At 55.2% G+C, this 57,671-nt stretch carries 52 protein-coding genes, 2 pseudogenes and 1 riboswitch (1 of these 55 cut by a window edge); of the genes and pseudogenes, 11 read left to right on the top strand and 43 right to left on the bottom strand.

Annotated elements, in window-relative coordinates; genetic code table 11:
* On the top strand, positions 1-363 hold the 3' portion of the coding sequence (locus BUB13_RS08040) for a diguanylate cyclase (protein WP_072907655.1). 783 nt of this gene lie to the left of the window's left edge; 363 of the gene's 1,146 nt are visible here — the last part of the coding sequence; its start codon lies beyond the left edge, outside the window; its stop codon occupies positions 361-363.
* A 65-nt stretch (positions 364-428) separates the two neighbouring features.
* On the opposite strand, the gene BUB13_RS08035 is transcribed toward BUB13_RS08040, so the two are convergent.
* The 6 genes from BUB13_RS08035 to murI all read right to left on the bottom strand — a co-directional run bounded on the left by BUB13_RS08035 (position 429) and on the right by murI (position 7,982).
* Entirely contained in the window at positions 429-1,799 is a 1,371-nt protein-coding gene (locus BUB13_RS08035) for a sigma-54-dependent transcriptional regulator (RefSeq protein WP_072907653.1), read from the bottom strand.
* 45 nt (positions 1,800-1,844) lie between these two features.
* Positions 1,845-3,335 carry a sensor histidine kinase gene (locus tag BUB13_RS08030; protein WP_072907651.1) on the bottom strand — a complete coding sequence of 497 codons (1,491 nt, stop codon included), beginning with the start codon at positions 3,333-3,335 and terminating at the stop codon, positions 1,845-1,847.
* A gap of 49 nt (positions 3,336-3,384) precedes the next feature.
* Entirely contained in the window at positions 3,385-3,963 is a 579-nt protein-coding gene (locus BUB13_RS08025; protein WP_072907649.1) for a hypothetical protein, read from the bottom strand.
* A 151-nt stretch (positions 3,964-4,114) separates the two neighbouring features.
* Complete coding sequence (locus BUB13_RS08020; protein ID WP_072907647.1) at positions 4,115-6,523, bottom strand: homocysteine S-methyltransferase family protein; 2,409 nt, start codon at positions 6,521-6,523, stop codon at positions 4,115-4,117.
* Entirely contained in the window at positions 6,516-7,169 is a 654-nt protein-coding gene (locus tag BUB13_RS08015) for a GerMN domain-containing protein (protein WP_072907645.1), read from the bottom strand. Before BUB13_RS08015 ends, BUB13_RS08020 begins: the two co-directional genes overlap by 8 nt.
* Before the next feature lie 18 nt (positions 7,170-7,187).
* The gene (murI, locus tag BUB13_RS08010; protein ID WP_072907643.1) at positions 7,188-7,982 is read right to left on the bottom strand and encodes a glutamate racemase; all 795 of its coding nucleotides are present in this window, start codon (positions 7,980-7,982) and stop codon (positions 7,188-7,190) included.
* 206 nt (positions 7,983-8,188) lie between these two features.
* Here murI and BUB13_RS08005 point away from each other — a divergent pair, with 206 nt between their 5' ends.
* Both BUB13_RS08005 and BUB13_RS08000 read left to right on the top strand, forming a co-directional pair.
* The gene (locus BUB13_RS08005; protein ID WP_072907641.1) at positions 8,189-8,521 is read left to right on the top strand and encodes a hypothetical protein; all 333 of its coding nucleotides are present in this window, start codon (positions 8,189-8,191) and stop codon (positions 8,519-8,521) included.
* 106 nt (positions 8,522-8,627) lie between these two features.
* Positions 8,628-8,888, top strand: a complete 261-nt coding sequence (locus BUB13_RS08000; protein ID WP_072907639.1) for a cytochrome c — start codon at positions 8,628-8,630, stop codon at positions 8,886-8,888.
* A gap of 129 nt (positions 8,889-9,017) precedes the next feature.
* Here BUB13_RS08000 and BUB13_RS07995 read toward each other — a convergent pair whose 3' ends face one another.
* Both BUB13_RS07995 and BUB13_RS07990 read right to left on the bottom strand, forming a co-directional pair.
* Entirely contained in the window at positions 9,018-9,794 is a 777-nt protein-coding gene (locus BUB13_RS07995; protein ID WP_244151851.1) for an anaerobic ribonucleoside-triphosphate reductase activating protein, read from the bottom strand.
* Positions 9,719-11,883: pseudogene (locus tag BUB13_RS07990) on the bottom strand (ribonucleoside triphosphate reductase). The gene BUB13_RS07995 and the pseudogene BUB13_RS07990 overlap by 76 nt, the downstream one beginning before the upstream one ends.
* 345 nt (positions 11,884-12,228) lie before the next feature.
* On the opposite strand from BUB13_RS07990, the gene nikR reads away from it, so the two are divergent.
* The 6 genes from nikR to BUB13_RS07960 all read left to right on the top strand — a co-directional run bounded on the left by nikR (position 12,229) and on the right by BUB13_RS07960 (position 20,194).
* The gene (nikR, locus tag BUB13_RS07985; protein ID WP_072907637.1) at positions 12,229-12,648 is read left to right on the top strand and encodes a nickel-responsive transcriptional regulator NikR; all 420 of its coding nucleotides are present in this window, start codon (positions 12,229-12,231) and stop codon (positions 12,646-12,648) included.
* Positions 12,649-12,791: 143 nt separating this feature from the next.
* The gene (locus tag BUB13_RS07980) at positions 12,792-13,574 is read left to right on the top strand and encodes a substrate-binding domain-containing protein (protein WP_072907635.1); all 783 of its coding nucleotides are present in this window, start codon (positions 12,792-12,794) and stop codon (positions 13,572-13,574) included.
* A 3-nt stretch (positions 13,575-13,577) separates the two neighbouring features.
* Positions 13,578-16,490, top strand: coding sequence for a sensor domain-containing protein (locus BUB13_RS07975; RefSeq protein WP_072907633.1), 2,913 nt, complete (start codon positions 13,578-13,580; stop codon positions 16,488-16,490).
* 181 nt (positions 16,491-16,671) lie between these two features.
* Positions 16,672-19,056 carry a CHASE2 domain-containing serine/threonine-protein kinase gene (locus BUB13_RS07970; protein ID WP_072907631.1) on the top strand — a complete coding sequence of 795 codons (2,385 nt, stop codon included), beginning with the start codon at positions 16,672-16,674 and terminating at the stop codon, positions 19,054-19,056.
* Positions 19,053-19,784, top strand: coding sequence for a Stp1/IreP family PP2C-type Ser/Thr phosphatase (locus tag BUB13_RS07965; protein WP_072907629.1), 732 nt, complete (start codon positions 19,053-19,055; stop codon positions 19,782-19,784). The genes BUB13_RS07970 and BUB13_RS07965 overlap by 4 nt, the downstream gene beginning before the upstream one ends.
* 38 nt (positions 19,785-19,822) lie before the next feature.
* Positions 19,823-20,194, top strand: a complete 372-nt coding sequence (locus BUB13_RS07960; protein ID WP_072907627.1) for an FHA domain-containing protein — start codon at positions 19,823-19,825, stop codon at positions 20,192-20,194.
* Positions 20,195-20,255: 61 nt separating this feature from the next.
* On the opposite strand, the gene BUB13_RS07955 is transcribed toward BUB13_RS07960, so the two are convergent.
* The 19 genes from BUB13_RS07955 to yihA form a co-directional block, all read right to left on the bottom strand.
* Positions 20,256-21,221 (bottom strand): tRNA dihydrouridine synthase, encoded by a 966-nt coding sequence (locus BUB13_RS07955; RefSeq protein ID WP_244151850.1) that lies wholly within the window; start codon positions 21,219-21,221, stop codon positions 20,256-20,258.
* Positions 21,218-21,454, bottom strand: a complete 237-nt coding sequence (locus tag BUB13_RS07950; protein WP_072907625.1) for a DUF3820 family protein — start codon at positions 21,452-21,454, stop codon at positions 21,218-21,220. Before BUB13_RS07950 ends, BUB13_RS07955 begins: the two co-directional genes overlap by 4 nt.
* On the bottom strand, positions 21,447-22,469 hold the full coding sequence (locus BUB13_RS07945) for a GGDEF domain-containing protein (RefSeq protein WP_072907623.1): 1,023 nt from the start codon (positions 22,467-22,469) through the stop codon (positions 21,447-21,449). The genes BUB13_RS07950 and BUB13_RS07945 overlap by 8 nt, the downstream gene beginning before the upstream one ends.
* An 82-nt stretch (positions 22,470-22,551) precedes the next feature.
* Complete coding sequence (locus BUB13_RS07940) at positions 22,552-25,041, bottom strand: ATP-binding protein (protein WP_072907621.1); 2,490 nt, start codon at positions 25,039-25,041, stop codon at positions 22,552-22,554.
* A gap of 96 nt (positions 25,042-25,137) precedes the next feature.
* Positions 25,138-26,196 carry a threonine-phosphate decarboxylase CobD gene (cobD, locus tag BUB13_RS07935; protein WP_072907619.1) on the bottom strand — a complete coding sequence of 353 codons (1,059 nt, stop codon included), beginning with the start codon at positions 26,194-26,196 and terminating at the stop codon, positions 25,138-25,140.
* The gene (gene cbiB, locus BUB13_RS07930) at positions 26,193-27,131 is read right to left on the bottom strand and encodes an adenosylcobinamide-phosphate synthase CbiB (protein WP_072907617.1); all 939 of its coding nucleotides are present in this window, start codon (positions 27,129-27,131) and stop codon (positions 26,193-26,195) included. The genes cobD and cbiB overlap by 4 nt, the downstream gene beginning before the upstream one ends.
* Entirely contained in the window at positions 27,128-29,416 is a 2,289-nt protein-coding gene (locus BUB13_RS07925; protein ID WP_072907615.1) for a cobyric acid synthase, read from the bottom strand. Before BUB13_RS07925 ends, cbiB begins: the two co-directional genes overlap by 4 nt.
* A gap of 24 nt (positions 29,417-29,440) precedes the next feature.
* Positions 29,441-30,493, bottom strand: a complete 1,053-nt coding sequence (locus tag BUB13_RS07920) for a cobalt-precorrin 5A hydrolase (protein ID WP_072907613.1) — start codon at positions 30,491-30,493, stop codon at positions 29,441-29,443.
* 20 nt (positions 30,494-30,513) lie between these two features.
* The gene (gene cobM / locus BUB13_RS07915) at positions 30,514-31,302 is read right to left on the bottom strand and encodes a precorrin-4 C(11)-methyltransferase (RefSeq protein WP_072907611.1); all 789 of its coding nucleotides are present in this window, start codon (positions 31,300-31,302) and stop codon (positions 30,514-30,516) included.
* On the bottom strand, positions 31,303-32,514 hold the full coding sequence (cbiE, locus tag BUB13_RS07910; RefSeq protein ID WP_072907609.1) for a precorrin-6y C5,15-methyltransferase (decarboxylating) subunit CbiE: 1,212 nt from the start codon (positions 32,512-32,514) through the stop codon (positions 31,303-31,305).
* A gap of 28 nt (positions 32,515-32,542) precedes the next feature.
* On the bottom strand, positions 32,543-33,595 hold the full coding sequence (gene cbiD / locus BUB13_RS07905; RefSeq protein ID WP_072907607.1) for a cobalt-precorrin-5B (C(1))-methyltransferase CbiD: 1,053 nt from the start codon (positions 33,593-33,595) through the stop codon (positions 32,543-32,545).
* Positions 33,595-34,224: a precorrin-8X methylmutase gene (locus BUB13_RS07900; protein WP_072907605.1), complete on the bottom strand. Its 630-nt coding sequence runs from the start codon at positions 34,222-34,224 to the stop codon at positions 33,595-33,597. Before BUB13_RS07900 ends, cbiD begins: the two co-directional genes overlap by 1 nt.
* A gap of 16 nt (positions 34,225-34,240) precedes the next feature.
* Positions 34,241-35,548 (bottom strand): phosphomethylpyrimidine synthase ThiC, encoded by a 1,308-nt coding sequence (thiC, locus tag BUB13_RS07895; RefSeq protein ID WP_072907603.1) that lies wholly within the window; start codon positions 35,546-35,548, stop codon positions 34,241-34,243.
* A gap of 17 nt (positions 35,549-35,565) precedes the next feature.
* On the bottom strand, positions 35,566-36,909 hold the full coding sequence (locus BUB13_RS07890; protein ID WP_279625975.1) for a cobyrinic acid a,c-diamide synthase CobB: 1,344 nt from the start codon (positions 36,907-36,909) through the stop codon (positions 35,566-35,568).
* Between the two features lie 6 nt (positions 36,910-36,915).
* Positions 36,916-37,515, bottom strand: a complete 600-nt coding sequence (cobC, locus tag BUB13_RS07885; protein WP_072907601.1) for an alpha-ribazole phosphatase — start codon at positions 37,513-37,515, stop codon at positions 36,916-36,918.
* Position 37,516: 1 nt separating this feature from the next.
* Positions 37,517-38,269 (bottom strand): adenosylcobinamide-GDP ribazoletransferase, encoded by a 753-nt coding sequence (cobS, locus tag BUB13_RS07880; RefSeq protein ID WP_072907599.1) that lies wholly within the window; start codon positions 38,267-38,269, stop codon positions 37,517-37,519.
* On the bottom strand, positions 38,266-39,327 hold the full coding sequence (gene cobT / locus BUB13_RS07875) for a nicotinate-nucleotide--dimethylbenzimidazole phosphoribosyltransferase (RefSeq protein WP_072907587.1): 1,062 nt from the start codon (positions 39,325-39,327) through the stop codon (positions 38,266-38,268). Before cobT ends, cobS begins: the two co-directional genes overlap by 4 nt.
* A 20-nt stretch (positions 39,328-39,347) precedes the next feature.
* Positions 39,348-39,869 carry a bifunctional adenosylcobinamide kinase/adenosylcobinamide-phosphate guanylyltransferase gene (cobU, locus tag BUB13_RS07870; RefSeq protein ID WP_072907585.1) on the bottom strand — a complete coding sequence of 174 codons (522 nt, stop codon included), beginning with the start codon at positions 39,867-39,869 and terminating at the stop codon, positions 39,348-39,350.
* Positions 39,870-39,965: 96 nt separating this feature from the next.
* A riboswitch (cobalamin riboswitch) is annotated at positions 39,966-40,155 on the bottom strand.
* 89 nt (positions 40,156-40,244) lie between these two features.
* A complete protein-coding gene (gene yihA, locus BUB13_RS07865) occupies positions 40,245-40,832 on the bottom strand; it encodes a ribosome biogenesis GTP-binding protein YihA/YsxC (protein WP_072907583.1) in 588 nt (195 codons plus the stop codon).
* A gap of 240 nt (positions 40,833-41,072) precedes the next feature.
* On the opposite strand from yihA, the gene BUB13_RS07860 reads away from it, so the two are divergent.
* Both BUB13_RS07860 and BUB13_RS07855 read left to right on the top strand, forming a co-directional pair.
* Positions 41,073-41,582 (top strand): ferritin, encoded by a 510-nt coding sequence (locus tag BUB13_RS07860; RefSeq protein WP_072907581.1) that lies wholly within the window; start codon positions 41,073-41,075, stop codon positions 41,580-41,582.
* Between the two features lie 35 nt (positions 41,583-41,617).
* The gene (locus tag BUB13_RS07855; protein ID WP_072907579.1) at positions 41,618-42,118 is read left to right on the top strand and encodes a ferritin-like domain-containing protein; all 501 of its coding nucleotides are present in this window, start codon (positions 41,618-41,620) and stop codon (positions 42,116-42,118) included.
* Positions 42,119-42,208: 90 nt separating this feature from the next.
* Here BUB13_RS07855 and BUB13_RS07850 read toward each other — a convergent pair whose 3' ends face one another.
* The 16 genes and pseudogenes from BUB13_RS07850 to proB all read right to left on the bottom strand — a co-directional run bounded on the left by BUB13_RS07850 (position 42,209) and on the right by proB (position 57,640).
* Positions 42,209-43,516: a TRAP transporter large permease gene (locus BUB13_RS07850; protein ID WP_072907577.1), complete on the bottom strand. Its 1,308-nt coding sequence runs from the start codon at positions 43,514-43,516 to the stop codon at positions 42,209-42,211.
* Positions 43,517-43,575: 59 nt separating this feature from the next.
* Entirely contained in the window at positions 43,576-44,115 is a 540-nt protein-coding gene (locus BUB13_RS07845) for a TRAP transporter small permease subunit (protein ID WP_084091876.1), read from the bottom strand.
* 79 nt (positions 44,116-44,194) lie between these two features.
* A complete protein-coding gene (locus tag BUB13_RS07840; protein ID WP_072907575.1) occupies positions 44,195-45,280 on the bottom strand; it encodes a TRAP transporter substrate-binding protein in 1,086 nt (361 codons plus the stop codon).
* 222 nt (positions 45,281-45,502) lie between these two features.
* Positions 45,503-46,213, bottom strand: a complete 711-nt coding sequence (gene btsR / locus BUB13_RS07835) for a two-component system response regulator BtsR (RefSeq protein WP_072907573.1) — start codon at positions 46,211-46,213, stop codon at positions 45,503-45,505.
* Positions 46,191-47,888: a sensor histidine kinase gene (locus BUB13_RS07830; protein ID WP_072907572.1), complete on the bottom strand. Its 1,698-nt coding sequence runs from the start codon at positions 47,886-47,888 to the stop codon at positions 46,191-46,193. The genes btsR and BUB13_RS07830 overlap by 23 nt, the downstream gene beginning before the upstream one ends.
* 265 nt (positions 47,889-48,153) lie before the next feature.
* Complete coding sequence (locus BUB13_RS07825; RefSeq protein ID WP_072907571.1) at positions 48,154-49,611, bottom strand: PAS domain S-box protein; 1,458 nt, start codon at positions 49,609-49,611, stop codon at positions 48,154-48,156.
* Between the two features lie 80 nt (positions 49,612-49,691).
* Complete coding sequence (locus BUB13_RS07820; RefSeq protein ID WP_161947631.1) at positions 49,692-50,192, bottom strand: ComF family protein; 501 nt, start codon at positions 50,190-50,192, stop codon at positions 49,692-49,694.
* Between the two features lie 9 nt (positions 50,193-50,201).
* Positions 50,202-50,396, bottom strand: a pseudogene (locus BUB13_RS19510) (double zinc ribbon domain-containing protein); the annotation flags it as partial.
* 30 nt (positions 50,397-50,426) lie between these two features.
* Positions 50,427-51,953, bottom strand: coding sequence for a 2,3-bisphosphoglycerate-independent phosphoglycerate mutase (gpmI, locus tag BUB13_RS07815; protein ID WP_072907567.1), 1,527 nt, complete (start codon positions 51,951-51,953; stop codon positions 50,427-50,429).
* Between the two features lie 3 nt (positions 51,954-51,956).
* Positions 51,957-53,327, bottom strand: coding sequence for a tetratricopeptide repeat protein (locus BUB13_RS07810; RefSeq protein ID WP_072907564.1), 1,371 nt, complete (start codon positions 53,325-53,327; stop codon positions 51,957-51,959).
* A 41-nt stretch (positions 53,328-53,368) separates the two neighbouring features.
* Positions 53,369-53,722, bottom strand: coding sequence for a TraR/DksA family transcriptional regulator (locus tag BUB13_RS07805; protein WP_072907562.1), 354 nt, complete (start codon positions 53,720-53,722; stop codon positions 53,369-53,371).
* 34 nt (positions 53,723-53,756) lie between these two features.
* On the bottom strand, positions 53,757-54,230 hold the full coding sequence (gene rlmH / locus BUB13_RS07800; RefSeq protein ID WP_072907560.1) for a 23S rRNA (pseudouridine(1915)-N(3))-methyltransferase RlmH: 474 nt from the start codon (positions 54,228-54,230) through the stop codon (positions 53,757-53,759).
* Positions 54,231-54,587: a ribosome silencing factor gene (rsfS, locus tag BUB13_RS07795; RefSeq protein ID WP_084091866.1), complete on the bottom strand. Its 357-nt coding sequence runs from the start codon at positions 54,585-54,587 to the stop codon at positions 54,231-54,233.
* Positions 54,588-54,589: 2 nt separating this feature from the next.
* Positions 54,590-55,234 carry a nicotinate-nucleotide adenylyltransferase gene (gene nadD, locus BUB13_RS07790; protein ID WP_072907556.1) on the bottom strand — a complete coding sequence of 215 codons (645 nt, stop codon included), beginning with the start codon at positions 55,232-55,234 and terminating at the stop codon, positions 54,590-54,592.
* Between the two features lie 7 nt (positions 55,235-55,241).
* Entirely contained in the window at positions 55,242-56,498 is a 1,257-nt protein-coding gene (locus tag BUB13_RS07785; protein ID WP_072907554.1) for a glutamate-5-semialdehyde dehydrogenase, read from the bottom strand.
* Positions 56,498-57,640, bottom strand: coding sequence for a glutamate 5-kinase (gene proB / locus BUB13_RS07780; protein WP_072907552.1), 1,143 nt, complete (start codon positions 57,638-57,640; stop codon positions 56,498-56,500). The genes BUB13_RS07785 and proB overlap by 1 nt, the downstream gene beginning before the upstream one ends.
* Positions 57,641-57,671: the final 31 nt, after the last annotated feature.

Raw genomic sequence — 57,671 nt, 5'->3', positions numbered from 1 at the left:
CGCAATAAGATTGTTCCCGGCAAGAATGAAACCCGCCACATTACTCGTCACAGCATCAACAACATTGTTGAAATCTTCGACAACAAAAGTGGAAACTTCAAAAATGCCCTCAGCGCGGACATCAGCCACACAGGAATTTTACTGAAAAGCTCGACCCCGGCAGTTATCGGCAGTAACCTGAAGTTGCGCTTTCCATACCCTTTCTGGCCAAGCGACCACTACACGAATGGCCAGGTACGCCATGTCCGGCGCAGCGGCAAGCGGGGAGGATTTCTCCTCGGCATCGAGTTCGCCCAACCTCAACCCGACTTCGTCGGCGAAATTCTACCGCTCGACCGGCCCCAGCAAAGCACCAACGCTTGACTAAAAGAAACGCCCCTGCACGAACAGGTGCAGGGGCGTTGATAGCTTATATGTCCAGAAACCGCCTACAAAAACTTGAACTTTTTCATCCGGTAACGGAAGGCATCGATCCCCAGGTTCAGCTTCTTCGCCGCTTTTGATTGGTTGCCTTCTGCCATCTCCAGCGCCTGGCGGATCAATTCCCGCTCAACATCTTCGATATCGATCCCTTCCGGCGGCAGGTTGAAGTTCATTTTTCCGGACTCCGGCGATTCAGTCTGCGACACCAGTTCACGCGGCAGATGTTCAAGCCGCATGATTCTTTCATTCTCCAAAATGATCGCCCGCTCGATCACGTTGCGCAACTCGCGCACATTACCCGGCCACTCGTACTCGAGCAGAAAACGCTCGGCATCCTCGGAGATGTCCTGCACCGACTTGCCGAACTCCTTGTTGAACAGGTCGATAAAATGATGCGCCAGCAGCAGGATATCTTTCCTCCGCTCACGCAGCGGCGAAAGAAAAATCGGGATGACCTGCAGCCGATAGTAAAGGTCGTTACGGAAACTTTTTTCTTTGATCGCAGCCAACAGATCCTTATTCGTGGCCGAGATGATGCGTACATCGACATGAATATCCTTGGTCCCACCGACACGACGGAACGCGCGATCCTCCAGAACCCGTAGCAGCTTGGCTTGAATTCCCTGCGGCATATCGCCGATCTCGTCGAGGAACACGGTGCCGCCATTAGCCATTTCAAATAAGCCCTTCTTCTGGCTTTTGGCGTCAGTAAATGCACCCTTTTCATGCCCCATCAACTCGCTTTCAAGCAGGGTCTCAGGCACCGCAGCACAGTTGATCGCCATAAATGGCTTGTCGGCGCGCGAGCTTTCATAGTGAATCGCTTTCGCCACCAGTTCTTTGCCGGTCCCACTCTCGCCCTGGATCAACACGGTCCCGGCATCGCTCAGGGCGATTTTCTGGATCATGCTGATAACATGCTTCTGCTCATCGCTCTCGCCGATGATCTTGTTGATGCTGAATTTCGTCGGCTGCGTGGAACGTAGCTGGGCAACTTCTCGTTTCAGCTCCTGAGTCTCCAGAGCTTTCTTGATAACGATCGCCAGCTCATCCAGGTTGAACGGCTTGTTGATGTAATCGTAAGCCCCCAGGCGCATCGCCTTAACCGCCGTTTCCAGCACACCAAGAGCGGTGACCATGATAACGATGATATCCTCTTCAGTTTCCTTGACCTTCTCCAGCACTTCCATACCGTTCATGCCGGGCAGCTGCACGTCGAGCAGCATCAAGTCGGGAGACTCTTCCTGCACCAGACGCATCGCCTCCTCACCGGAACCTGCGGTCACAACATCGTAACCTTGCTTCTTCAGGTTCTGGTCAAGGGACCAACGAATCAAATGTTCATCATCGACAACCAGTATCTTGTTTTTTCGCACGGGATCTGCTCCTCGCATTGTTCATTTTCGGCTAAGCAGCCGCTATCAATCCTGCTTCAGCTCAACCGCTTCCTGATTTTCCGCCACCGGCAGCAGCAGGGTAAAGCAAGCCCCCTTCCCCTGCTCACTGGTCACGCTTAACTTGCCACCGTTACGGACCATCAGCTGACGACAGATCGGCAGCCCAAGCCCGGTCCCTTCAGTTTTGCTGGTAAAGAACGGGGTAAAAATCTTGTTCAGCTGATCCTGCGGGATACCCGGACCGGTGTCGCTGATATCGACTTTGACCCAGTCGCGCCCCTCAAGTTCGACGTGTTCCGTCTGCACCGTCATCACCCCACCGCCGCTCATCGCCTGCAGGCCATTGATCATCAGGTTGAGCAACACCTGCTGCAGCTGCTTCTGGTCAGCCCAGACCAGCGGAAGATCGCGGGTGAGCTCTTCAATCCAGTTGATATTCTTCGCTTCCGGGTGCTGCGATATAAACAACTGGGTCTGCTTGAGCAGATTGTTCATATCGACATAGTTGAACTCCGGCTCGCCCGGCTTGCCAAAATAGAGCAGGTCGGTCACGGTTCTGTTCAATCGGCTGATCTGCTTCTGAATCTGCGACATCACTTCGCGCCGCGGATCGTCCTTTTCATAATCGTCAGCCAGGACATCGATAGCGCCACCGATACCGGCCAGCGGATTCTTGATCTCGTGGGCCAGACCGGCGGCCATCTCGCCAATAGACGCCAGCCGATCGGCACGCTCCATCTGCTGATAATGATATTGTTGCAACTCGGTCTGGGCATTTTCCAAATTGCGGACCATCGAATTGAAGCCGGACATCAGCTGGCCAACCTCGTCGTTCGCGCGTTCCGGCATGCGTACCGAGAGATCTCCCGCCTCGACCTTCGCCATTCCTTTACTGATCTGCCGCAAGGGGCGCCGCAGCAGGCGAGTCATAATCAGGGCAATACCGGCGGTCAAAGCAATCAGATTGACCAGCGTCGAAACGATAAAGGTTTCACTGGTGGTGCGTAACTGGTCATACATATTCAGCAATGAGAAATCGAGATTCAGAACACCGATAACTCCGCCTTTCTCGCCATGGCACTCGACGCAACGACCATCCGACATAATCGGCAGCAGCTTGGTAATTGCCCGCTCTCCATCTTCCGTTTCGAAATAACCTTCAAGATTACCGCTTTGGAAGAGATCAAAGTTGCGTTGATTGATGGCTGTACCTAACTCTTCCGGGCGAGCAGAACGCAGAATCGTTCCTTGCGGACCGAAGATCTGCACCGCCAGCAACTCGCGGCTGCTCCCGACTTTTTCCAGAATTGCCTGAACATTGGCCTGGTTACCGGTACACATGGAGTGAAAAATGGACCGCTCAATGGTATTCAGAAGCAACTCGGCATTCTGCCGGTTGACATCGATCAGGTGCCCTTGCTCACGTTGCAGGTGATACATGGCAAAGGTCCCGACACCGATAATCAACAGCAGCACGTTCAGCAGGATGATTCGGCTGATCAGACTATTGAACAAGGAATTTCTCCACAGGTAAAAACTTCAGACATTTGACTTGAGAGTTGCTTTAGCATTTATCGGCCCCGGTCAGGTAGGCGTAGATCAGGTCATCCAGGGTCGGCTCACGACGCACTTTCTGCTTACTTTGACGCAGCTTGTCAACCAGAGGTTCATCAAGAAATTTTTCCGGGTCAGAGGGTTCTGCCTGGGGTTCCACAGCCGAAAGATCCTCTTCCGGTGGTGCAATAATCCCTGCAGCAGGGGGCTCTTCGACCGGGGCAACGATCTCCGCTTCCTCGATCGCCTCGGGTTGCGGCGGCGTAGTTTCAACTTCGGGTGCCTGCTCCGACTTGGCCGGCGGCGCACCTTCGATCGGAATTTTCAGCGCGATAATCCGATCATCAAATTCACCCTGAGTCAAGCGACGCAGCATCCCTTTATGCTGCTCTTTCGCCAGGTCCTCGACGACCTGACTCAGGTTTTCGACTTTTAAGATGTCGGCATAAACGGTCTTTTTCGAGGCTATAATGGTCCCGGCATGATAGAGCAGAGTCACCAGCTGCGGGCTTTTGACTCCACTGTCCTCTGTCTGGACATGAAAGCCGACCCCCTTGTAGCTGATGTTGTGATTGAAACCAACGATCATGCAAAACCTCAAAATTTTCTAAAAGAATATAAAGTTATACCGCGAAATGGCGGAACAAATCAATTATCTTCTTGAAAGAAAAGGTTTTTTCGAAACCAGAATATTCACCGCGAAATAACGTTTTCAGCTCTCTAACGGCGTGATCCAGCGTTTAACCATCAGCCAGTAAAAGCTGCTTGATTTTTGCCACCGCTTCCAATGCATCAGCAGCGTAAAGATCAGCACCGATCTCCTGCGCATAGCTCTCGGTCACCACCGCACCGCCGACCATGGTAAAAACCTTCACTCCCGCCTTGCGCAATTCCTTTATGGTGACATCCATCTGCTGCAGGGTCGTTGTCATCAGCGCCGACAGTCCGACGGCATCGACCCTATGCTTCAGCGCCTGATCGATGATTTTCGCTGCCGGAACATTTTTGCCCAGGTCGATCACCTCGAAACCGTGATTCTCCAGCAATGTGCAGACAATGTTCTTGCCGATATCATGAATGTCGCCTTCGACCGTCGCCATCAGGATTTTGCCGAGGCTTTCAAGCTCCTGCCCACGGATCTCTTCCTTCAGTCGGTTAAACGCGGTCTGCATAGTTTCAGCCGAAAGCATCACCTGCGGCAGGAAAATCTGGTTTTTGCCGAAACGTCTGCCGACCTCTTCCAGACCGGGCAGCAAACCTTCGTTGCTGATCTGCATCGGCTCCAGGCCTTCACTCAGCGCCTGCTCAACCAACCCGGCGACAACGTCCTTGTCCCCCCCGATGATTGCCTTGGTCAGCTGCTCGCGAATCCCCAGCGGTTTATCGTCGGGCACCGATGCAGCGGCAGGGGCGGCAACCTGGTCAGCGTAGTGAGCAATATAGCTCTCAGCTCGTTCGTCCTGCCCGAGCAGAACCTTGGCAGCCCTTAAGGCATCCATCATCCGTTCATCCTTGGGATTGATAATAGCCGCCTTCAGCCCGGCCTCCAGCGCCATGGTGAAGAAGACCGATGAGAGCACCGGGCGGCTCGGCAGACCGAAAGAGATATTGCTTACTCCAAGCACCGTTGCCAGCCCCAGCTCGTCGCGCACCACCCGCAACGCCTGCAGGGTCTCCGCCGCCCGCTTCTGCTCAGCGGAAACCGTCAGGGTGAGGCAGTCGATGATGACATCTTCGCGCGGGATGCCAAGCTCCAATGCCCGCTCCAGAATCAGCTTCGCCACAGCTAAGCGATCGGCAGCGGTCTCCGGGATCCCTTTACCGTCGAGGGCCAGGCCAATGATTGCCGCACCATACTTCTTTGCCAGCGGCAGGATCGCCTTAAGGCTTTTCTCTTCGCCGGAAACCGAGTTGATCAGCACCTTCCCGTCAGCCGCCTTAAGGCCCATTTCCAGAGCTTCCGGGCTTGAGGAATCGAGAACCAGCGGGGTTCCCGTCACGCCGCTGACAGCAAAAACGGCAGCTTCCAGCGCGGCAGGCTCGTCAACGCCGGGGGCACCGCAGTTGACATCGAGCAGATTAGCACCGGCCTCCACCTGCTGCTGCGCTTCACGACGAATATAAGCCGTCTTGCCTTCCCGCAGCTCGGCGGTATAACCCTTCTTGCCAGTCGGGTTGATCCGCTCGCCGATCACCGCACAGGCGGCCTTGCCTCCGACTTCGGCAACCTGAGTGCGACTGGACAGGAAACATTTGCGCGCTGGAGCCTGCCACTGCTGATCATAGTCGGCCAGGGCCTGCTGCATCGCGGCAATATGTTTCGGCGTCGTACCGCAACAGCCTCCGATCACCCGAACGCCGAGTTTGATCAGGCGCTGGTGGTAAGCGGTCATCTCTTCCGGTGTTCCCGGGAAGACAGTCACACCATCACGCAACTCCGGCAGACCGGCGTTGGCCTGGGCGATCAGCGGCAGGCTGGTGACGCTGCGCATCTTTTCCAGAATGTCGTAAATACCATCGATGCCAAGTCCGCAGTTGGAGCCGATAACATCAACACCGAGAGCGTCGAGAGTAACGGCAGCAGCTTCCGGTGGGGTACCGAGCACGGTGCGCCCGCCATCATCGAAGGTCATCAGTGCCAGCAGCGGCAGGTCACAGACCGCTTTCGCCGCGATGATCGCGCTGCGCAGTTCGCGAATATCGAGAAAAGTTTCAAAAGTGATTAGATCCGCGCCCGCCTCGGCCAGTGCGGAAATCTGCTCGCTGAAAATCTCGACCATTTCGTCGAAGGTGGCGTCGCCCACCGGCTCGAGAAAGCGGCCGGTGGGTCCGACTGAAGCAGCAACGAAAGTATTATCTTTTGCCGCGCGCCGACAAATTTCAACCCCGGCGATATTGATCTCACGCACCTGCTCTTCCAGCCCGTAGTTGGCCAACTTAGGGCGATTGCCGCCAAAAGTGTTGGTGACGATGATATCTGCCCCGGCATCGACATATTCGCGGTGCACCGCTTCAACCACCTCCGGCTGCTCCAGGTTCATCCCTTCGGGCGAAGCTCCCGGCGCCAGGCCACGCTCCTGCAGCATGGTTCCCATGGCCCCGTCAAGAACCAGAACCCGCTGTTCGATTGCCTGCAGGAATTTATTCATTCTCTGTTACCTCTTTTTCTATCAACTGGGATTCGATCAAAGACTCCAACAGTTCCCCGTCCATAGCATCCACCCGCGGTGCGCGAACAAGCGGGTTGCTGTAGCTGAAATCGGCGTAAACTGGCTGATCGATACGGACATGCCCTTTCAAGGTCTGCTGCACCTGCCCATCGATCAGGATCTGCACCTGCCGCAGGTAAGGAAAGTTTTCGCTCAGGCTGTTGGCCAGGCTGTAAACGGTCAGCAGTTCCGACAGGCTGCCACTGGGATGGAAGTCGCTAAACTGCTTGGAGAAATTTAGCCGCACCAGGTCGTTCTCCAGTTCGATATCGAGGATACCGGTCTGACTCGGTATCACCGGCAACAGCTCCAGCTCTGGTCCGCGCCGCAATTCTTCCAGCAAGCTGCGGATACAGTCACGATCATCTTCGCAGCCTTTGATCATTCGCGCTTCCGGCTGCAGGTGATCGCCTTCTGGGCCGGCGAAATAAAGCTGTACCTCGCGCGGCGTCAACTCCGGCTCAATCACAATCGGAATCCGCTCACTCGACTGCTGCTGTTGTTGCTGCAGCAGCCAGCCGATACCGTAACCGGCAACAATGCCGACCACGAGCAAGCCGGCTAAGATCAGCAGAATTTTCTTCATCGTTTCTCTCCGTCGGCCTCAGCCGATCTGCACCTGCTGCACCCGGCCCAGTTCGCGGCCGAGGAACGCACGCCCGACCCGCTCGAATCGGGTCGGAACGTCGGTTACATAAAAATCGCGCCGGCCACCAAGCTCCGGCAGAGCCAGCCCCTGCTCGGCAAACAGGTCAGCGACTGCACGAGCCGTTTCTTCAGCAGAGTCGACCAGCAGCACGTCCGGTCCCATCACCTGCTGAATGGTTTTGCGCAGCAGCGGATAGTGGGTACACCCGAGCACCAGCGTATCGACCTTTGCCTGCCGCAACGGCTGCAAATATTCTTCTGCCGTCAAGCGTGCGACCTCATGCTCGGACCAGCACTCTTCCGCCAGCGGGACGAATAACGGGCAGGCCGCGGTCAGCACCTTCGCATCCGGCACCCTAGCACGGATCGCTTCTTCGTAACGCCCGCTGTTGATGGTGCCTTCGGTACCGATAACACCGATACGTCGGTTGCGGCTGTCGGCAGCACGCTGCGCCCCCGGCTCGATCACCCCGATGACCGGCAACTGGAAACGTTCACGCAGCGCCGGCAGAGCCACGGCAGAAGCAGTATTACAGGCGACCACCAGTAACTTGACCCCCTGTTCAACCAGGAAGCTTGCGGCCTCCAGCGCATAACGCTCAACAGTCTGTGCACTCTTGGTTCCGTAAGGCACCCTTGCGGTGTCACCCAGATAGATCAGGTTTTCACCCGGCAACTGGCGAATAATCTCTTTGCAGACGGTCAGGCCGCCAACACCCGAGTCAAAAATACCGATGGCCCGATAACGCACAAAAGCTCCTTGAACTGGTCTGGAAAAAAGCGGGCTAAAGCCCGCTGAACCAAGGGCGTCATCCTATTGAAGCTGCGCTGTAAAGTCAAGATTTACGGGCGCTTGTGAATTTATCGTGGCCCTCGATTCTATTAATCTGCTAATATGTATTTCTTATTGTTTTTTAACCTGAAAAATCATACAGAATCGATACGAGGAAACGGCATATGACCTGGGAAGACTTCAAAGAGTTCATGACCAACTTCCGCACCGACAATATCATGCAGCAACTGGAAGCCTGGAATGTTGCTGACCTGAGCAACAATCCATGGTTCCTCGGCGGGTTCGCTGCGGTTGCACTGATCTGTTACTTCCTCGGACTGCGGGCCATCGCCGCTTTTATTGTCGGTATTGGCGGCTTCGCCCTGGCGCTGTCGTGGACGGTAGCGCAAGGCACCGGAACCGAAGGGATTTCCGGCGGCGGCATCTACATATTGGTCGGCGGCGGCGCGCTGGTCATCGGACTTTTTATCTACCTGCTGTTTATCAAATCTGAATAAATCAGCCAGAGGATTGACCACAACCGCAACCCTAGTGCAATATCAGTAACTCTTTAGCGCATCAACTAACGATAACCGCCGCAAGCGGCGTCTGGAGATTTTAGGTATGAAAAAGCGGGATATTCTTTTGATTCTTGGAGGTCTGCTCATCATCGGCGTGCTCTGGATGGCCCCCGAAGAAAGCACCTCGCGAGTGCCGAAAGATGAAAATCACGAGCGCTTCTACACGATCGTCAAAGCTGAAGGAAAAAAGGCCGCCGAGAAATTCTGCGGCGAGTGCCACTACGATGACGGCGGCGTTCCCTTCCCGGCCGAGCACCCGCCAAAGAACCGCTGCCTGTTCTGCCATAAGATTATTGTTAACTAGCCAGCGGTATTCGATATCAGAAAAAACAGCCGGTGCGCGTAATTGCGCACCGGCTGTTTGCTTTTAATTCTACGATCTCTTTGCTCCAGCAAAAGCTATAAGAGCCCCCGGACGCAACTGCGGCGCAGATTAAATCCCCCGCAGCAGAACCCGCTCAACAAAGCCTTCCGCCGTCCGGGCGAAATTCTCCAGTTTTTCTTTCGGGTAACTGTCGAATTCCTGCCATTCCTGCTCCAGCGAATGTTCTGGCACAAACTGCTGCAACACCCACAAGTGAGCCCCCTGCAGCAGTTCACCCAACTGCTCGATTTCAGCATCACTGACCAGACAGGGGACACAGGTGGTGCGGAACTCCGCTTCAATGGTTGCAGTTTTCGCCAGCTCGATGCTTCGCAGCAGGCCATCACGCGAAACCGGGCGGGTGTGCAGTTCTGAATAGCGCTCTGGCGTCGTTTTGATATCGATCGCCAGGTAATCGATCAACTTTTCATCGAGCAAAGCCTCGATCACCTGAGGGAGCAAACCATTGGTGTCGAGCTTGATCTGCAGGCCGAGTTGCTTGAGCTGCCGTAAAAATGCCGGCAGACCAGCATCGAGGGTCGGTTCTCCGCCCGATATGACAACCCCGTCGATAAACGAGCTACGTTTCTGCAGGTCTGCCAGCAACTGGTCGATCGGATAGTCGGGAAAGCTCCCCGGATCGAGAACCAATCCGGGGTTATGACAAAAAGGGCAGGTCAGGTTACAGCCGCCGGTAAACACCAGCGATGCGACACGACCGGGAAAGTCGAGCAGGCTGGTCCCCTGAAAGCCCTTGATCGAGATCTCGCTCAGCTTTTCTGCTCCTTTGCGGCCAGGTTGTACTCGGAGCGATCCTTGAACTCCTCTTTTTTGCCACGATTCCATTGCTGAACCGGACGGAAGAAACCACAAACACGGGAATAGACTTCTGTTTTTGCGTCACACTTGGCCATGTCAAGCACTCCTTCTTCTCATTTTGAGGTTAGGCCGCCTGCTCATCATCATGATGATGCGGGCAGGAGAAATGTTCGCCAGTGATATAACCGTGCACCGGACAGATCGTGAAAGTCGGACTGAGGGTGAAATACGGCAGGTGGAAATTCTCTGAAATCCGTTTCACCAGCAACCGTGCACTGCGCCAGTCATCGAGCCGCTCACCAAGGAAGCCGTGAAAAACGGTGCCACCGGTGTAAAGCGTCTGCATGGTATCCTGATGGGTCAGTGCTTCGAATATATCCTCGGTCGTACCAACAGGCAGCTGGGTCGAGTTGGTGTAGTAGGGTTCGTCAGTACCAGCAGTGACGATATCCGGATAGAGCTCGCGGTCACGGTTGGCCAACCGGAAGCTGGTGCCCTCAGCCGGGGTCGCCTCCAGGTTGTAAAGGTGACCGGTCTCTTCCTGATAAACTTCCAGCTGCTTGCGCATGAAGTCGAGAGTCGCCTGCGCCAATGACTGGCCTTCATCGCTATCGATGCCGCAGCCGAGCAGGTTGTGACAGGCCTCGTTCATACCGATCAGACCGATGGTGGAGAAATGATTATCCCAGTAGCTGCCGCTGCGCTCACGGATCGCGCTGAGGTAAAATTTGCTGTACGGATAAAGGCCATCGTCGGTGAGGCGTTCCAGCTGCTTGCGCTTGAGCTCCAGCGACTCGAAAGCGATCTTCATCAGCTGGCTGATGCGATCGTAAAAGCTGCTGACCGAATCGGCCTCGTAGGCAGCGCGCGGCAGGTTAAGGGTGACCACGCCGATGGAACCGGTCAGCGGGTTGCTGCCGAACAGGCCACCACCGCGGCGACGCAACTCGCGGTTGTCGAGACGCAGACGGCAACACATGGAACGGGCATCTTCAGGGTCCATGTCGGAGTTGACGAAATTACTGAAGTAGGGGATACCGTACTTGGCGGTCATCTCCCAGACCGGTTGCAGTCGATCGCTTTCCCAATCGATCTCGCGGGTGATGTTGTAGGTCGGGATCGGGAAGGAGAAGATCCGCCCCGAAGAGTCGCCTGTCATCATCACTTCACAGAAAGCGCGGTTTAGCAGATCCATCTCGCTCTGGAATTCGCCGTAGCAGCGGTCCTGCAGTTCTCCGCCGATCACCACCGCCTCGTCCGCCATGTTTGAGGGGACCATCATATCCATGGTGATGTTGGTGAACGGAGTCTGGAAACCGACGCGGGTCGGCACGTTCATGTTGAAGATGAACTCCTGCAGACATTGCTTGACATCGTCGTAAGCAAGCTGGTCGTAGGCGATAAAAGGCGCCAGCAGGGTGTCGAAGTTGGCAAACGCCTGAGCTCCAGCCGCCTCCCCCTGCAGGGTGTAGAAGAAATTGACGATCTGGCCCAGCGCGCTGCGGAAGTGCTTGGCTGGGGCGCTCTGCACCTTGCCGTAAGCACCGGTGAAACCTTTCAGCAGCAGGTCTTTCAAGTCCCAACCACAGCAGTAAACCGACAGCATGCCGAGGTCGTGGATATGAAAGCTGCCCTCGCGGTGGGCATTCGCCACTTCTTCCGGGTAGATTTTATTCAACCAGTAATTACTGGTGATGTTGGCGGCGATGTGGTTATTCAGCCCCTGCAACGAATAGCCCATATTGGCGTTCTCGTTGACCCGCCAGTCCTCACGCACCAGGTAGGAGTCGATCGCTTCGATCGACTGCTTCATGAACTCCTTTGTTTCGCGGAGTTCGCCGCGCTGCTTGCGGTAGAGAATGTAGGCTTTTGCGGTCTGGGCGTGGCCGTTTTCGATTAGGATCTTTTCCACCAGATCCTGAACGTTCTCCACCGTCGGCACCCGGTCGTCTTTGTAGAGGACGGAAAGAATACCGCTGACCTGTCGGGTGATGTCGGCTGCTTTCTGCATATCAGTGCCGCCGACAGCCTGAACCGCCTTGATGATCGCCTGAGCGATCTTTTGCTCTTCAAACGGAACCAGGCGACCGTCCCGCTTGCGGATAAACTCAATCACTTGAGAGCCTCCCTGACCAACCTCGATCTTTAATTTAAAAAAACAAATGTCTGCCGCAAACGGCGGCCCACTGGGATCAATTCATAACAAAACGCATTGCAAAGGAGGCTACCACAAGATATCCGGAAGTCAAAAGACAAAAACACTATATCTTGTAGATTATTTTTTCATTAAGCACCACATCTTGTTAAACTCCCTGTGCCCAAGCTGTGGATAAAAATGCTAAGAGCAGGCAATCTTTGTTACTTTCTTGCCCTGTTGTGCGGCATGTGTTAAACCAATTTCGAGCTTTTTTCTCATACTAAAAATTAGATTTTTTCACATTTCTGACGAAGGAAAACCGACATGGCCGACCTGACCCGTTTTGGAATTTCTATCGACGAGAGCCTGCTCGGCCAGTTCGACGAAATGATCAACCAGAAAGGCTACGTCAACCGCTCGGAGGCAATCCGCGACCTGATCCGCGGAGCGCTGGTGGAAGAGGAATGGGCCGACGACAACCAGCAGACCGTCGCCACGGTCACCCTGGTTTTCGATCATCACACCCGCGATCTCTCCGACAAACTGACCGAACACCAGCACTCTCATCACGAAGAGATCATCTCCACCCTGCATGTCCATCTCGACCACCACCACTGCCTCGAAGTGGTTGTCATCAAAGGGCCTGCCAGCCGGGTCAAGCGGATCGCCGACGAACTGATCGGCACCAAGGGGGTCAAGCACGGCAAATTGGTCGCCACCACCACCGGCCGCAACCTGCGCTAACCTTGACTCGCCCGGCATGACAACCCGCGGCAACAAACATTAAAACAGTATAAATCAAACCCCATTGGCCTTATACTGCGCTAATATTCTTATCTAATGTCTCACTGATTACAGATATCTCCAAAACGGAACACGCTGAGCCGATGTTTAACCCCAAAAAGCTTCTACTGCTCGCTCTTATTCCATTGCTGCTCACTGCCAGCAGCTGCCAGGAACAACTGCCTGAACCAGAAAAAAAGCCGGAGTTGCTTATTTACTGCGGCTTTACCATGGGTAAGGCTGTGCGTGAAATTGCCAACCGGTTTGAGCAGCAGGAAAACTGCCAGATAAAGATGATACAGGGCGGCTCCGGCAACCTTTACCGCAGCATTCTGGTTAACCGCGCCGGCGACCTTTACCTGCCGGGCAGCGAAAGCTATATCGAAAAGGCACGCTCAAGCAATCTGGTGACGGACGCAGTTGTGGTCGGCAGCAATCGCGCCGCTCTAGTGGTCGCCAAAGGCAACCCCCTCGGCATTAGCGCCGATATCAACAATCTGCTCTCAGCCCACTACCGGACGGTTCTCGGCTCACCTGATAGCAGCTCGATCGGCAAGGAAACCGAACGTATTCTTTCCGCTTCAGGTATTTACCATCAGGCCATCGACCGCACCCTTTACCTGACCAGCGACTCTAAAGGCTTAAGCGAAGCGATCCGTAGCGACAAAGCCGATCTGGCCTTAAACTGGCTGGCAACCGTTCGCTGGCCGGAGAACCTCTATTCGGTTGATGCAATCGAATTAGACCCGGAAATTGCCCCAGAGCATCGGCTTCTGCTTGGCCTGTTGCAATATTCCCGGCATAGCGAACTGGCAAGAAGTTTCATGGCCTTCGCTGCATCTGACGAAGGTCATGCTGTTTTTGCCGATTTTGGTCTGGGACGGTAAATAATGCAGTTGAAAAAAATTCAAAAACTGCTCCCCCTGATCCTGATCCTCTGCATCGTAGGTGGCAGCTATCTCTTCTTTGCCCTGCAACATGATCGAACCGACAAGCTCGCAGCGGAGCTTGGAGAGCAGCAGGAAAACGCCTCTGCCAAGAAGGAACTGGGCCAACTGCTGATTACCGACCTTGCCCGCATTGCCAACCTTCTCAGTAGCACCATCATTTCAAAAAATGAAGCGCAACAGCAGCTGCTCAAACAGCAGATGCACAGTTTGATACAGGAGCTGAACTTCGCCCTCGACACCCTAGGTCAAGGCGGTGTCTTGACCAGAAAGCTGCCACTGAACCTGCCTGAGCAGGATGCCGGCAGCTATCGTATCGAATACCAGCAACAGGACCCACAGAGCTACAACCTGTCTATCCTCACCCTTCGACCACAGTTGCTCGATTTAAAAGAACTGATCGAAGAAGCGATCGAGGCGACAGCCGACCGTAACCGCATCCTCAACACCAAAGATGCGCCCGGTATCCGCGAAGCAGCCCTGAAGGTTGCCCGCATGAATAAAAAGGCGGCGGCGCAGATTCAACGGATGACCGAAGCGGCGAACCGACTCGCTTACGAAGCGACCCTGGAACTGCAGAAATTCAAGCATCAACGCGAACGGATCCAGCAAAGCTACAGCAAGAAAGAGCTTCAATGGAGCAGCCTGATTGCAGCGACGGTCCTGCTGCTGATCGGTTTTATCTATCGACAGAGCCTGCAGAATCATAAAATCCTCGAAAATACGATTCTGCGGCTAAAGAAAACCGAAACGGAGCTGCACAAAAGTCACGCAGAAATCCAGGCGTTCAACGAAAGCCTGGAAGACCAGGTCGAAGAACGGACCCAGGAACTGCAGCGCTACGAACAGATAGTTTCCACCGACACAGATCTGGTCACCTTCTTCAGCACCGACCATCACTATCTGGCTGTCAACCGCACCTTTGTAAATTATTTCGGCGAAGAGCACGGTCCCTTCGTCGGCAAGCACATCAGCCAAGTTATCGGCAAGCAGTTGTACCAGGAAAAAGTCAGGGAAATGCTCGACTATTGCCTCGACGGCGAAGTCGTCAGCTTCCAGCCCGACATCGTCTTCCCGAAAAAAGGCAAGCGCCGGGTCAAGGTCACTTTCACCCCTTACCGGGATCAGAGCGGTGAAGTCACAGGTATTGTCTCGCGAACTGAGGACATCACAGAGCTGTCGGCTCAGGAAGCAAACCTGAAGCTTTTAGGCAAGGTATTCGAGAGCACCACAGAGGGGATCATTATCACCGACCCGAAGACCACCATCCTTTCTGTCAACCCGGCGTTCCACACGATTACCGGCTACAGTAAAGAAGAAGTGATCGGTAAAAAACCGAATCTGCTCCGTGCCGAAAACCAGGATGACGGCTTCTTTGCTGGAATGTGGCAAGAGCTTAAAGAGACCGGACGCTGGCAGGGAGAACTCTGGAGCAAACGCAAAAATGGCGACATTTACCCTGAATGGCTGACCGTCAATGCCATTTACGACGATAATGACGAGATCAGCAACTATGTCGCCGTCTTCAGTGATATTTCATCAGCCAAAGAGGCGATGGAAGCCCTGGAGCATTTGGCCCATCACCACCCGCTGACAGGCTTGCCCAACCGCCTGTTGCTGAACGCGCGGCTTAAACATTCAATTCAGCGGACGATCCGCGAACGCAGCCAGGGCGCGGTCTTCTACCTTGACCTCGACAACTTCAAAAACATCAACGACAGCCTCGGCCATACCGCCGGCGACGAGGTTTTGCTGGAGGTAGCCAAGCGGCTGCAGAAAGAGATCCGTGAGGTCGATACCGTTGCCCACGTCAGCGGCGACGAATTCATTATCATCATGGACCAGATCAACTCGCCGCACGATGCAATCTACTGTGCCGGGCAGGTACTGGAAAAACTGCAGGCACCGACCAGCATTCAGGATTACCAGCTCTATCTCTCCTGCAGCCTCGGCATCACCCTTTTCCCGCAGGACGGCACCTCGGTGGAAAACCTGCTGAAGAACGCTGACGCCGCCATGTACAAAGCAAAGGAAGCTGGAAAAAACCGCTACCACGTCTATTCACCGGAACTGACTCAGGCCGCGCTGGAGCGGGTTTCGCTGGAGAGCTCTCTGCGCCAGGCGCTGGAGCGGCAGGAGCTGATCCTGCACTTCCAGCCACAGATCGACTTGCAGAGCAACAACATCGTCGCCTTTGAAGCCCTGATCCGCTGGCAGCATCCGGAGCTGGGGCTAATCCCACCCGACAAGTTCATCCCGCTGACGGAAGAGACCGGGCTAATCATCCCGATCGGCGAATGGGTTCTTCGCTCTGCCTGTGAGCAATTCATGCGTTGGCGCGAACAGGGCTACCGCCTAACGCGGATCGCCGTCAACCTGTCGGGGCGACAGATTCAGCAGAAAGATCTGCACCTGGTGGTTGCAAGAGTCCTGGAAGAGACCGGCTGCCCGGCGGATGTGCTTGAACTGGAGATCACCGAGGGCTTCATCATGCAACACCCGGAACAGGCGATCGCAGTGATGATGAGGATTCGCGAACTCGGTGTCGAGCTGTCGGTCGACGATTTCGGCACTGGTCACTCATCGCTCAATTACCTGAAGCGATTGCCGCTCAACCGGCTCAAAGTCGACCGCTCCTTCGTCTCCGACATCTTTGCCGACCCGGAAGATGAAGCGATCACCAAAGCGATCATCGCCCTTGGTCACGGCCTCAACCTGCAGATCACCGCTGAAGGAATCGAAACCGAAGAGCAGCGCAAATACCTGCTGGACCTGGGTTGCAACGAAGGCCAGGGGTTCCTTATCAGCCGCCCATTACCGGCCGATCAGGCCGAGCTGCTGCTGGGCGAGAGCTGATCAAGCGGCGGAAACATATTTCGCGGCTAGCTTCTCATCCATGGACAGATATGGACTGTCATAGTGTCCAGATGCAAAGAGATCATTGCTTCGCGGCAAAGAAAACACTGCCCTTGCGAAAAGAAATCCTGTATGATTATTTTTTAATGTTGCATATCCAACAACCCGCTCGGGAGGGTTGATGCGTCATCTAAAAAAACTTCTGACATCCAGTTGGCTGCTCTGTCCGCTGTTGGCCTTGGCGATACTGGCCGGTTCCCTGACCGATTATCCCCTGTTGCAACGGTTGGAGCTGCCGATTTATGATCGCCTGCTGGCGCTGCGCGGCACCAGCATGAACCCGCAAGTCGTGCTGCTGACAATCGATCAGCAGAGCCGCGCAACACTAGGCGACGAACTCCCCTCCCGCGCAGGTCAGCTCCGCATTCTGAAAAAACTGCACGCGCTGGGTGTCCGGCAACTGGCCCTGCTGACACCGCTCAGCTTCAGCGGCGATCCAGACACCGATCAACTCCTCACCGAACAACTGCGACTGCTCGACCCGGTTCTCCCGGTCGAACCGCTGCAGTCCGCGACAGTCTCCGCCAAACTGACAGAGCAGAGCCTGTTGCCACTGCCGCCATCCCTGCCGGGACCGAAACAGCTCCTGCTGCTACGCCAGAATCCACTGGCCGTTGAACGTTTCAATCCGCTGCCGGAAACCGATTTTCTACCCCCGGCACCACCCTTCGCAAAGGCAACTCTCGGCCACCTCCAGTTTCCTGCCGACGCCGATGGCCGCATTCGCCGTCACCCGCTGCTGCTTCCGAGTCAGGGCAGGCTGCTCCCTTCTGTCCCTCTGCAGCTGGTCCTGCAACAGCAAGCCAGCGAGCTGCAGCTGCCGCCACGGGAGTTGCCGGGCACGCTGCGCTTCCGCACCTGGCAAACCTCAATCGACCGCGACTATCAACTGTTGCTCGACCTCTCCGGACGCGGCACTCCCTACCTGAAATACAGCGTCAGCCAACTGCTCTCCGGTGAACTGGATGATCAGAACCTGGCACAGAAGCTGGTCCTGCTCGGCAGCAGTGAGCGCTTCGCCGACCAGCAACCGCTCGCCACCCGCAGTTCACACAGCACCAGCGAGCTGGCCGCGTTAGCGACCGCGACCCTGGTCGCGGAAAGCCCGCCCAGCCACCCGGCCTGGGCCTGGCTGGTGGAAACCCTGGTGTTGGCCTACTTCCTAGTGCTGCTGCTCCTGCTTACCCCACGCCTCAGCGCCCGTGCAGGCAGCTTGACCCTCGGCCTGTTCTTTATCGGCTGGGTGCTGGCGGCCACTGCCAGCCTGGTCATCTACAGCCACTGGCTGCGAATAGCCCCCGCCCTGCTGCTCTGCGGCATCGGTTTCTGCATCGTCCGCTGGAACGTCGGTCGCCGTAACCTGCGACGCGGGCTGCTCGAAAACCACCGTCAACTGGCGCTCAACCTGCAGGAGCAGGGGCACCTCGATCAGGCGCTGGAAAAATTTCTGCAGTTTGCTCCGCGCGACGCCGCCAGCAAAGAGATGCTCTACAACCTGGGGCTCGATTTCGAGCGTAAGCGGATGCCGCACAAGGCGCTGACCGCATATCGGCACCTGCTCGCCAACGGCCGTTTCCGCGACATCAAAGAGCGGATCAAAAACCTGCAGGCCGGAGAGCAGGGTTCGGTTACACCACAACGCCCCGATGCGACCATCGTCCTCGACCGACCCGGTGAAAAACCGACCCTCGGCCGTTACCGGATCGAGAGGGAGCTGGGCCAGGGAGCGATGGGAACGGTCTACTTGGGCATCGATCCGAAAATCAACCGCGAGGTGGCGATCAAAACTCTCGCCTACTCACTGGTGGAACCAGCGCAGCTGCAGGCCGTGAAAGAGCGTTTTTTCCGGGAAGCGGAAGCCGCTGGAAAGCTCAACCACCCGAAAATCGTCACCATCTACGATGTCGGCGAAGAGAATGACCTCGCCTATCTGGCGATGGAGTTGCTCAACGGCAAAACCCTCAGTGACTACTGCCAGCCACAACAGTTGCTGGAACCGCTCCGGGTGGTGCAGATCCTCAAGCAGGTTGCCCAGGCCCTCGACTACGCCCACCAGCAGGGTGTCGTACACCGCGACATCAAACCGGCCAACATCATCCTGCTGGACGATGGTCAGATCAAGGTTGCCGATTTTGGCATCGCCCGGATGGTCTCCAGTTCGCAGACCGAAACCGGCGTGATCCTCGGCACCCCCAGCTACATGTCACCGGAGCAGGTCGCTGGCAAAAAGGTCGACGACCGCTCCGATCTCTTCTCCCTCGGCGTCATGATGTACGAACTGCTCAGCGGAGAGAAACCGTTCCAGGGCGAAAGCATGGGTGCCTTGATGTATAATATCGCCAACTGCACTTACCGGCCGCTTGGCGAAGTCTGCCCGCAGTTGCCGGGCGACTGCCAGCGGATCGTCGGCAAGCTGCTACAAAAGACTCTCACGCGTCGCTTTAAAAGCGCCGGGGTCCTGGCAAACGCGTTGGAAGAGCTACAACAGAGACTGGAGAACGGATGATCCTGAGCGCCCACGGAATCACCGACACCGGCCTGATGCGCAGCAACAACGAGGACAGTTTCTTCCTTGATGAGCAGCTCGGTCTGTTTATCGTTGCCGACGGCATGGGCGGGCACTCCGCTGGCGAAGTCGCCAGCAGAATGGCGGTTGAAATCGTGCGCGAAAAACTTGCCGAGCACCTTACAACAGCGCCAACCGACGACCAGTTGCAAAGCCTGCTCGCCGACACGGTCAACGAGACAAACCGCACAATCGTGCAGGCAGCGACAGAAAATCCGCGCTGGTCAGGGATGGGCACCACTTTAACCATTCTGTTGTTGCGCCAGCAGCAGGCGCACCTGGCGCATGTCGGCGACAGCCGCCTTTATCGACGCCGCAACAGCCGTCTCGAGCAGCTCAGCGAAGACCAGACCCTGGTAGCCGATCAGCTGCGCCGGGGCGTGCTCAATCAAGCCGAAGCGGAACAATCAAACCTGCGCAACATTCTCCTGCAGGCGATCGGTGTCTCGGAACAGCTCGACATCCACCAGCGAATCGAACCACTGCAGGAAGACGATCTGTTTCTGCTCTGCAGCGACGGCCTGACCGGTATGTTGCCCGACACCCGGATCGATTCAATCCTGGCCGCAGACAACTGTCCGCAGTCAGCGTGTAAAACACTGCTCACAGCCGCCCTGGACGCAGGCGGCAAAGATAACGTCACCGCAGTTCTGGTCAGCGTCGCATAAACAAATGAGAAGTCGCAACACAACCGATGGAGGAGAAAATGTTACAGATCGAATTGAGGTATGAAAACGCCACACTGGCCAGTTATGAAACCGAAAACGAGCAGGTCAGCATTGGCCGCAACCCGAAAAACGATATCCAGATCGACAATATGGCGGTCTCCAGTTTCCACGCAGTGGTGAAAAAAGTGATGAACGCCTACTTCATTGAGGACCTGAACAGCACCAACGGCACCTTCGTCAATGAGAAGAAGATCGACAAATACGAACTGCTCGACGGGGACAGGATCATCATCGGCAAACACCAGCTGCATTTTCGCTTTGGCGCTAAAGCGTCCCAACCCGCCCAGTTCGACGAAACCATGGTGCTCGACACAAAGAGGCAGAAGGAATTACTGGAAAAGAACCGCTGAATGCAACAGAGCTGAAATCCAGCGCCTCCAGATCATGCTATCGCGCTGCAGGCTGAGCGGCTCAAACAACGGAGAAATATTTCGCCAACAGCTGCCGAAAACGTTCGGCAGTGTTGGCCCGTTTCAGTTTGCCCAACTCCCGCTGCAGGCACTCATCCGGGATAAAATTGAGCAAATCCTTCAGCTTCATCAGCGCCTGCCGCTCTCCGCAGAATTTCACCAGATAAGGTTCCAGCAGATCACCGATATACTTACCCAGTTCCGCACGTCGTTGGTCTTGGTCAAGCTGCTCCGGCTCTTCCCCGCGAATACGACAAAACAGCAGTGGGTCCGCCAGCGCGCCACGCCCCAGCATCAGTCCGGCGACGCCAGTTTCCCGCAGTAATGCCCGCCCCGTTTGCGCATCGTTGATATCGCCATTGGCGATCACAGGTAGTTTTGTGCTCTGCACAACTTCGGCGGTCAACTGGTGGTCGGCCTGCCCGCTGTACTTCTGCAGCACAGTGCGCGGATGCAGGATCAGGTAATCGATGCCGCACTCTTCATACAGGGGCAGCAGGTCGAAAATCTGCTGCGGATCATCGTAGCCGGAGCGGCACTTTACCGAGAAGCTGCCGCTGCACGCCTGCCGCAGCGAGGTCAAAAGTTCGGCCAGCCTGGCCGGCTCACGCAGCAGCTCTCCACCAGTGGCTCCCGTCGTCATGCGACCGTATGGGCAGCCGAGGTTCAGGTTGAGATGTTGGCAACCAGCCTCCTGCACCCGCACTGCGGCTTCGCCCAGCGCCTCGGCATTGTGACCGATAAGCTGCACCACCAGGGGAACATGGGAGTCATGCGCACGGATCTCAGCCAGCTCGGCCTTGGCAACCCGTTTGCGCGACTGCTGCTGCACGCGGACAAACTCGGTAAAAACCAGATCCGGCTCGACCTGTTCGATAAAATAACGGCGCAAAGCATCATTGGTCAGCCCCTGCATCGGCGCCAGCATCAACGGAGGGTGATCATCAGACCAGGGAAGTTTTCTCATAGATCTTTCTGCAGAAAGGGTCGCAGCAACGACTCCAGGCCGTTCACTTTGATTTCGTAGATTTCCAGCAACTGCCGCCCTAACAGGCCATCCGGCAGGTTGTTGCGGACCAGCCAGACGACGTAAGGCTCTGGCAGATCGACCAGGTAGCGTCCGGCGTATTTCCCGAACGGCATCTGCGTCTGTGCCAGTTTGCGCAAGGCCTGTGGGTCCACAGCCGGAGTTTCAGCCATCTCCACGCCTCGCGCGCTTTTTCTGGTAAACCCGCTCGTCTGCCAGTTTCATCAGGCCCGCCGCCGAATCGACCGTATCCTCCAGCGCCGAAGCGACACCGAAGCTGAGGCGGACAGCGATCTCTTCTCCGTTCCAGCTCATTGGCTGCTCGGCGAACAGATCGGACATCCGCTGCAGCAGGATGGTCGCCTGAGCCTTGCCCGTTTCCGGCAGCAGCAGAACAAATTCATCCCCGGCCAACCGGGTCACCATGTCGGACTGCCGGCTCATCTCCGTCATCCCCTCGGCGATATATTTCAGCAGGGCGTCACCACAATCGTGGCCATAGGTGTCGTTGACCTGCTTGAACAGGTCGAGATCGATAAACGCCAGTGACAGCTGCGAATTGTAGCGCTGCGCGCGGGAGAACTCGCGCTCCAGCGTCTGTTCCATCGCCCGCCGGTTGTGCAATTCGGTGAGGGGGTCGTGATAGGCCAGATACTGCAGGTTTTCGTGGGCAGTGACATTGGAAAGAAAGAGCGAAACCTTGACCGCCAACCGTTCCAGGTGAACCGCATTGTAGCCGGGATGAAAACGACGCGGCGAAGGATCAGCCAAATTGAGACTGCCAACCAGAGTTCCATTGATGCTGACAGGCACCATCGCCAGAGATTTAAAGGAAAACCGCTCCGACTCTGGCAGCAGCATCAGGTAGGGGGCCAAATTTTCATTTTCCAGCAGCGGCTTGTCGGTGCGACGAATTAACTTGCCGAAGCTCTCGGGCTCGACCAGATTCAGATATCGTCGCAACTTGCTGCTGAGCGCCGCGCGCTGCAGCGGTGCCGCCGCCTCTTCATCGCGGATCAGGCTGAACCAGACATGCGGCACACCGAAGATATCGCCAATCTGCTCGTGCAGCACCTGAAAGAAATCACGAAAGTTGAGGACACCGAGGATTCTGGTTTCGAGCAGATGGTACTTCTCCGCCACCCGTTCGATTTCGTGAACCCGTTCAATCAGAGTGTCATGCCGCATCGTTCCACCCGCGTCGCTTCTGCTGAAAATAGTCCGCTCAAGCGAACGGCATGACTCATACCACAGTTCGAAGGAAAAAACATCAGGAGCTCAAAACCTGCTCGACCACCGCCGTCAGCTTTTCGACAGTGAATGGCTTGCTGACAACATCCTTGAAGCCGTAATCTGCGTAGTTCGCCATGATCGCATCATCGGCATACCCACTGGAGACGATCATCTGCACCTCGGGATCGATCTCCAGCAGATGCCGAGCAACCTCCTTGCCTCCCATGCCGCCGGGGATGGTCAGGTCGAGGATCACCAGCTCGTAGGCACTGCCACTGTCCTTTGCGCGCCTGTATTCTTCCAGCGCCAGCACACCATTTTCCACCGGCGTCACCCGGCAACCGATACCGGTAAGAATTTCAGCGGTCAAGGTGCGCACAATCTCCTCGTCATCCACCACCAGAATTCTGGCATTCAGTTCGGAACCGATACGGCCGTCATTCACGTCCATTGCGCCGGCCATATTCACCTCGGGGGAGGCCGGCAGATAAAGGGTAAAAATGGTCCCCTTCCCGACCTCCGACTCGACCATGATCTGACCGCGATGTTTCTTGATGATCGAATAAGCGGTCGCCAGACCAAGGCCGCTGCCGCTCTGCTTGGTGGTAAAGTAGGGATCGAAGATGTCGTCAAGCATTTCTGGCGGGATTCCGCTGCCCTCGTCACGGAAGCGCACACGGATAAACTTACCCGCCACGGTCGCGCCATCAGCGGTCTTGTAGCCGTCGCAGTTTTCCAGGTCGACATAGAGATGTCCGCCATTCGGCATCGCCTGCAAAGCATTCAGCGTCAGGTTGGAGAAGATCTGCTGAACCTGGCCCTTGTCGACCTCGGCCACCCAGATATTGTCAGCCTGTTGGAAAACCGGTTTGACGTTGCCGCCACTCAGGTCGAACTCGACCACTTCGCGCACCAGGTCCCCCAGGCTGACATGTCCGACAACCGGCGCGCCCCCCTTGGCGAAGGTTAACAGCTTGCTGGTCAGGTTGGTCGCCCGGTTCAAACTTTTTTCCGCCTGTGTCAGATACTTACCGGCCGGGTTCTCGGCATCCAGTTTGCGTTTCGCCAAAGCGATATTGCCGTAAATACCGGCCAGCAGATTGTTGAAATCGTGGGCAATGCCGCCCGCGAGGACGCCGATACTCTCCAGTTTTTCAATCCTCATCTGCTGCTGATCGCTCTTGCGCCGCTCGGTGATATCGTTGAACACTTCCATCACGCTGATTGAACCATCAGGGTTATGGATCGGCGTTGCCGCGACATCAAATACCCGGCCATCGGCGGTTTCCCGCTGATAATGGCATGAGCGACCGGTTTCGCGAACACAGTCGGGGCACGGGGTATCATCGTTCAGAACCGACTTGCTGCAGGTTTTCTCAGACCAGTCAGCGAACCAGGAGCGGAAAGTCGGATTGGCCGTCTGCACCTTGAAGTTCTCGTCAATGACCCGCAAACCCAGCCCCATCTTATCGATGGCATCGATATAATTCTGAATCTGATCATTATTCGATAGCAGCCGTTCCTGCTGATCAACCAGCATCTGGTTGTTTTTCCTGACGTAAACCAGGTAGGCAAAAAACACCAGTAGCAGTATCAGGGTGCCGCAGCCTTCGATAATGAACAACTGAACAAAAAACCGCTGCTGTTCGGTCATATCGTGCAGCAGGATCAATTTTCCAACCTTGGCCCCGGCAGCATCCGGTAAGGATTTCGCCAGCACATGCCAGTGTTTGCCGGTATCGACCGTAAAGCTCGTCAGGTCAGCGCTTAGCAAGCGATGGGCAAATGACTCCCCTGCCTCCAAAGAACTGTAGGTTATGACATATTGGGGGAAGCTGTCCCACTCCGGTTCGCGGCCGAGCATCCGCATGCCCTGCTCCCAGGTTTCGCGCTCGAGAAACAGCTTGTCAATCGCGACGATACATTCGGTTCCGTAACGGCGATGGATCATCGACATCGCATCTTCGATCTCTCTCCCCAGTTCGACATAACCGACGATCTCTCCATCCAGTTCTACCGGGGTCACCGCGCGCAGGGTAAAGGTTCCCAAGGGACCCAACTCAATCCCGGAAGAGGGGCAGCCGGTCTCAACCGCCTGCTTCATCGTGATGCGATCGATGAAATCGTCCGCCTGCCCCGGCTTATGAATCCGCAGCAGGTTGGTCTGGTCGGAACGGTGAAAGTAGAAATGGGTCACGTGATTTTTATCGCGCAGTTCAAGAAAACGTTGCTGATACCTGTTCAGCAGCACATCCCGTTGTTGATATTTCAGCAAAGGCGCAAGCTCGTTATCGGTAAGCAGCAACGACGCCAAAGCGGAAAGGGAGTCGGACTGTTCATCCAGCAGCAAAAACAATTCATCGTAAGAACTTTCCAGCAGTTCCCCTGTAGCACGAATCAGATTGCTCCTCTGAGAATAGATCAGCGCAGCGCTGAAACTTAGCAGCAGGATGATAAAGCCGACAGCCAACGGTATGAACAGGCGCTGTTGGACAGATCTGAGGGGAACTTTGAGCTTTTCGGTCATTGCCTTCCCTGCACGGAAAAAAGCAGCAAGCGGAAAACGAACGTATTATTTTATTTTAACAGATAGAAATGAGACAGCAGGAAAGAAATTTTTCCGTCAGCAAAGCAGTTTTTCTAATGAAGTCAGTAGACGGCTGTTGGCATCTGCAGAGAGCACCGCGACACGAAAAAAACTATCATCCAAAGGGGCAAAATCACCACAGCCACGAATCAGGATCCCTTGCTGGCGTAATGCGTTAATCGGCGCCCCTATTCCGGGTGGCATCTGGCAGAGCAGGTAATTAGTTTCGCTGGTGAATACTTTAATACCCAGCGCTTCCAGCCCCCGCGCCAACTCGTCACGCAATTGCGGAATCAACCGCAACGTCTGCTGCTGATACCCGGTTGCAGCCAAACACGCCTTGCCGGCCGCAATCGCCAGGTTCGACAGGGTCCAGGGTTCTTTGCCTGCAGACAGTAGCTCGATATCGGCCTGCGACGCCGCCAGGTAGCCGACGCGCACTCCCGGGATGGCATAGAACTTGGTCATCGAACGCAGAACCAGCAGGTTGGCGAGCTGCGTCACCTGAGGAAGAACCGAGTGCTGTGAGCAGAAATCGATAAAGGCTTCATCAACAACCAGTCGGCGGTCACCAAGCTGAGTGGCCAGCGAAACTAACTGACAGGGGTCGATAGCAACGCCGGTCGGGTTGCCGGGATTCGCCAACAGCACCAGGTCGGTATCCGGCTGCAGAGCAGAAAGGACCGCCTCTATCGAAAAAGCGAAACCTTCTTCCGCTACCAGCGAAACCGTATCGATCGAGCAGTCTGCCTGTCGCAGAGCCGGCGCATATTCACTGAAGCAGGGTTGCACAAGCAGTGCCCGGCGGGGCTTGAAAACGCGCGGCAACAGATAGATCAGTTCCGTCGAACCGCTCCCCGGCAGCAGATTTTTCTCAGGAAGATGGTGAAATGCAGCCAGATCGGCACGCAACGAGGTTGCGTCGATCTCCGGGTAGTCGCCGATCCGCTCCAGCGCGTCGGCAAGTGCACGGCGAACCTCCGGCGGAGTTCCGAGCGGGTTGATGCTGGCGGAGAAATCATCAATCTGTTGACGCGACAGTCCCAGTTCGCTCATCGCCGCATCGACGCCACCACCATGAATCGGCTTGCTCATAGCACCCCCTGAATCAGGATAGCCAACAGGGCAGCACCGAGAGTGCTGGTGTAAAGCAGACGGATCAAGCGGTGGTAATGGATGCTGGTCGGTTGTTCATCGGCATCGCCAAATGTCGGCTTTTCCAACCTCTGGCCGAAGTAAACCGCCGCACCGCCGAACTGCACGCCCAGAGCCCCGGCCGCTGCCGCTTCCGGCCACCCGGCGTTAGGGCTGGCGTGCTTTTTAGCGTCGCGAAACATCATCTGTTTCGCATTTTGAAAATTCATTCTTAATGGATATGAAAAAATAATGAACAGAAAACCTGTCAACCTGGCAGGAATGTAGTTTAAAATATCATCCAGCTTGGCCCCGGCCCAACCGAATTCACGATAACGTTCATTCTTGTAACCGACCATCGAATCGAGGGTGCTGACCGCTTTGAAGATGATCGCCAACACCGGTCCACCGAGCAAAAGATAGAATAAAGGTGCGATCACACCGTCGGATGCGTTCTCCGCTACCGTCTCCATGGTCGCTTTCAGGATTCCTTCTTCACTTAGCGTCGCCGTCTCGCGCCCAACGATCATCGACAGCGCCTGCCGCGCCGCATCGAGGTCACCAGCTTCCAGCTCCCTGATCACCGCCGCACTTTCTGAATGAAGGGAGCGCAGCGCCAGGCAACTCCAACTGAGCCAGAGAGAAACCAGCCAGAGCAGCCATTCGTTAAACGCCCCGGCGAACTGCAACAACAACCAGGCGAGACCGCCGCTGACAGACAGAGTGGCAACAACCAGTAATATTCCTGCCAGACGGAGATTCTTGAAGGTTTCCCGCAGCCAGTCTTCCAGCCATGAAATCAGTCGACCGATCCAGACAATCGGGTGTGGCCATCCATGCGGATCACCGAGGGCCAAGTCGAGCAGGAGGATTGCTGCCAGCAGGCTCGCGCTCATCCTCTGGACTCCGGTTGCCGCAACCAGGACGCGATCTGCTCGATATCGAGATGCTTTTCCAGATGATCCGCCAGTTTGTCCAGTTCGACGTTCAACGATTGCTGTGTCGAATGAACTGCCGGGGCATCACCTCGTCCGGCCCGCAACGGCGCCAGCACCGCGTAGCGCACCCGGTCGTTATCGAAGAAACCATGCAGGTAGGTGCCCCAGGCGCGACCGTCGGCGGAGACCGCACCATCGTTGAGCGAAATGGCTTCACCGGAGCGACTGGTCAGCCGCAACAATGGACGGCTCATGATGCCGCACTCGCTCTCCCCGGCGTGGATCTCGTAGCCAGTCACCTCACCCATGCCGCCGAACCCGGCGGCATAAGCTGCCTGCTGAAATTCGGCTGTAACCTGATGGGTCTGCTTTCCCGGTTTGAGAACGGTATCCACATCAAGTAATCCCAACCCGGCTGCTTCGGCCCGTTCCGACTCGACGCCATCCGGGTCGGTCAAGCGGTTGCCAAGAATCTGGAAGCCGCCACAGATACCGATCACCCGGCCACCAGCCGCATGGTAACTGCGAATTGCTGAGGCCAGCCCGCTCTCTTCGAGAAATTCGAGATCGGCCAAGGTGCTCTTGGTGCCGGGGATAATCAGCAATTGCAAGCCGTCGAGCTGTTCCGGCTTTTCGATGTAACTCAATGCGACATCCGGTTCCTGCTCCAGCGGATCGAAATCGGTGTAATTTGAGATGCGCGGCAAACGGACAACGCCGATCTGAATTCCCGTCTTTTTCTCCTTGGCTTTGCGCTCCAGTGCAACCGAATCTTCTTCCGGCAGCTTGAAATCACCGACCGGCACCACGCCGAGAACCGGCAGGCCGGTACGATCTTCGATCGCTTCGATCCCCGATTTGAGCAGCGAGGCCTCACCACGGAACTTGTTGATGATAATGCCTTTGAGCTGCGCCCGCTCGGCCGTGGAGAGCAGCTCGACAGTGCCGACAACGGCCGCGAACACGCCGCCACGATCGATATCTGCCACCAGAATCACCGGCGCTTCGGCCAAGGCGGCCGCTTTCAGGTTGGTGATGTCGTGGGCCATCAGGTTGATTTCGGCGATACTGCCGGCCCCTTCCAACATCACCAGGTCGACCTGGGCGGCAAGACGCCGGTAGGATTCGGTGACTTTCTGGAAAGCTTCCGGTTTGAAGTCGTGATACTGGCGCACCGACATGTTGCCAACTGGCCGGCCGTGGATAATCACCTGCGACCCAGTATCGCTGTTTGGTTTGAGTAGCACCGGGTTCATATCGATATGTGGCTCCAGTCCACAGGCCGCCGCCTGCAGCGCCTGCGCGCGACCGATCTCACCACCATCCGGTGTCACCGCCGAGTTAAGCGCCATGTTCTGCGCCTTGAAGGGGGCGACAACCCAGCCTCTACGGGCGAAGATCCGGCAGAGGCCGGCGTTGATGACGCTTTTGCCGACATCGCTGCCGGTGCCGCCAACGAACAGGGCCTTCGGTTTTTGACCCTCTGCGGCATCATCCTGCCGGGCAAAATATTTTCCAGCATAGCCGCGCGGCGTCACCATCCGCCCGGTAGCGTCAACATAGGTCGAACTGTTGCCGATCAGCACCAGCGAGAACATATCGATCTCGCAGTCGAGCATCCTGCCCAAAGTGGTGACGGTGACCTCTTCCCCGGCTCGGCAGGCGTTACGAACGATGCCGACCGGTGTTTCAGCAGAGCGATAACGCAGCAGGATATCACGCGCCTCGCCAATCTGGGTGGTGCGCCCTTTGCTCTTTGGGTTATACAGGGCAACAACGAAATCAGCACTGCCGGCAGCAGTCAACCGCTGGCGGATCAACGGCCAGGGCGTGAGCAGGTCGGAAAGAGAAATAACGGAGAAATCGTGCATCAGCGGCGCGCCAAGACGAGCGGCGGCGGCCTGTACCGCAGAGACGCCGGGCACCATCTCGACATCCAGTTCACGCCCGTCGAGCAGCTCCAGAACCAGCCCAGCCATGCCGTAAACACCGGCATCGCCGGAGCAGACCAGCGCGACCTTGCTGCCGCTTTCCGCCCGTTCCAGCGCCAGTTTGCATCGCTCTACCTCCTGCCGCATGCCGCTGGAAAGCAGCTCTTTATCGGCAATCAGTTCAGGAATCAGCTCAAGGTAGGTCTTGTAACCAGCAACGCAGTCAGCCTGCTCAATGGCAGCGCGAGCCGCCGGAGTCAAATGTAAAACGTCGCCGGGACCCAGCCCGACGACCCAGAGTTTTCCAGTCATCACTTTTCCAGACTCGTAAAACGATTAATCTTGTATTTCAGCGACAGCGATCGTCAGGTTGCCAACCTTCTGTTTGCGGATCAGCATTTCACCCATGTTGGAAGCAAGCAAAGCTGCCGGTTCACAGACGCCCTTGGCACCGACTGCTTTCTGTGCATGCAGCGACACCGGACTGGGGATTTCGACCTTGTTCAACTCGTCTGCGGAAAAAAACTTCAGCGGCAGATTGTGCCGTTCTGCGAATTGCAGCAATCCGGCTTCGTCCTGTTTTGCATCGATACTGGCAATACAGGCGATACTGGCAAAAGCAAGAAACGACTGCTTCAGCTTGCTGCGCACCGCCTGCTCGATCTCTTCATCCGAAGTGCCGCGATTGCAACCAATGCCAACAACCAGGTCGCGCGGTCGCAGAGCCAGCATCTCTGGCTGATTCTGTAAATGGGGCAGAAAACGATGGGTGACGAACACCAGCCCGTCGGCAGAGGAACGGGTCGCGGCAGCAAAATTATCGTACAGGCTCACCCCTTTGATCGAAACAAATTTGTCGGCAACACGTCGACGCTGGTCAACCAGGCCAATTTTACGCCCTTCCAGCAACAAACTGTTGAGAGTTTTCAAATGGGCGACCGGTTCGACCACCAGGTCGACATCCCGCGCCACCTGATCCCAGGCGGGCAGCTTGTTGACATCGGTCGCGGTGGTGATGACCGGCGTTGCGCCGCAAACAGTTGCCAGTCGCCGGGCCAAATCGTTGGCGCCACCGAGATGGCCTGAGAGCAGGCTGATGGCAAACTGCCCGGCCTCGTCCATCACCACAACCGCAGCATCCTTGTCTTTACCCTGCAGCTCGCGGCCGAGAATCCGCACAACGATACCGGTCGCCATGATGCAGACCAGCTGCTCGACTTCGGCAAACAACGACGGCAGCCAAACCGCCAAGGGCTTGTCGAAGTAATCACAATCGTCACCAGAGCGGTATTTCTCCGGCAGAAACACACGCGCCTCCGGCAGCTTGGCACCAAGGTGTCGCGCCAGCTGTGCCCCCCTCGATGTGATGGCGACTATCGCGAGTTTCATTTTGGCCCCTTTGGGTTCAGCTATTTTCGATAGCCGTGAGCAAAACCCGGATCATACAACTTCGACTTTTCCGGTACCCCTTTACTGCGTGCGTTCAAAACCTCGCCGACCAGAATCAGTGCCTGCCGGGTGATGCCGGCATCGGCGACTTTCTCTGCGATATCGGCCAATGTTCCCTCGACGGTCTTTTCATCCGGCCAGCTGGCACGGTAAACGACGGCCACCGGGGTCTGCTCGGTAAAAATTCCACCAGCCAGCAGGTCGGCGACCAGCTTGTCCATCATACCGACAGAAAGGTACAGACAGATGGTGCCGCCGTTGGCCGCCAGACGTTGTAACTGCTCCGGCTCCGGAACCGGCGTGCGCCCGGCCAGCCGGGTCAAAGTCATGGTCTGGGAGACTCCGGGAAGGGTCAATTCCTGCTTCAGGCTGGCAGCGGCGGCAAAGGTCGCCGTCACTCCCGGAATCACCGCGTAACCGATTCCGGCGACATCAAGGGCCTCCATTTGTTCTTGAATCGCGCCGTAAAGGGCGGGATCGCCAGTATGCAGCCGCACGACTTTTTTATTCGCCCGGCAGCCAGCAATCAAAATATCCAGAACCTGGTCGAGATTGAGCGGTGCGCTGTCGTGAACTTCGCAGCCCTGCGGGCACTCATCCAGCAGAGCCGGGTTGACCAGCGAACCGGCATAGACAACAACATCGGCCTGCTGCAGAGCCCTCAACCCTTTGACGGTGATCAGCTCCGGGTCGCCGGGTCCGGCGCCGACAAACAGCACCTCACCCGCTTTAAGCTCACCTATTGCCATTTACTCTTTTACCGCTGTCAGAATATAAACCGGGTTGTAAGCCTCGAACATCTTGTAGTCGGAGAGCGGCCGGGTGCGGGCAATGTTGACCGTTACCACCTCGACGTTATAGCCGGCATTACCGAAATACTCGTTGGCCGCTGTCAGGGTGTCGAGGGTGATCGCGTTCAGTACGATCCGGCCACCAGTGGCCAGACGATGATCGACGGTATCAAGGATGTCCCAGAGCCTGCCGCCGCTGCCGCCGATGAACACCCGGTCGGGATCCGGCAGTTCTTCCAGACAGTCCGGCGCCACCCCTTCGATCAGCGAAACATTGCGGGTGTTGAATTTCTGCAGGTTTTCCTTGATGAACTGGCGGCACTCTTCGTTGCGTTCGATGGCAAAAATTTTCCCGTTCGGCAACAGATGGTCAGCCTCGATGCAGATCGAACCGGAACCGGCGCCGATATCCCAGAGGCACATATCGTGACGCAACTTCAGCTTGGCCAGGGTGACGACCCGGACCTCTTCTTTCGTGATCAGCTTTTTGACGGTGACGAACTCATCATCTGGGATGCCGAGAGTCGGCACGTACTGGTGGGCATCGTCCTCGTACTCTTTGATCAGCAGCAACACGTTGAGCGGTGCTGCCTCGAACTCGAGTAAGCCCTTGATATCGGTGATGCGAATCCGCTCTTCGTCGGTGCCGAGATTTTCACAGAGATAGGCCTTGTAGCCACCTCGGCGGCGGCTGAGCATTTCACGAGCGATGGCGCCGGGCGTATTGGTCTCATCGGTCAGAACCGCCGCCTTATCATTGGCCACGATGCGGTCGACAGCGTCTTTCAGCGGTCGGCCGTGGGCAGAAACAAAAATCGCGTCATCCCAGGGCTCACGGATTTTGGCAAAAGCATACTGAACCGAGGTCACGTTCGGCAGAAACTCAATCAGCTCTTCCGGCAGGTTACGCAGCAAGTAACGGCCAATGCCGAAAAACAGCGGATCGCCAGATGCCAGTACCACTGTGCGACAGTCGCAACTCTGAAGGCGGGAAACAACCTCGGCCAGTTTTTTCCCGAGCACCAGCTTTTCGCCGGAAAAATCAGGGAAGAGTGCCAACAATCGCTCGGCACCGATCAACAGTTCCGCCTGGTTGATCAGCTCCAGCGCCTGCGGAGTGAATCCTTCCTGCCCGACAATCCCGGCACCAATAACATGAATTGACTTCATTTTTCGCCTCCCTTGGGGGATGGACATTTCAAGAAAATATTCTGGCAACCTGCCCCGCGTAATCGACCAGCAAAACCTCCAGGTTAGCGTCAGGGATCTGCCTCTGGCAAACGGCCACGGCTTCCTGCCCGATACGCTCAATCAACGCGGAATCAGCCCCGTACTGCTCGAAAATCTGCCGCGCAGTGTTGGCCAACTCTAGCTGCTCACATTCAGCAGCGTCAAGGCCGATTTCTTCCGCCCATCTGCGCAGTTGCGTCAGGTCAAGCTGCGAGTGACGGACATGGGTCTGAGGATGCCCACAGGCAATCTTAAGCAGTTTGGCAAACTGCCCGGACAGGGCAACCTGCGGCACCTTTTTACGCTGGCAGGCTTCAAGAGTATAGCCGATAAAATCGCCCATCATGATAAAAGCGTCTTCCGGCAGATCAAAATGCCGCCGCGCGGCCAACTCGCTGGTCCGGCCAGTCGAAAGCACAACCTGCTGCAGTCCAGTGGCCAGCGCGACGTCGATCTCCACCTCAATCGTATCGGTCCAGGATTTGTGCGAAAGCGGCGTCACCACACCGGTGGTTCCGAGCAGGGAGAGACCACCGATGATACCGAGTTTGGCGTTGAGGGTTTTTTCCGCCCGCTTTTCTCCATCCGGAATCGACAGGACCAGGCGCAATCCTTCATCTTCAGTGAAGACTTGCCGCAACGCCTGCGCGATCATCTGTTTCGGCACCGGGTTGATTGCCGCCTGTCCGACCGGCACAGCCAGCCCCGGCTTGGTCACTTTGCCGATGCCCTTCCCGGCAACGACTTCCAAACCACGACCTGCAGTCTTTCGCAACTCGGCGTGCAGTTCAATACCGTGGGTGATATCGGGATCATCCCCGGCATCCTTGACGACGAAGCAGCTGGCAACGCCATCGTGCAGAGCCTGTCCGTGCAATTGAAACTGCGCAATGAACCCGGCTGGCAGATCGATCTCCACCGTTTCGGCGACACCGTCACGCAGCAATAGGGCAGCCCCCTTGGCCGCCGCCGCTGCACAAGCTCCGGTGGTGTATCCGCTGCGCAACTCCTTTTTTGCCATCAGCCCTCGGCTTGAATCATCAATGCGTTGAGAATCGCTGCTGCTATTGCTGAACCGCCTTTGCGACCTTCGATGGCGATGTAGGGTAGATCAGCCGCTATCAGTGCGCCCTTCGATTCGGCCGCGCCGACAAACCCGACCGGCACTCCGACCACCAGCGCCGGATCGACGTCTCCTTTTTCTGCCAGTCGCAGCAACTCGAACAGAGCGGTTGGCGCATTGCCGATAAGGAAAATATTGCAACCCTCTTCCACTCCTTTGCGTAAAGCAAAGGTCGAACGGGTCAGCCCGGCGGCTTTTGCTTCATCGGCAACCTGAGGGTCGGCGACATGACAGGCGATGCTGCCGCCCAGTTTGACCAACCGCGACTTGTTGACCCCGGAGAGCACCATGTTGGTGTCGCAGAGAATTTTCGCCCCGCCCTGCAGTGCAGACACCGCCTGCTCAACCACATTCCAGGAAAAGCGCATCTGCTCGGCCAGTTCGAAATCGGCCGTGGTATGAATCACCCGGCGCACGATCGGCCATTGCTGCTCGTCAAATTGATGCGGTCCGATTTCACTGTCGATGATGCGAAAGCTTTCGCTTTCGATCTCTTCCGGCTTCAGGATGGTCGGTTGCTCTGCCATAAAAGGGTCCTTTGAATCAAATTTTATCCCCGCACAGATCTCTTCTGAACAGGTCTCCGGCACCACGCGAAGCGCAGAAGTCGCCACACATAGTGCAGGTCTGCTCGTCTTCCGGCACCCGACTGGCGCGAATCTTCTCCGCATCCTGCGGGAACAGCGCCAGATCGAACTGCGCTTTCCAGTCGAGGTCACGGCGCGCCTTGCTCATCTGCTTATCCCGCTCACGGCCCCTCTCAGGGTACTTGTTCATGTCTCCGATGTAGGCTGCAACTTTAGCCGCCTTGACACCATCGATCACATCCTGCTCGTTTGGCAGTGCCAGATGTTCTGCCGGAGTAATATAGCAGATCAGGTCGGCGCCGTAACGACTCGATTGTGCGGAACCGATGGCTGCGGTGATGTGATCGTAACCGGGAGCGACATCGGAAGAGATGGGGCCAAGCATATAGTAAGGCGCGTCACCGCTCATCCGCTTCTGCAACTTGATGTTGGTTTCGATCTCGTCCAGCGGCATGTGGCCCGGACCCTCGACCAGCATCTGGCAGCCCATCTCCCGTCCGAGTTCAGCCAGCTCGCAATTGATCAACAGCTCCTGCACCATCGCCCGGTCGTGGGAATCGTGAATCGCCCCGGCACGCAAACCGTTTCCGAGAGAAAGGACGGTGTCGTACTTTTTCAGAATCTCGATCACCCGATCGAACTTCTCGTAAAGCGGGTTCTCTTTACCGTTCTTCATCATCCAGGCAACCATCGACACGCCACCTTTCGAGACCAGTCCACCGTAACGGTAGCCCTGCTTACGCAGCCGCTCGATGGTGTAGAGGTTGATGCCGCAATGCACCGCCATGAAGGCCATGCCGTCAGCACACTGCTGCTCGATCAGGTCGAACAGCATCTCCTCGTCCAGCTTGTTCGGATCACCGTACTTCTTGGCCGCCTCGCAGAAAGCCTGATAAAGCGGCACGTTGCCGACCGGCAAATCGACCGCCGCGATCACTTCCTGCCGTACCCGGTCGAGGTCGCCACCAACGGAGAGTTCCATCAGCGTATCGGCGCCCGCTTCTTGAGCCGCCTTGGCTTTGCGCACTTCAGCTTCATAGTCGACGATATCGGAACTGGTGCCGATGGAGGCGTTGACCTTAGTTGCCAAGCCTTTGCCGATACCGACCGCTTTCGGCTTGCGGTTGTGATTGTTGGGTATGACGATGGTGCCGAGTTCGATCTGTTCACGCAGATAATGGCCACTGACGCCCTCGCGTTCAGCGACTTCAGTCATTTGTGGCGTTACAACACCCTCGCGGGCAAATTCAACTTGGGTTTTCATCACGTTTTTGCGTCCTTCTATTTATTGCTCGAGAAAAATTTGACCATATTTTCTGCCACCTGCGGATTGCTGCCAAAATGCAAGTGGACATATGAGCCGAGTACGTTGTGAATACGATAGCCTTCGACACCGAGCTCGATCCCGCCACGTCGACTGAGACGGTAGCAGCGCTCAACAGATTCCGGCATCTCGACATCGGAATAGTGGAATTCATGGCCACGGGCCTGCGTTCCGGCCGGACCGAGGAGAGTATCGGCAAACAGTTCGACCTGACGATAACCGAGTGCCCGACGCCTGGAAAGCATCTTCGCCTGGGCGGGGAAAACGCCGCACATCTGCTGGCTGTCGATCGCTGCGCAGAGGTACATGAAACCGCCACACTCGGCGTAAATCGGCAATCCGCCCGCGGCCTGTTCCGCAATCTGCCTGCGTAGCGACTCGTTTTTCTCCAACGCCTCGGCGTGCAGTTCCGGGTAGCCACCACCGAGATACAGGCCGGCCAAATTTTCCGGCAACCCTGCATCGATCAGTGGAGAGAAAGGCACAAGCTCTGCCCCGGCCTGTTCCAGCAAGCGCAGATTCTCCGGGTAGTAGAAACAGAAGGCGCGGTCACGGGCGATGCCGATACGCAGCGTTTTTTCGCCGGCTGGCCGTGAAACTGGTGGCTTCAGATCAACCGAACTGCTGGCCAGCTTTTGCATCTGATCAAGATCGAGATGCTTCTGAACCCAATCAGCCAGTTTTTCACCATGGTCGCCAGACAGATCCTCCGCCGTCACCAGCCCCAGGTGTCGCTCCGGCAAAGCGATATCCTCCTGCCGTGGCAGGCAGCCGAGCAACGGTGGTAGCCCCGGTGTCGATTCGACCGCTTCCCGTAGCATTTGCGCATGACGTTCGCTGCCGACGCGGTTGGCGATCACCCCGGCAACATTCAGCTGCGAGTCGAACTCGATGAAACCTTTCACCACTGCGGCGAAGCTGCGCGCCTGTGACCGCGCATCGACCACCAGCAACACCGGCAAACCGAGCCATTTTGCTATCTGCGCGCTGCTGCCTTCTTCATCGGCACCACTGACCCCGTCGAACAGTCCCATCACGCCTTCGACAATGGCGATATCGGCACCTTCACAGCCGGTGGCAAAAGTTGCGCGAACCTGCTCCCGGCTGCAGAACCAGCTGTCGAGGTTATTCGAAGGACGCCCACAAACCGCAGCGTGATGGCCGGGGTCTATGTAGTCGGGACCGACCTTGAAGGGCGCAACGGTTGCGCCACTCCGCCGCAACGCCGCCATCAGGCCAAGGGTCAGGCTGGTTTTTCCGCTGCCGCTACTTGGCGCGGCGATCAGGAGTCCGGGAATCACTGCAAATTAACCATTCAACTTTTTGACGACAGCGATACCATCGGTGAAATACTCGATGATGTTATGGCAACCGTAGTCCTGTTCAATATGAAACATCCGCTCAAGGGGCGCGCCGATGGCATCAAGCAGGATGACCCGATTAACACCGCCATGACCAACGACGACGATCTCGCCTCCGGGGTGGGCGGTAATAATCCCTTTAATCGCCGGTCGCACACGCTCAGCCAGTTGCACCAGACTCTCTCCGCCGGGAGGGGCGACGTTGACGATGTCGTCGAGGCGCGCCTGCCACAGTTCCGGATAGTTTTTCTGTAGCTGCCCCCAGGTCTGCCCTTCCCAGTCGCCGATGTGCAGTTCGCGCAGCTCAGCTTTGAAAATCGGCTTCACTTCCTGCAGGATGGCAATCTGGTCAGCGGCTGTGCGACAGCGCAGCAGATCGCTGGAATAAATAGCAGTCAGCTTTTTGTGCTGAAAACGCCCGGCAAAAGCAGCCGACTGCTGCCGACCGAGATCGGTTAGCTGGACATCGCCCTGGCCATTGTAGCGTTTCTGTTCAAAACCTTCGACCTGCCCGTGTCGCAGCAGATGAATTCGCGTCGATTTCATATCACCCCCAGATTGTGAGAATCAGTAACAGGGAAAAAACTTCCGTCATTTCGGTCGCCGCACCCAGCACATCGCCGGTGACGCCACCGAGGCGGCGCTCAAAATAGTGCATCATCAGCGTTGTGAACACTAATAACAATGCGGCGAACACCACCCCTTTGAACGAGAACAGCAGCAACACTGCCAACAGAATGGTCAACCCGGCACGAAACAGCTCGCCGTTGCCGACATGATCGACAAACACGGAACCGGTACCACCTTCACGGCGGATGTAAGTCGAGCAGCGGGAGAGAAACACCTGGCTGAAGCGCCCAGCGGTCGGCATGAGCAGCAGCGCAGCGCTCTTCTGCTCCAGCGGGATATGGAACAAGCAGAGGTACTTAAGTAGCAGCAACATCACCAGACCAACCACGCCCATGGCGCCGACCCTGCTGTCTTTCATAATCCGCAAACTGGTTTCACGGTCGCGACTGGCAGCGAGCCCGTCGATCATATCGGCGATGCCATCGAGGTGCAGGGCACCTGTAGCCAGGATCAGCAGCAGAATCAGCAGGCAGTCGAGAACCGCACGCGGGATCAGTGGGCTGAGCAGCCCGTTGCTAACCACCAATCCCAGCCCCAGGAGCAGGCCGACCGCCGGGAACAAACCCATGCTGCGACCGAGCCGCCGGTTGTCCATCGCAACATTGTTCGCCACCGGGAAGATGGTCAAAAAAGCAATGGCGGTGCGAAAATCGTCCCAGCGCTGTTTCACTGATCAGCGCCTTCGGAAACACCTGCTTGGTCAAAAGTAAGGACATCGCGCAGCACTTGCAGACCAGCCTCAATCAGAGTCATGGCCACGGCCCCGCCGGTGCCTTCCCCGAGCCGCAGCCCAAGATCGAGCATCGGCTGCTGACCGATCTTATGCAGCATGTGATGGTGACCGATCTCCACTGATTTGTGGGCGGCAAAAATATAGTCACGCACGTTCGGGTGCAGTTCCGAGGCGATCAGGGCTCCGGCGGTCGAGATGAAACCATCGACCACCACCGGGATGCCTTCGGCAGCGCAACCGAGAATCAGTCCGGCGATGCCGCCGATTTCAAAACCACCGACTTTGGCCAAGACATCGACAGCGTCCTGCGGATTCGGTTGATTGACTTCCAAACCTTTGCTAATGGCGAGGATCTTGCGCGCCAGGCCTTCGTCGTCGATACCAGTGCCACGATGGGTCACCTGCTCGACCGGCAGCCGGCAGATACAGGCGGCAATCGCCGCCGATGGCGTGGTGTTGCCGATGCCCATGTCGCCAGTTCCGACCAGGTCGATGCCATCGGCTTTGGCCTGCCTTGCCATTTCCACCCCGGTCAGCAGGGCTTGAATCGCCTGTTCCTGCGTCATCGCCGGGCCCTCGGCAAAGTTAGCGGTGCCTTTGGCGATCTTGCGCTTGATCAAGCCATCCATATCTTCGAAATCGGTCGCCACCCCCATGTCGACTACCAACACCTCGGCTCCGGCATGGCGGGCGAGGGCATTGATCGAGGCGCCACCATCAACAAAGTTGAAGACCATCTGCGGGGTAACTTCCTGCGGAAAGGCGCTGACCCCTTCTGCTGTCACGCCGTGGTCACCGGCAAAGGTATAGACCCGCTTGCCAGCAACTTTGTCTTTGCCGGTGATAGCAACAAAACGGCTGCCAAACTCTTCAAGCCGGCCAAGGGAACCGACCGGTTTGGCCTGGCTGTCGAAACGGGCTTGAGCAGCGGCCAATTTTTCTTCACTGACTGGCTTGATCTGCTCGATGATATGCTGCAGTTCGATTTGTGACATTGAAATATTTTCTCCGAAAGCTATTTGAGTTTCACCGGCAATCCGGACACCACCATCCAGGCCTCGTCCGCTGCCGCGGCGAGGCGCTGGTTAACGATCCCGGCCAGATCGCGGAATTTACGTGCCATCCGGTTTTCCGGCACGATCCCGCTGCCGAGTTCGTTCGAGACAAGATAAAGAGGCTCTTCCAGTTGCCAGGCCATCTCGATAAAACGATCGACCTCGGCCAGCACCGGTCCCTGCTTTTCTTCGAAATGAAAGAACAGGTTGGTGATCCAGAGGGTGACGCAGTCGAGCAGCAGTGCTCCGTGGCCGGGCCCAGCATCGGGCAGCCGATCGCTCAGCCAGAGCTGCTCTTCGAGCAGCCGCCAACGCTCTCCGCGCGCCTGCTGATGCAATTCAATGCGCGCCAGCATCTCATCGTCATCAACGCGTGCCGGAGCGATGTAAAGCAGGTTACCAGCATGCCGCTCGGCCAGCTGCTGGGCATAGCTGCTCTTTCCCGAGCGGGAGCCACCGGTGACATAAATCATCTTCGCCATGACAATCTCTCTGACTTCGGCAAACGCAAAAACCCCGGCACCAACTTGGCACCGGGGTCATAGACTGCTCGACTCCGGCACCTCTCCCGCGAAAGGGCTACGGTCAATATCCGGGCAGGTCTCCTGGCTTGTGGGTCGCCTTACTGGTCAGCCCTTCCCGACTCAAAAGAGCCAGTGGCCTGCTGACGGTCATCACCACTTACAGTTGCGGGGCAGCGAGGGATTTTCACCCTCTTCCCTATTCTCCCGTCCGGTTTCAACGGGCACCCGAATAGTTTACTCGATAAAATATGTTGCGTTTGTAACAGAGCCGCGAAAAAAAAGCAATTTGTCTACAAGGGATTGGTGGGCCTGACGAGATCGCGCTATTTATGCTTATGCCTCCAAAGCATCTTCAATCCGTTCCCAGATATCATCTTTGCCTTCTTTGGTCAAAGCGGAGAACAGGCTGAACACATCACTCGGCAGGCCAGTAGTTGTAGCAATTTCCTTGATCTGCTTATCGCGCTGGCCACGTTTAAGCTTGTCGATTTTTGTAATGACCGGAATGGTCGGCACCTCGAACTCTTCCAGCCAGTCGAGCATCTGGATATCCTCTTCGCGCGGGGTGCGGCGAATGTCGAGGATGAAGATGACCGCCTTGAGGCATTCACGCCGTTCCAGGTAGGTCCGCATCATCGGGCCCCAGGCTTTTTTCACACTCAGCGGCACCTTGGCGAAACCGTAACCGGGCAGGTCTACCAGCGAAAAACTGCCCTGGTTGATATCGAAAAAGTTGAGCAACTGGGTACGTCCAGGGGTCGATGAGGTTCGCACCAGGTTTTTGCGGTTGACCAGCACGTTGATCAGTGAACTTTTACCGACGTTACTGCGACCGGCAAAAGCAATCTCGGCAAGCTCCGGTGGAGGGTAGTTGCCGGGGTTGGTCGCACTCTTGATAAATTCTGCAGAGGAAATTTTCATACTCAATAGGTTTCCGTAAAAAAAGAAAAAACAGTCCGTGCAGAATAGTCGACCTGATCGTTGTTTGACAATCAATGTTTTTCCGGACGGAAATTTTACAAATGAATGAGATAAGATAAGCTTTGTTTTGATTGATTTGTTAATAGGAAAAATTCTTTGCACTTTACAAATAGATGAGTATAATTGTCATCTATTTTGCTTGACTTTGACTTATCACTGACCCAACGATGGAGGTTTCCGATGCTTTCTGAAAAACTGCTTAACGCAATCAACGATCAGATCAATTTCGAAATCCATTCCGCCCTCATCTACAAAGCGATGCAGGCGTATTTTGAATCTGAAGACCTGCCCGGGATGGCCAACTGGATGGACGTCCAGTTCCAGGAAGAGATGTCCCATGCCGAGAAAATGTTTCACTTCGTCTGTGAAGCAGGCGGCCGGGTAAAAATGCTGGCAATGGAAGAACCTTGCAACGACTACAGCTCCCCGCTGGACGCATTTGAAAAAGCCTTGGCTCACGAAAAGATCGTCACCGGCCGGATCAACAACCTGATGGACATCGCTATCGACGAGCGTAATCACGCCGCACAGATCTTCCTGCAGTGGTTTGTCACCGAACAGGTTGAAGAAGAAGCCAGCGCGGGCTATATTATTGCGCAATTAAATCGTATACAAGAAGACGGTCGTGGGCTTATGATGCTGGACAAGGATTTGGGTTCACGTACTTTTGAACCAATTGCTGCAGAATGATCATTTAATCCAACGAGAGAAGGAGGAACAACCTGATGCTTAGTGAGATCGATGTAAAAAATGCTTTACTCCGCTCGGTGCAAACCGAGAAAAACGCCATGAATTTCTACCAGATTGCTGCCAAGCAGATGAAAAACGCTGACGCGATCAAAACCTTCGAACTGCTGGCCAAGGAAGAGCGCGAGCACGCCAAGCACTTCTTTGACAAGTGCGACTGCGCCGCCGAGCTGGGCGATTTTGAGACCTTTATCGCTCAAGATCCGGACAAAAACGACGAGTGGCTGTCTGATCTGGACAAAGCCCTGTTGGCCAACTTCAACGACCAGAAGGCAATGGAACTGGCGATGGAAAAAGAAAAACGCCTGGAAGAAAGCCTGCGCGAAATGGCCGCTAAAATCGAAGATCCGGAAGTACGTGCCGTCTTTGAAGAGAACGCCAAGTCGACTAATCATCACTGGCAGCTGATCGAGTCCGAGTATGCCCGCATCATGGGCATGCCTCACGAGACCGATATCGATACATTCGTTCGCGAATAACAATCGGTTTAAAATTTAGGACAAAGAAAAAGCCCCGCAACGATGTTGCGGGGCTTTTTTTCGACCAACCGGAGCGTTCTTTCGCCGGGATCAGAACGGTGAATAGGTGCTGCTCAGCCCGAAGATCTCCGGGTAGACCACCAGGATTCCTAAAACCAGGACCTGAATAACGATAAATGGCAAAACTCCCCGATAGATATGCATCGTTCTAACCTCCGGAGGGGCCACCCCCTTCAGATAAAACAGGCTGAATCCGAACGGCGGTGTCAGGAACGATGTCTGCAAGTTCATCGCGACCAGAATCGCGTACCAGACGGGATTGATACCCAGGTTAGCAGCGATCGGGGCAAGAATCGGCACAACGATGTAGGAAATTTCGACAAAATCGATAAAAAAGCCCAGCGCCATGATCAGCAGCATCGAGAGGATCAAAAAGCCCCACTTTTCTCCGGGCAGGCCCATCATGAAATCTTCAACGATATAGTCACCGCCGGTATAGGTGAAAACCATCGAGAACGCGGTCGCACCGACCAGGATGGCGAAAACCATCGCGGTAATCTTGGTTGTTTCCAGGGCGCTGTCCCAGACCATCCGCACCGACAGCTGCTTGTACATCGCGGCAAGAATGATCGAACCGACCCCGCCAATCGCCGAGGATTCTGTCGGCGTCGCGATGCCGAACAGGATTGAGCCAAGGACCAGAACAATCAGTACCAGCGGTGGCACGATTGCCCGCAGAGCAGTAAAGATCTGTTGCTTTTTCGTACCGTGCGAATCGTCGAGCCGAATCGGAGGAGCAATATCCTTTTTAATATAGGCCACTACCAGGATATAGATGACGTAGAACAGAACCAGTGACAACCCTGGCCAGAAAGCTGCCTTGAACAGATCGCCAACCGGCTCCTGAAAAACGTCTCCAAGGATGATCAGAACGATCGAGGGCGGAATAATCTGCCCCAGGGTCCCTGCAGCACAGATCGACCCGGTCGCCAGCTGCTTGTCATAGTTGTACTTGAGCATAACCGGCAGCGAGATAACTCCCATCGCCACGACACTGGCTCCGACAACCCCCGTAGAGGCCGCCAGCAAAGCCCCGACCAGGACTGTTGAGATAGCGATCCCGCCACGTATTTCGCCGAACAGAAAACCCATCGATTCGAGTAGTCGCTCGGCCAGCTTAGACTTCTGCAGTACAATCCCCATAAAAATAAACAGGGGAATCGCCATCAGGATGGTGTTGTTCATAACCGACCAGATACGGTGCGGCATCATGGCAAAAATACTCTGCCCCTCGGCAAACAGGCCGAAAATAACTGCTGCACCGCCAAAGGTGAAAGCGACCGGAAATCCGACCAAAAGCAACAGCAGGCAGACAGCAAACATTACTAAACCAATCATTACGCCAACGTCCTTTTATCAATAAATAGTGTCTTCACTATTTGTTTGCAAAGTCAGGATCAAAGCACATCGTCTTCGACATGGTGCTCCGGGGGCATTTCCAATCCACGGAAAATACGGATATTCCGGACCACGAAACCAGCTGCGGAAATCACCAGAAAAACAAAGGAGAGTGGAATCACCGCCTTGATCAAGTAACGGTGGGTCAGCCCGCCAGGATCGCCGCTGATTTCGTTCATCGTATAAGCCTCGTGAACAAACCAAGTTGAACCATTGATAATCAGCACCGCAAGGGGGATCAAAAAGATCAGCGTACCGGCAATATTTACCAGGGCCTTGGCTTTGGGTGAAAACTTGTCATAGAGAACGTCAACGCGGACGTGCCCCTCGGTTTTGAGCGCGTAGGAAATTCCGAAAAGGAAAACGACCGAAAAGATATGCCATTCAAGCTCCTGTAGCGCGATGGAACCGGAACGGAAAAAGTAGCGCATAATCGTATCGTAAAAAACGTTCGCCAGCATCAGAAGCATCAATGCTGCAGCGACGTAACCAACGTAATCGGAAAACCGATCTAAAACTCGTTCAGTTTTTAACAGCATAATCATCCTGCCGGAAAAAGGGAAAGCAGAAAGGCTCCCGCATAAAATGCCGGGAGCCTTTCCTGTGTGAGCAAAAGTATTACTCGAGGTTATCCTTCAAGTAGGCGTAATCAGAGATCTCGGTCCAACGACGTGCCTTTTTCATATAAGCGGTCTGGGCGTCATAGATCTTCTTGAAAACTGGATCCTTGGCTGCAGTTTCCTTGAGCAGCTTTTCGTTTTCTGCCTTCATCGCTGCAATAACATCTTTCGGGAAAGTCTTGATCTTTACGTTCGGATATTCCTTGGCGATCTTGTCCCAGTTTTCAGCGCTGTCATTGTAGGAACGGGCATACATGTCGTAGGCAGCATATTGCATGGCGATTTCTACAATCTTCTGCAGGTGCTTTGGCAGGGCGTCAAACTTCTTCTTGTTGACCATGAATTGCAGCTCGGTCGCAGGCTCATGCCAACCGGTGTAGTAGTAAGGAGTAATCTTGTGGAAGCCCATATTCAGATCGAGAGAGGGACCGACCCATTCCAGAGCATCGATGGTCCCACGGTCGAGAGCGGTGTAGAGCTCACCCGGTGCGATATTGGTGACAACAACACCCAGCTTCGACAGGACCTCACCGGCAAAACCAGGGATCCGCATCTTCAGACCTTTCAAGTCCTCAAGGCTGTTGATCTCTTTCTGGAACCAGCCACCCATCTGGTTGCTGGTATTACCGCCCGGGTAAGAATAGACACCGTGCTTGTCGTAAACTTCCTTCATCAGCTCCATGCCGCCGCCATAGTAGAACCAGGCATACTGTTCAGGAGCGATCATACCGAACGGCATGGTCGTGAAGAACATGGTATTAACATCCTTGCCCTTCCAATAATAAGATGCTGAGTGCCCCATCTCATACTGGCCGGCTTTGACCATATCAAGCACACCGAATGCAGCTTTATGCTTGTTTGACGAATCGATGCGGATTTCCATCTCGCCGTTCGACATCTCTTTGACCATGTCCGCCATTTTGATAACCGCATCACCAAAAATCGGGAAACCGGTTCCCCAGGTCTGAGCCAGCTTCCAGCGATACTTCGGTGCGGCATCAGCCTTGGTTACCAGTGTTCCAGTCAGTAGCAGCGAACAAATGGCCAAGGTGCACAGAGTCAGGCGAAAAATCGATTTCTTCATACAGCTCCTCCACGTCATTGTTAAGAAAGTGATGATAGAGACCAGAAACTAACACTTTTTTAGTATTAGATCTCAATTCTCCCTAGCAAACAGCCAGTTGTCAATGGCTCGAGAAAATATTCCCGTAAATCAGAGTAAACAATTTAAACCAGGATTATAAATAGCCAGAAGGGGATTATGATGAGTGGTCGATATGGCTGTTTGAGTGGCAATTTCAAAGAATTATAGCTCTAGTTTGGCCTTCAGCTGTCTCAGGTAACGTCGGCTGACCGGTATTTTTGCGTTGCGGAAAGTTATGATTTCGGCTAACCCGTTTTCAAGCATTTTTATCTGATCGATTTTTGCCGGGTTGATCAGGTATTTCCGGTGGCAACGCAGCAGCTCGGTTTTCTCCTCCAGTGCTTTCAACGTCAGCTCGGTAAAATACATTCCTTCCGGGCTCACCACATGAATCCCGGCAAGGTCAGAAAACGCAAACTCAACATCACCTGTCGCTATTAATTTGACCCGGTTGGATTGTTGACAAGGAATCTGCTTCAGAGAATCGACCTCGTAACTGGGAACCTGGCCTCGCCTGATCGTTTCCCGTAACTTGGCAACCGTTTTGTCCATTCGCTCCCGGGAAACCGGTTTCAGCAGGTAGTCGAGGGTCTTTTCCTCAAAGGCCTTAAGGGCATGTTCATCGTAAGCCGTCACAAAAACAACGTGCGGCATCAAGTCAGCTTCGATCATCGCCAGAAGCTCAAAGCCATTTATTTGAGGCATTTCAATATCGAGGAACAGAAGTTCGGGGCGTTTTTCCTTGATCTGTTTCAAGGCGTCCAACGCGTTAAAGCACACCCCGACGAGCTCAAAAGCACCGGTTTCTTCCAGCAAAAGCTGAAGCTCTTCACAAGCCAGTTCCTCATCATCAACAATCAGCGCTCGAATCATCAAATTGCCCTTTGTCTTGAGGAATCGTGACCCTAATCAGGGTCTTCTCCTGCGGCACACATTCGACCGACAGTCCGGCCTCGTTTCCATAAAGATTTTTCACCCGTTTATCTACGAGTTTCATTCCCAGCCCCTGGGATTCGAGCGGTTTACAGTAGCAGCCAGCGTTATCTTCAACCTCGATCAAAGCAAGCCGTCCTTGCTGATAAGCTCTCACCCAGATATACCCCTGATCGAGCAGGCTGGCAACTCCATGCTTGACAGCATTTTCTATTAACGGCTGCAGGGTAAAGGCCGGCACCCTCAATCCCTTCAGCTGCGGATCGATCTCCATCTCAACAACCAGACGTTTGCCAAAACGCGCTTTTTCTATTTCCAGGTAGGCACCGCTGTGAGCGATTTCCTCTTCCAATGTCACAGTATCACTGGTCCGCTTCAAGTTTGTACGGAAGAAGTTTGAAAGTTCCAGCAGCAAGTCACGAGCCCTGTCCGAGTCTTTGCGAACAACAGCGCGTATTGTATTGAGCGCATTGAATAAAAAATGTGGATTGACCTGCGCCTGGATCAGCTTCAACTCCGATCGGACCAAGAGCGATTTCTGTTCCTCATACCGCGATCTCAGCAACTGATGCGAATAAAGAGTTGCCAGGCCTTCCCCGAAAGAGCGGTTGATACTGAGAAACAGCTTGGTTTTCGGCTCGTACAGGCTGATGGTACCCACCACCTCCTGATCCATCTGCAGTGGAACCACCAGGACAGACCCGATCGGGCAATCATCGGTTAAAGGGCACTGGAAATGATCTTCATAACCATTAGCGAAAACAACTTTATTTTCACTCAAGGCCAGCTGTGACCATTTCGTGACAACCGGGTTTCCCGGGCGATGGTGATCATCACCGATACCGGCGAATGCGAGAATTTTTTCCCGGTCGGTTATCGCCACGGCTCCGACCCCTGTCTCCTGCCGAATAATCTCGACCATTTCTTTGGCAGATTCAGAACTGAAGCCGCGGCTCAATATCCCCAGTGTCCTGTCAGCGACGGTAAAGGCCTTGGAAGAGAACATTGCCCCGACCTTATCCCTTACCCGTTTCTGGTCCCTAACCATGCTGATAAACAAGGCTGCGCCAACCGAGTTGGCCAGAATCATCGGCAAAGCAATCATCTCCACCAGTGCAAGGGCGTCGGAAAAGGGGCGGGACAAAAGCAGAATCAAAACCATCTGGGTCACTTCGGCAACAAAGGTCGCGCCGAAGGCGATAGCCGGCTGAAAAACCTGTTCAGGGTTGTTTTTCTTCATCAGCCATAAGTGGATCAAACCGCCGATGAGGCCTTCAGTTGTCGTCGAGATGCCGCAGGAAAAAGCAGTGAAACCGCCAAGAGAGAAACGATGAATCCCTGCCGTCAAACCAACAGAAACGCCAAGAGCTGGGCCACCAATCAACCCTGCCAGCACAGCTCCAATCGCGCGCGTATTGGCAATGGCTCCCTGAATCGGCAAGCCGGTATAGGTTCCCAGAATCGAAAACAGGGTAAAGGTAAAATACAGGATCAGTTTCTCGCGGTTACGCAAGCGCTCACCGGTCAGATAATTCATCGCCGGCGATTTACTGAAAAGATAGGCGATGACGACAATCATCGCCATCTGCTGCAACAGTTCAAAGATTAACGGCATAATCCCTCGACCTGTAAAAAACTTATAACCCAGACGGTTTCACAGTGAACACGAAGAAAGTCAAATAAATCAGAGCGACTCTGTATCTTCGTGGTCAGCACCCAAGCTTTGATTTCATAAACCTTTTTTGGGTTATAGAACTGAAGAAAAAACAAGAAAGTGTTGGATTTCAAGCATAAAGGGATTTTCTTTTTGCGGCAAAAGATTCCTCTCCAGCGGTCGCTAACAACAGGTAAACGGCAGGAGATGAGGCAAAAGGAGGGTTTTAATCGTTTCTAGCCAGTTCGACAACAAAGGTCGCGCCGCCGCCGGGTGTCTCTTCAACCCATGCCGAACCTTCGTAAACACGGGCGATTTTAGCAACGGTCGCCAGGCCGATGCCGCTCCCCTGGTGTGCCCGGCTGCTACTGCCGCGACGAAACGGCTCAAAAACTTCCGCCATTTCATCCCGCGCGATACCGGGGCCATGATCGACCACACGATAACGCACGCGGCCCGGAAAGCTTTCGCCGCTAATTTCGATACGCGGGTCTTCAACCGCCGCATACTTTAAAGCATTCGCCAGCAGGTTGCGGAACAGATCGGTCAGTAGAGACTCAGGAATACGGACATTGGGAAGCGGCGAAATATCGACCTTTGCCTGGCGTTCAATGACTTTGTCTGCCAACTCCAGCATCACATCTTCAGCCACCCGGGTCACATCGACCTTTTGCACCGGGTTTTTCAACTGACCGACTCGCGCCAATGTCAGCAGGTCTTCCAGCAGCGCTTTCATCCGGGTCGCGGTTTTTTTAATCTCCGACAAAGCTTCGCGACCGATCTCATCCAGCTGATCGACACTACGCTCTTCCAGCAACTCAGCAAAGCCGATCAGCGGAGTCAGTGGTGAGCGCAGGTCATGAGAAACCGTGGAAACAAAAGCATCCAGTTCGCCGTTAGCCTGCTGCAGGCGGCGTTCGGCCGCTTTACGTTCGGTAATATCACGGAAAACTCCCAGCTTATGGGTTGGATTCTGTGCCATCGGGAACGGCGAATGAACAATTTCATAAATCTTGCCGGTGTTTTCCAGCTCACGCTCACGGAACTCAACTCCACCGGAAAGGACATCTGTAATCGGGCAGTCTTCGCAGACAAGAGATGAATTATGCAATGCCCGATGGCAGACTTGGCCGGTAATATCACCGTAAATATCGCGCAAAGCACGGTTGATGAAGGTAATGCGGAACTCGGCATCGCAGATGTAAACCGGGTCGACCATGCCATCAAGAACGGAGTGCAGGGCAGCCTTTTCCAGTTCAAGTTCACGGGTGCGATCTTCGACCTCACTACGCAAACTGTTCTCCAGCTGTTTCAACCGGCTGATATCAACAAAGGCCTCAATGCCACCGATGACTGTCCCCGTCTTGTTCCGTAGCAAGTCGACATTTTTGGTCAGCTGAATAGTACGACCGTCTTTGTGCTGAACTGAGCAGTTAATGCCGATAACCGGCTTTTCTGTATCTTCGGCGTAAAGCCCACACTTGTCTTTGCAGGGAATACCTTCAAGAAATGAGCAATGCCTGCCGACCGCTTCAGCTGAGCTGTAGCCGGTAATCCGCTCGGCTTCTGTATTCCAATAGACAACCTGAAAGTCGGTATCGACCAGAAAAAGTCCAGTCGGGATGGTTTGCAGCAGGGTTTCCAGGGGATATTCGGCCAGCAGGCGGTGAAAATCCGATTTCATTTCAGCCTCAGGGAACAGCAATAAGAAAACATTATCAGACTATAACATTCACTTAAGTTGCGAGCAAAACTTTTCCTCCATCATGCCCGTCCCAGGACAGCAACCTGAATGTCACCGGATCCAGCCCCTTGCAGCACGCTACTGCAAGCGCGCAGAGTCGAACCTGTTGTCATCACATCATCAACGAGAAGAACCCTTTCCCCTGACAGGTTGCGCGTCACGCGAAAAGCACCCTGTAAGTTTCTCTGCCTTTCCGAAGCTGATAAATCATGTTGCGCGATGGTTTCAACCTGCTTGACCAGCAGTCCGTTTTCTACCGGCGCAGCCAGTCTCTTGCCCAACTCCCGTCCCAGCAGAAGAGCTTGGTTAAAGCTGCGGTGGCGCAAACGTGCAGGCGACAAAGGGACGGGAACAATCAGGTCGAACTCGCAACCCGGCGGAATCACTGCAGCAAGTATTTCAGCCAGCGGTCTATCGAGTGACACCTGATTGTTAAACTTGAATTGATGAATCGCCTCGCGCAGGGATTTTTCATAGCGGCCGAGGGCGTGTACCTGGCTGAACGCAGGGGGATTCTGCAAACAACGGCTACAAAGATGAGAGCTGTTTGCACCTCCCCCAAAAGGAAGAGCACAGCAGCTGCAGCGCCCGGACGGCAAAACAAGAAAACCGGCTGAGCAGGAGCTGCAAAAAGGCTCCGCCCAACCGGCAGGAAAGGTTTGTTTACAGAGGGGACAGGCAGCAGGGAAGAGTTGCTGAAACAGCCAGCGAGCAAACTGCAGCATCCGTTCCCCCCAAATCCGTCAGTTCGAAGATTATCCGGCCAGCAGACTTTTTCCGGTCATCGCCGCGGGGACTTCGATGCCCAACAACTGCAGGATCGTCGGTGCCAGGTCAGCGAGAATACCATCGCGCAGCTTGGCATCTTTCTGCTCAGGGTCGATAAAGACAAAAGGAACCGGGTTGCTGGTATGGGCAGTATGTGCCCCTCCCTTGCCATCACTCATCTGCTCGCAGTTACCGTGATCAGCCGTAATCAGCATACGACCGTTTTTCTTCAGCATCGCTTCAACAACGCGCCCTAAACAGCTGTCGACCGTTTCGACCGCTTCGATGGCAGCAGCAAGCACGCCAGTATGGCCGACCATATCAGGGTTAGCAAAGTTGAGAATAATCAATTGATATTGATCCGATTCGATCCTTTTGACCACCTCGTCGGTCACTTCAACCGCACTCATCGCCGGCTTCTGATCGTAAGTGGCAACATCCTGGGGGGAAGGGATGAGGACCCGATCTTCACCTTCCCATGCCTCCTCGACACCACCGTTAAAAAAGAAGGTGACGTGGGCATATTTTTCCGTCTCCGCGATCCGAAGTTGCCGCAAACCGGCTTTGGAGATAACTTCTGCAAGGATATCTGGATAAGTCTCTGACGGAAACGCCACCGGCAGATCGAAGTTTTCATCATATTCTGTCAAACAGACATAATCGACCAACTGCGGAGTCTTGTTGCGCTTGAAGCCGCCGAAATCGGCGTCGGTCAAACTGCGGGTAATTTCACGTGCACGATCAGCGCGGAAATTAAAAAAGAGCACACCGTCGCCATCTTCGATGGTTCCACCGTCACCGATGACCCAAGGCTTGACAAACTCGTCGGTTTGCCCAGCAGCGTAAGCTGCCTCAATGGCCTGTGCCGAAGTTTCCGCCTGCTGACCAAAACCTTCAGTCAGAGCCTGGTAGGCCTGTTCAACCCGGTCCCAGCGGTTGTCCCGATCCATCGCCCAATAGCGCCCGGTCACAGTGGCAACGCGACCGAGGCCGATCTTTACCAATTCCTGCTCTAATTCAGCCAGATAGCCAGCGCCACTGCTGGGCGGGGTATCGCGGCCATCCATAAAGGCATGAACGCAAACATCCTTGACTCCCAGCTGTTTCGCCATGCGGATAAAAGCGTAGAGATGACTGTTGTGTGAGTGCACTCCGCCGTCGGAGAGCAGGCCAAGCAGATGCAGCTTGCCCTTGCTATCGACCAGCTTTCTGCAAAGCTCTTTCAGCACCGGATTTTCGTACAGGCTGCCGTCTTCAATCGCCAAACTGATCCGGGTCAAATCCTGATAAACAATCCGACCCGCCCCGATGTTGAGGTGACCGACCTCTGAGTTACCCATCTGCCCATCTGGCAGGCCAACATCGCGCCCGGAGGCACCGAGCCGACCATTCGGCCACTCGGCACGCAGGGCATCCATCGTAGGAGTCTTGGCCATACAGGCGGCGTTGTTGTCACAGCTGTTGCTGATCCCCCAACCATCCAGAATAACCAGTGCGACCGGTTGCTGTGCCACCCTTTAGGCCTCCCGTTGACCGTGCGGAATCGGCTGCGGGCTTTCGGCCACTTTGGCGTCCTGAATCTGCTTGCGCTCGGGCAGAACCAACGAGTCCCAAGCTTTGCAAACCGGGCAACGTCCCTGCCATGTGTCAAAGCGCTCGTTACATTCTTCACAAACGAAACCAAGACTCAGGTGGCTGTCAATGCCGAGAGCCTTCTGATACTCGACAACCGCTTGATCAATTTTATTGCGACGGCGATGAGCTTCCGCCAGCAGCAGATGTAACTTCGTGAAATCGATGCCGGTCGCTTCCAGGTCAGTGAGGTGTTGCAGCCCTTCATCAACCATTTCCAGGCGCAGACAAAGCCGGCCGAGATAAAGCTTAAGCAGCAGATCGTCTTTATCTTCCTGCATGCGGCTGCGGTAAAAAGAAAGCAGCGCCGCAGGATCTTCTGCACCGATGTAGACATCTTCCAAACGAGCCAGGAAAATGCTCTTCTTCAGAGCCTTGTAGCCATCCTGGTAAACCTTGATAGCATCGGAGGCGCGGTTCAGTTGGCGATAAGCATCACCCAGAGTTACACGGGCCGGGGTAAAGCTGGCATCCTGCTTGATCATATCGCGGCAGGCATCGACGACTTTTTCCGCCTCGCCACGATCCAGGTCAGCGCGTGCAACTTCGTAGCGCAATTGGGACATGATCTGCTTTTCGGCTACCGACTTAGCACCGGAGGAGGTCGCCTTGATGATTTTCTTCTGCAGTTCCAGCGCCTCGCTGTAACGACCCAGTTCGATATTCAGGTCGCGCAGGGCGCGCATCGCCTTACGGTTCTCGGCGTCACCTGCAAGCAGTTCTTTATAAACAGCCATCGCTTCTTCACGGCGGTCTTCATTCTGGAAAGTGCGCGCTAGTTTGAAGAGGATCTCCAGCCCTTTCGGATCAAGCTTGCGTGCCTTGTGCAGCAAATCGATGGCTTCCTGAGTATTGCCTTCCTGCTCAGCAACACTGGCCAATGCAAGGTAGCTATCAACCCGTTTCGGATCGCGATCGAGCGCCTTCTTCAGCAGCGTGCGAGCTTTCTTCAGATCGCCCGAGAGCAGACGGCCGACGCCACTGCGGTAAATGACGCCAATTTCTTCTGCTTTTTTCTGTTTGCGCCCGCCACGCCAAATTTTCGCCGTACTCGTCAGGGCACTGAAGATGTGGACACTGTTGCCGAGCAACAGGCCGATCAGCAGGATAAGCACCAACATAATCGAGGTCGGCAGGGTAAAACTCTGCTCACTGGTTAGAAAGACCGTAACCTCTCCCGGATTGATCCCCCAGAAATACAGGAATCCGGCAGCAAACGCGATAAACAGAAACATGAACAATGCAACTACAATCATGGTCATCTCCAGGCTGCTAAATTAAACAAGGAACAGAAAACTCACTCTCCAAATTTTTCTACTTCCGATTTGCAATCAACACAATAACGAGAGAATGGCCGCACCTCCATCCTCCGCGGTGAAATTTCTTCTTCACAACGAGCACAAAGCCCGTAAACCCCCTGATCGATCCGCTCCAACGCCGCATCGATATCGCGCACACGCCCACGTTGAGCTTCACTCAAGTTCATCAATACTTCCTGATTATAGCTGTTAGACGACATATCGCCAATATCAGGAACACCATCTTTTCCCAGCGACTGGGATGCTTCATAAGACTTATCCGCTTCAGTCAAAAGTTCTTCCCGCATTTTCAACAGGTTATTGCGGATTTCCTGCAACTGTTCTTCTTCCATCTAGGGTCAAGCCTCCTGCTATTTCTAATCTGCACTAACGGTTGTGATAAGGTTCGTTGCGTAAAATCGTACTGCTGCGATAGAGCTGCTCCAGCAGAAATATCCTTGCCATCTGGTGGGTAAAAGTCATTTTTGAGAGGGAGAGCAGCTGATCGGCACGTTGCCGCAGACGAGGGTCGAGACCGTAGGGCCCGCCGATAACCAGACACCAGTCTCTCCCTCCGTGCAGCATTTCATCACCAAGCTTTTCCGCCAGCTGTTCCGAACCGAACTGCCGACCTCGCTCATCCAGCACCAGCAAAAATGACTGTGGCGGGACCTTTTCCAGAATGCGATCGCCTTCGCGTTTCAGCAACCCGGAAACATCCCCCTTACGCCCCCCTTTTTCTTCCTTCAGCTCAACGATTTCCAGCGGGAAATAACGCTGCAGCCGTCCAGCATATTCATCAGCGGCCTGACGCTGCCAGGCTTCGGCCAGCTTGCCGACACAGATCAGCCGCAGTTTCACTTAAGCCTCGGTCCGCTCCAGCTCAATTTCAGGAGCCTCGCTCCAGAGACCTTCCAAGTCGTAAAATTCGCGGACCGGTTCCTGGAAAACATGCACCATGAACTCGCCATAATCGAGCAGCACCCAGCGCCCCTGATCCATCCCTTCGATCGCCAGCGGCAACTCCTGGTAGGTGTTTTTAAATTCCAGCTTAATATTTTCTGCAATCGCCTGAACTTGACGATCGGAACGGCCGGAAACCAGGAGCAGGTAATCGGTCAAAGAGGAAAGCTCGGAAACTTCAAACAGTTTCAGGTTGAACCCTTTTTTATCAAGCGCATATTCAACCGCTTGCAGTACTGCTTCTTTAGCTTGCAAAATCAATCCTTCTGGTACAATCCGTGTCGCCGGATATACTCATTAACTGCCGGCGGAATAAAAGCATCCACATCACGCCCGTCAATCAGCTTTTGACGAACGTCCGTGGAGGAAACATCACGGCAGGTATGTGTTATTGAAATAATCGAAAATCCGTCTCTATGTCGCAGATTTTCGGATTCGGCATCATAGCAGAAGCAGTTTGCGATATCAACTGGCAGAAGTTCTCTGAGGGAACCGGAAAAGCCGGGCCTGGCGGTCACTATCAAGTGCGCCAGACTAAAGATTTTCTGGTACTCTTTCCAGCTGCCGATATCCTGAAAGGAATCAAGCCCCATGATGAAATAAAACTGATGTTCAGGGTACTGCTGGCACAGCTGCTGCAAAGTCTCGACCGAGTAGCTGGTTCCTCCGCGCTGGCCCTCCAGATCACTGGCAAAAAAGTGGGGGGTTTCGGCAACCGCAGCCTCCACCATCGCCAACCGATCCGCGAAAGAAACCTCATCAGCCAGCTGCTTGTGCGGGGGACGGCAGGTCGGCATAAACCAGACCTGGTCCAAGCCGCAGCACCGCAACACTTCCTCGGCGATATGCAGGTGCCCGTTATGAATCGGGTTGAAAGTACCGCCGAGGATACCGATTTTCATTTCCTGCTCAGCTCCGAATCTGGCCGCTACCGAGGACCACAAACTTACGGGTCGTCAAATCCTCCAGCCCCATCGGTCCAAACGAATGCAGCTTAGTGGTCGAGATGCCGATTTCGGCGCCGAGACCAAGCTGGTTACCGTCTGAAAAGCGGGAAGAGGCATTAACCATCACCACACTCGAGTTGATTTCTTTCAGGAAACGCTGCGACAGCTCATAATCATTGGTCACGATCACTTCAGTGTGCAGAGAGCCGTAAGTTTCGATGTGCTCTTTCGCCTGCTCAAAGCTCTCGACGACACGCACCGCCAGAATCAGCTCCAGATACTCAGCCGGCCAATCTTCCTCGGTAGCCGCCACCAGGTCAGGGACGATCTGCAGCGATTTCTCGCAGCCACGCAGCTCGACGCCCTCTTTGCGCATCGCAGCAGTAATTTGAGGCAGGAATTCTGCGGCGATATCTTGATGAATCAGCAAGGTCTCCATGGCGTTGCAGACGCCGGGCCGCTGGACCTTTTCGTTGATGCAGATATCTTCCGCCATCTGCAGGTCAGCAGCCTTGTCGACATAAGTGTGACAAACCCCCTTGTAGTGTTTGATCACTGGAATACGGGAATTTTCAGAAACGAAACGGATCAGTCCTTCACCGCCGCGCGGAATGATCAGATCGATCTGGTCTTCCAGCTTGAGCAGTTCCGTCACCGCGTTGCGATCGCTGGTCGTCACTACCTGCAGCGCAGCTTTCGGCAGGCCCATCTCCTGCATTGCCTGCTGCAAGATGCTGCCGATGGCGGTGTTGGAGTGGATCGCTTCAGAGCCGCCGCGCAACACAACTGCGTTACCGCTCTTCAGGCACAAGCCCGCCGCATCGGCGGTAACGTTGGGGCGCGACTCGTAGATGATGCCAATGACGCCGAGAGGAATCCGCTGGCGACCAACCTGGATGCCGTTGGGCCGCAGCCACATACCGGTGACCTCACCGACCGGATCGGGCAACGCAGCCACTTCGCGCAGGCCGTCAGCCATGCCCTTGATCCGCTCCGGGGTCAGAGCCAAGCGGTCGACCATCGCTGCTGCCATTCCTTTTTCGCGGGCAGCCTGCAAATCCTTCTCGTTCTCCCGCTGCAGCTCGCTTTCGGCCGTCTCCAGCGCCGTTGCCATTTTCAACAGCAGCTCGTTCTTCACTCCGGAGGAGAGCACCGCCATCTTCCGCGAGGCTTTCTGCGCCTCGATCGCCAACGCCAACATCTCTTCAGCAATCGCCATCAATCCGACTCCTCTTCATTTTCAATGGTCAGCACCAGGTCGTCCCGACAGACCACTTCATCACGATATTTATAGCCGAGAATCGTCGCGATCTCGGAACACTGCTTGCCCATAATCTGCAGGGTTTCCGCCAGCGAGTAAGCGATCACGCCCCGAGCGAACTCATTGCCGTCACGATCGCAGAGGCGTACAGCGTCGCCGCGCTCGAAACCTCCATCAACACCACAGATGCCGGACGGCAGCAAACTTTTCCCACGCTCAATCACCGCCTTGCGACCGCCGTCGTCGATCAGCAATTTGCCGCGCGGCTTTTTCGAAAACGCGATCCAGTGCTTCTTTGCCGTCAGTTTTGACTGTGCTGGCAAAAAGTAGGTGCCGACATCCTCGCCATCGAACACCTGTTGCAGCACATGCGGGGTGCGTCCGTTAACGATCAGGGTGCCGACACCACTGAGCGCAGCCCTTTTCGCTGCTTTCAGTTTGGTCGCCATGCCGCCAGTGCCAAGCGAACCACGCGTCGTCCCACCCATCGCCTCGATTCGCGGCGTGACCCGCTCAACAACAGGGATCAGTTCGGCATTCGGGTTCTCTGCCGGGTTGCTGTCATAGAGGCCGTCAACATCAGAGAGGATGATCAGCATATCGGCCTCGATCAATGACGTCACCAGTGCCGAAAGGTTATCGTTGTCGCCAAAGCGAATCTCCTCAACGACAACGGTATCGTTCTCATTGACCACCGGAGTGACACCGTATTCGAGCAGGGTCATCATGGTGTTGCGCGCGTTGAGATAACGACGCCGGTTCGACAGGTCGTCGCGGGTCAGCAGGACCTGGGCAACGTTATAGCCGTGCGTGTTGAAGGTCTCTTTGTATTCACGGATAATCCGCGTCTGACCGATAGCTGCGGCCGCCTGTTTCTGCGGGATCGTCTGCGGTCGACCGTTGATGCCGAGCTGTCCTTTACCTGCAGCAACCGCACCGGAGGAGACCAGAATCACCTCGAGGCCGCGATCCAGCAACTCGCAGACATCTTTAGAGATCGAAGCAACCCGGGCCTCATCCAGACCATCGACGGTGGAGATAACCCCGCTGCCGATCTTCACGACAACCCGTTTTACGTGGGAGAGCAAAGCTTTGCGCATATTCCCTCAAAATTTAAATAGATTTGATAAC

Origin of the sequence: Malonomonas rubra DSM 5091 (assembly GCF_900142125.1) — a bacterium.
GTDB lineage: Bacteria > Desulfobacterota > Desulfuromonadia > Desulfuromonadales > Geopsychrobacteraceae > Malonomonas > Malonomonas rubra.
This window is presented reverse-complemented; position numbering and strand designations above follow the sequence as displayed.

Coding starts and splice junctions, on each gene's coding strand:
- nikR (WP_072907637.1), top strand. CDS start 12,229: ATGGCCGACCTGACCCGTTTTGGAATTTCTATCGACGAGAGCCTGCTC.
- BUB13_RS08005 (WP_072907641.1), top strand. CDS start 8,189: ATGACCTGGGAAGACTTCAAAGAGTTCATGACCAACTTCCGCACCGAC.
- BUB13_RS07960 (WP_072907627.1), top strand. CDS start 19,823: ATGTTACAGATCGAATTGAGGTATGAAAACGCCACACTGGCCAGTTAT.
- BUB13_RS07955 (WP_244151850.1), bottom strand. CDS start 21,221: ATGAGAAAACTTCCCTGGTCTGATGATCACCCTCCGTTGATGCTGGCG.
- proB (WP_072907552.1), bottom strand. CDS start 57,640: ATGCGCAAAGCTTTGCTCTCCCACGTAAAACGGGTTGTCGTGAAGATC.
- cobM (WP_072907611.1), bottom strand. CDS start 31,302: ATGGCAATAGGTGAGCTTAAAGCGGGTGAGGTGCTGTTTGTCGGCGCC.
- BUB13_RS07845 (WP_084091876.1), bottom strand. CDS start 44,115: ATGCTGTTAAAAACTGAACGAGTTTTAGATCGGTTTTCCGATTACGTT.
- cbiE (WP_072907609.1), bottom strand. CDS start 32,514: ATGAAGTCAATTCATGTTATTGGTGCCGGGATTGTCGGGCAGGAAGGA.
- cobT (WP_072907587.1), bottom strand. CDS start 39,327: ATGTCACAAATCGAACTGCAGCATATCATCGAGCAGATCAAGCCAGTC.
- BUB13_RS07855 (WP_072907579.1), top strand. CDS start 41,618: ATGCTTAGTGAGATCGATGTAAAAAATGCTTTACTCCGCTCGGTGCAA.
- cobD (WP_072907619.1), bottom strand. CDS start 26,196: ATGAGCAAGCCGATTCATGGTGGTGGCGTCGATGCGGCGATGAGCGAA.
- cobU (WP_072907585.1), bottom strand. CDS start 39,869: ATGGCGAAGATGATTTATGTCACCGGTGGCTCCCGCTCGGGAAAGAGC.
- yihA (WP_072907583.1), bottom strand. CDS start 40,832: ATGAAAATTTCCTCTGCAGAATTTATCAAGAGTGCGACCAACCCCGGC.
- BUB13_RS08020 (WP_072907647.1), bottom strand. CDS start 6,523: ATGAATAAATTCCTGCAGGCAATCGAACAGCGGGTTCTGGTTCTTGAC.
- cobC (WP_072907601.1), bottom strand. CDS start 37,515: ATGAAATCGACGCGAATTCATCTGCTGCGACACGGGCAGGTCGAAGGT.
- BUB13_RS07840 (WP_072907575.1), bottom strand. CDS start 45,280: ATGAAGAAATCGATTTTTCGCCTGACTCTGTGCACCTTGGCCATTTGT.
- BUB13_RS07920 (WP_072907613.1), bottom strand. CDS start 30,493: ATGAAACTCGCGATAGTCGCCATCACATCGAGGGGGGCACAGCTGGCG.
- BUB13_RS07900 (WP_072907605.1), bottom strand. CDS start 34,224: ATGGCAGAGCAACCGACCATCCTGAAGCCGGAAGAGATCGAAAGCGAA.
- BUB13_RS07805 (WP_072907562.1), bottom strand. CDS start 53,722: ATGGAAGAAGAACAGTTGCAGGAAATCCGCAATAACCTGTTGAAAATG.
- BUB13_RS07995 (WP_244151851.1), bottom strand. CDS start 9,794: ATGGAATCGTGGCAAAAAAGAGGAGTTCAAGGATCGCTCCGAGTACAA.
- BUB13_RS07810 (WP_072907564.1), bottom strand. CDS start 53,327: ATGATTGTAGTTGCATTGTTCATGTTTCTGTTTATCGCGTTTGCTGCC.
- BUB13_RS07940 (WP_072907621.1), bottom strand. CDS start 25,041: ATGACCGAAAAGCTCAAAGTTCCCCTCAGATCTGTCCAACAGCGCCTG.
- BUB13_RS08015 (WP_072907645.1), bottom strand. CDS start 7,169: ATGAAGAAAATTCTGCTGATCTTAGCCGGCTTGCTCGTGGTCGGCATT.
- cbiB (WP_072907617.1), bottom strand. CDS start 27,131: ATGAGCGCGAGCCTGCTGGCAGCAATCCTCCTGCTCGACTTGGCCCTC.
- BUB13_RS07975 (WP_072907633.1), top strand. CDS start 13,578: ATGCAGTTGAAAAAAATTCAAAAACTGCTCCCCCTGATCCTGATCCTC.
- nadD (WP_072907556.1), bottom strand. CDS start 55,234: ATGAAAATCGGTATCCTCGGCGGTACTTTCAACCCGATTCATAACGGG.
- thiC (WP_072907603.1), bottom strand. CDS start 35,548: ATGAAAACCCAAGTTGAATTTGCCCGCGAGGGTGTTGTAACGCCACAA.
- BUB13_RS07850 (WP_072907577.1), bottom strand. CDS start 43,516: ATGATTGGTTTAGTAATGTTTGCTGTCTGCCTGCTGTTGCTTTTGGTC.
- BUB13_RS07965 (WP_072907629.1), top strand. CDS start 19,053: ATGATCCTGAGCGCCCACGGAATCACCGACACCGGCCTGATGCGCAGC.
- BUB13_RS07830 (WP_072907572.1), bottom strand. CDS start 47,888: ATGCCGTTAATCTTTGAACTGTTGCAGCAGATGGCGATGATTGTCGTC.
- BUB13_RS07980 (WP_072907635.1), top strand. CDS start 12,792: ATGTTTAACCCCAAAAAGCTTCTACTGCTCGCTCTTATTCCATTGCTG.
- BUB13_RS07945 (WP_072907623.1), bottom strand. CDS start 22,469: ATGCGGCATGACACTCTGATTGAACGGGTTCACGAAATCGAACGGGTG.
- cbiD (WP_072907607.1), bottom strand. CDS start 33,595: ATGGCAAAAAAGGAGTTGCGCAGCGGATACACCACCGGAGCTTGTGCA.
- btsR (WP_072907573.1), bottom strand. CDS start 46,213: ATGATTCGAGCGCTGATTGTTGATGATGAGGAACTGGCTTGTGAAGAG.
- BUB13_RS07970 (WP_072907631.1), top strand. CDS start 16,672: ATGCGTCATCTAAAAAAACTTCTGACATCCAGTTGGCTGCTCTGTCCG.
- BUB13_RS07925 (WP_072907615.1), bottom strand. CDS start 29,416: ATGACTGGAAAACTCTGGGTCGTCGGGCTGGGTCCCGGCGACGTTTTA.
- BUB13_RS07860 (WP_072907581.1), top strand. CDS start 41,073: ATGCTTTCTGAAAAACTGCTTAACGCAATCAACGATCAGATCAATTTC.
- BUB13_RS07785 (WP_072907554.1), bottom strand. CDS start 56,498: ATGGCGATTGCTGAAGAGATGTTGGCGTTGGCGATCGAGGCGCAGAAA.
- BUB13_RS07950 (WP_072907625.1), bottom strand. CDS start 21,454: ATGGCTGAAACTCCGGCTGTGGACCCACAGGCCTTGCGCAAACTGGCA.
- BUB13_RS07825 (WP_072907571.1), bottom strand. CDS start 49,611: ATGAAATCGGATTTTCACCGCCTGCTGGCCGAATATCCCCTGGAAACC.
- BUB13_RS08000 (WP_072907639.1), top strand. CDS start 8,628: ATGAAAAAGCGGGATATTCTTTTGATTCTTGGAGGTCTGCTCATCATC.
- BUB13_RS08025 (WP_072907649.1), bottom strand. CDS start 3,963: ATGATCGTTGGTTTCAATCACAACATCAGCTACAAGGGGGTCGGCTTT.